Raw genomic sequence first — 57,346 nt, 5'->3', positions numbered from 1 at the left:
AGGAACATCCATGAGAAAAAGGGATAGAGAAATACGTTTTGTTCTTATTTTACTTATTATCGCATCTGCTGCTGTTTCCAGCGGATGTCTCAAAGACTTTGAAGAGCAGAGTAACTATGGGATAACAGATATTGAGATATCTGCGGATAGTATCAAAAGCTCCTACGCTGAACTGAATGTGACAGCTTATATACAGAACAGAGGCGGGAACAGCAAAGAGAATACTACCTTGCTATTCAAGGCATTCAGCCAGAAGACAGGACTGCTTGAGCTGAATCAGGAAACAAAAGTCGGTATCATTGGAAAAGACAGTACAAAAGCAGTAAGTGAAACTCTCGTACTTCCTAAAGATGGAAGTTACAGGTTAATACTGGTCCTGTATGAAGGCGAGCAGAAGAAAGCCGATTCAAGGATAACTATCAATAACCTTGAAGATATGCCCACAGACCTCCAGGAAGTAGGGATTCAGATACAGGGCATTGATTTCATGGTAAAGAACGTAACAGCAGGTCGGGTTCTCATCGAGAATGATATATACCTGAAAAATGAAGGATCAAAGCCCACAGAAGATTACAAAGTACTTGTCAAGGCAAGAGAAACGGACGCCGGGCTCCTGGCAGACAAGAAGTGGACAAGCACCAGCACGATAGAACCAGAGGCAACAGCCATACGGACAATCAGCCTGACAGTGCCTGACAGTTATAACTACGTCGTGGAGGTCAGTGTATGGGACGGAGACATCATGGTGAAAACCGGTGAGGACTACGTGCAGCTGAACCCTGAGAAAGTTATCAACAAGGATCAGACTGTTCAGAGTAAGAACATCAAGACCAGTGATTTTGTTATAGAGGATGTCTATGAGGAAGAGATGCCAATGGATGAAATGCCAGTAGAGGAAGAGAGCCCTGGATTCGGATCTGTAATGGCAATCGTGGCCATCTTATCTGCATTGATAATTGTAAGGAGGGGAAAGCATGAGTGAAGAAAACATGACAGATATGAGGAATAACAATACCTTCGGCATACCTGCAGCCCATGAGAAAAAAATGAATAATGGATACACTCCCGGAAGAAAAAGTGAAGAGAATAAAAGGACCACGCCGGAAGAGTACTTCAGGTGGGGAGTTTTTGGCACAACACTATTACTACTATTTATGGCAGCAATCCAGTTATATTTCTCGATTCAGGAAGTCATACACACCTGGTTTGAATGGCAATACGTGCCCCTGTTCAAATCATTGTACAACCTTGTTATAATAGTCCTCTGTGTTTACATAATAAAGCTCTACATTTTCAGGAAGCAGACCTAAAGTCTGTTTCTCCTTTTTGGCATTCTTTTATTTTGCATCTATAGTTATAGCTTCCTCCCATCTTCATTTATATATAGGTTTCATGAGTATACTGCAAAATCCATGATGATACGAAAACCAGAACTTCTTGCCCCTGCCGGGGATATGGAATCATTTATCGCTGCAGTAGAGAATGGTGCAGACGCTGTCTATCTCGGGATAAAGGATTTCAGTGCAAGGGCATATGCCGGTAATTTCACAGTTGATGAGTTCAGGGAAGCACTTGATTACGCTCACCTTCGAGGGGTCAGTGTATACGTTACCCTGAACACACTCATTAAAGATGAGGAGATCGAAAAAGCAGTCAACCTGATCTATACCCTTGATGAACTTGGAACTGATGCGATAATTGTGCAGGACATTGGCCTGTTATCACTCGTGAGGGAGTTTCTCCCTGACCTACCGATCCATGCCAGTACCCAGATGACCATCCACAATACCGAAGGAGTGCGGTTCCTGCAGGACATGGGTATAAGCAGGGTCGTGCTTGCAAGGGAAATGTCGCTTCATGAGATAAAGGCAATCAAACAGGAAACAGGAATGGATATAGAGACTTTTGTTCACGGCGCCCTCTGCATCTGTTATTCCGGCCAGTGCCTGATGAGCAGCATGATAGGAGGCAGGAGCGGTAACCGTGGACACTGCGCTCAGCCATGCAGAAAAAAATACAGCCTCATGGAAGACAAAGAGAAGCTCAGCACCAGGGGTGGCTTTCTCCTGAGCCCAAAAGACCTTAACGCATCCCCGATACTGCCCGAGCTAATAGAAGCAGGTATCAGCTCCTTCAAGATAGAAGGACGTATGAAGCGGCCTGAGTACGTGGCAGGTGTGGTAAGGATATATCGCCGCCTTATTGACAGATATATAGACGATCCGCAGAGCTATTTTGTGTCCGATGAAGAGGCAGCACAGCTTGCTCAGCTCTTCAACAGGGAGTTCACAACAGGATATTTCAAGGGCAACCCTGCAGGAGACCTGATGGCCCGGGATAGGCCATATAACCGGGGAGTGTCCATCGGCAAGGTCACCGGATATAATAGCAGAGGCAGGACACTGAACCTTGAACTGTCAGGTCCCCTGCGGATAGGAGATGGCATAGGCTTTGGAGACGGAGAGGAGTCAGGAATGATCGTGCAGGCCATGTATGCCGGAGGGAAGCCTGTAAAAGAAGCATGTAACAGAGATATTGTTTCAATACCCTTTGATGCGCCGCTCAGGACAGGAACAAGGATTTACAGGACTCTTGACAGTTCACTGATGAAAGAGCTGCAAAGTTCATTCGAGCATCCCGGCAGGTATAGGAAAGTGCCTGTATCCCTTGGAGTGCAAGCATCTGTTGGAGAGCCCTTTGTTGTGACGGTGCGTGATGAGGATGGAAATACTGTCAGCGCCGGCTCAGACTATATCATCGAAGCTGCCCTCCGGAAAGCAACATCCGGGGAAGACGTACACAAGCAGATGAATAAACTGGGGAACACTGCTTTTGAGGTAAAGGAAATTGAGATTAGCATGCTAGATGGTGCCTTCATACCTATCAAAGAGATGAATGATACCAGGAACAAAGCCGTAGCAGAGCTGGAGAGAATAAGGACAGGAAGTTACAGGAGGGAAAGGCATGCGGCATATACTCCTGTGAACGAGACACATTCAACAGAAAATACAAAAAAAACACTTCTTGCAGTCAGTGTCAGCAGCATGGAAAGCCTGCAGGATGCTATAGCATCCGGCGCTGATGCAATATATTACGATATGGAATGCCCCATGGAGAAAAGTACAGACCTGCAGGACATTGCTGTGTATACAAAGGATGCGCGTGTGCTGGCCTATCTGCATACTCCGCTCATTGTCAAAGACGGAGAAATGTCGCATGTTGAACAACAAATGATTACCGCCATGAAAGCAGGATTTGAGGGAGTCATTGCCGCAAACTCCGGAGTGTTCAGAAAGGCGCTTTCGCTTGGATTCAAGACTGTCACAGACAGCTCATTTAATGTATTCAACAGACGGGCAGCGTCAGTTCTCCTAAGGAGAGGAGCAGAGCTGATCGCCCTCTCCCCTGAGATGAATTTCGAACAGGTAAAAGAAGTGAGTGCCGGGATTAAGACAGAATGCATCGTTCACGGCAAGCTGCAGGTCATGGAATCGGAACACAGCCTGGTCGCAGCCCTGGAGAAGTCAGGATCGGCGTCTGGCTACCCCCAGTCTCATGGCGCATTCTGGCTGAGGGATGAGAAAGGCTTTATCTTCCCGGTAATGACCAATGAAAGAGGCAGAACATATATTTTCAATTCAAAGGAGATGTGTTTACTGGAGGACATACCTCGCCTTGTGGATGCGGGTGTCTCAATGCTGAGGATCGATGCAAGGACTGCAGAGCCATCACTTACAGGACAGGTTGTAACTTCATACAGGGAAGCAATTGATTCCTGTTACGATCAACGTAAAGCAGGAGGAAAGAAATGCAGGGACATCTCTGCAGAGTTCACCAGAGGGCATTACCACAGGGGTGTCCTATGAAGATATTCCTTTCAGCATCGATACGCGGCGGCAGGGACATGTTGCATGTATACATAAAAATAGTAGAATTGCTCCGGCATCATGGTCACGAGGTGCTCAGCTGGCACGTTGCCGACCCTGAGCTTGAAGATAAGGAATCATTGATGACCGAGCAGGAGATATATGAGCGTGATATGGAACTTCTCACCCGCAGCGATTGCATGATAGCAGAGGTCAGCACTCCTTCCATAGGCGTAGGTTATGAGATCTGCAGAGCTTTGCAGCTTAACCTGCCTGTACTCTGTCTGTACGCGCCACATTCCTGGGTATCTGCAATGATATTAGGAAACAAGGATGAGAAGCTTATTGCCAGACAATATCATGAAAGCAGGGAGCTGGAGGAGAATATCCTGGGATTCATAGCCGATTACTGTATTCTGCCCCGAATATGAAGCAAGAATAAGATTATTTTAGTACATCACACCAATAAGAGTCCACGTAGCACCTTTAAACTCTTTTTAAAACATAAACAAGAGTTGAATACGTGAAAAACAGTATAAAAGTTAGTTTTATATACATAGTATACATACTATCCCCTAGATTGAACAACTGGCGCTGATTAACAGTTGAATCAATCTACAAAGTCCGATAACAGCTTTATATGGGCAACGCAGTATTGAATACTGTGAAAACCCAGTATTGCATGTTTGAATCCATTAATATAAATGAGGGTATCTCTCCATGGGAGGTGAGATATAATGGCACCAAAGGAACAAAAGAAGGATAATAATAAAGGAGCAAAAGCCGCTCCTGCAAAGGACCAGAAAAAGAAATAATCTTACAGTTCTTGACTTTCGTTCTTTTGAGGAGATAAAACTCCTCTTTTTTTAGCAACATAGTTTTTTAGCAATCATTAAATACTAATCAAGACCATTTAATAGTGGTAAACTATGATGAGTGAGATATTCATATTATTAATAGCAATTGTAGTTGCAGTTATCCTGTACAAGGTATTGAAAACTGCCACAAAGATGGCAGTGAATGCGGTTTTAGGAATTATTGTCCTTATTCTTGCAAACGCTGTGCTTGGACTTGGCATAGCCTACTCATGGATAGTTATGCTGATCTGTGCAGTAGCGGGAGTTGTCGGCGCCCTGTTAATAATATTCTTACATTATTTCTTTGGCCTATTCTAAAGTATAGCTGTTCCTTTTATATGGTGGCGTATGTGGCGCTCACCACTGAATGTTTTTTCGGCAATAATACTTTTAATATCTACCTGCGTAAATCCACGCAGCATTGATACAAGCTCCTGCTCTGTGAAATAGTGATATATGATCCCACCTTTTCTAATGAAAGTATTGTTTTCGACTTCCTGTCCCCCAAACCTCATGTCTTCAGTTCCGAACACCTCGATGAAGAGCACGCCCGAGGGTTTGAGGACTCTTTTGAGCTCTTCAACTGCAAGTACCCTCTCGATTTCAAAAAGGTGCTGCAGGACGCCGTAGCAGAGCACTGCATCAAAGGAATGATCAGAAAATGGAAGGGCAGTGATGGTTGAAGCAGCGCATTCGGCATACTGGCCGCTCCTGCCAAGGTAGGACCTTGCCTCTGACAGCGCGTTCAATGCAACATCAGTACCCACAACATCATATTTTCTGGAGAGGGGAAGCAGGTATCTCCCATTTCCACATCCTGCATCCAATACGCGCGAGCCTGGAGGAATATGCTCCTCCACAGCAGATATCGACCTTGGGCCACCCCATCTCACATGCCGGTATTCCTCATCCCAGGCAAGAAAATGAGCAGATCCGAGTTCCATATCAGGGCTTATATTCTGAGGCTTTCCTGAAGCGCTCCACAAGGAAGTCTTTTTCCAGTGAGGACAGGAACCAACCTGCTTTGGGGCCTGACTGTTGCCCGAGCACAGCGGTATAGACGGCCTTGAACAATTCTTTAGGGTCTGCCTGTACCTGCTCCGGTTTTACATCCAGAAGTTGTGCCATTTCCCTTGTAAGCTCAGAGTCCTGCTCCTTTGCCGAATAGACCAGGTTATGATAATCCTCTCCGCTCAACTCAGCCCTCAGGGAAATGAGCTTTGAGAAAGAAGCGAGGAAAGCCCTCTGAGTTTCAGAAAGGCTGGCAGCTTGGACCGGAAGTTCATTTTTCACGCTGAACTTTGCAAATTCAGGTGCATACATCTCAAGCCAGTTACCAACATTATCTGCCAGCTCTTTTATGCACCTCTCATTAGCGGTGTCATAGCCTGCTCTTTTAACGATGTGCATTATTTTACCAAAATCCCCGCCTGCAGCCTGGTAAATAGTGATCATGTGCTTGAAGGGAATATCAGTATGACATATGCCTACTGCGTGTGACAGCTCCAGTATTCTCTTTTCATAGGAACCTGGAGCATCAACGGAATGGAGGCGCTCGAACTCGTCCACAAGATTCAGCAGAGGTTGCGCCGGATCGAATTTTATATGCTTTTCGGGTTTTGTACGGATAATAAGATACCTCAGCACTTCAGGAGGTACAACCTTCAGCATATCAGATATGGAAACTACAACACCCGAGGAAGATGACATAGCACCTTCGTTACCCAGCATGATCCATTCATAGACGATTGGAAAAGGAGCATCGTAGTCGAACACTTCCTTTGCTATAAGCATGCCAGTGTCATATGAGCCGCCTTTTGATGCATGGTCCTTGCCGTAGGGCTCGACTGTGACCCCAAGCGCCTTCCATCGTGCAGGCCAGTCCACGCGCCACGTTAGCTTACCTCCGCCTTTCATGGATACAGTACCAGAGTTCCCGCAAGAACAGCTGTAATCAACTGTTTCGGCTTCCTGGTCAAAGCCTGTGACGATTGTCGTGTTTATCTTACCGCATGCGCTACAGATAGGATTGAAGGGACTCCAGGTGTCTGCAGGGGTTTTACCTGAGACACTCTGAAGGATGGCTGCTATCTCATTCCTTTTCGCGAGCGCTTTCTTAATAGCATCCGTATAGACACCCTGCTTGTACAGTTCATCGGCCCTGTACACAGTAGGGTGTATCCCTAGGCGCTCAAGAGCTACAAGGAACGGCTCAAGATAGTGTTCAGAGTAATTCTGATGCTTTCCGCAAGGGCATGGTACATTCGATAGTGGTTTGCCTACATGCTCAGCATAACTTTCGTCGAGGAAAGGATAGACCTTCCTGAGGGGATCATAAGTATCAGCAATATAAACGAACTCAGCCTGCGCACCTTTGTCGAGAAGGGCCCTGTATGCTGCATCCGCTGTTACGACCTCGCGCATATTACCTATATGAATATGACCTGATGGCGTTATTCCCGTTGCAACGAGATGCTTCCTGCCTTTAGCGAGAACCTCATCTGCAACTACATCCGCCCAGTGTGTAATATCTGCCATTCTTTTCACCAATACCAGAAAGTGAGTAATTTTGTAAATATTTAAGCGATTAGATTTTATGAAAGTGGTCTCTGAGAGACTGAGAGATTGTAACCTTAAATTATTGCTACTATTATAACCTTTGCTTAAGAACGCAGGCTGTGATTTCCATCACACGTATAGCCCCAACGGTGCGTCAATATATTTTACAGAGACAGCCATATCCGGAGAGGAGGGATTCTAAAGGAGGTCGGACTGCAAATTATCCATATCAGAGTACACAGATCAGACCATCGGTGAAGTCATAGGTACACTTTTGAAGAATGCTAGCAAGAGTCACTCTTTCTTAAATAATAGAGATTGTTCGTAGATAGGCGAACCGTAAGGTATTAATAACTAACCATTATAGTAAAAGTGATGACCCGCATAACCACCACAAAAGTAGACGTACCTATGTGCACATCTCTGGACATACTCTACATGAGGAACAAGTGTGAACCTATGGAAGAAGAAGCTCTTCCTTTCATCGCAGTTCACGGCAACCACGCGACCATCAATAACGAAGCAATACTGTATGACGAGGAAGAAGTATACCAGGTATACACCAAGAATGTCTTCATACAAACAGAAAAGCCAATCCCCGAAAAAACCATTGAACAGAACACCGAAGTAGAAATAGATCTTGGAATCTACCACTGAACTCCATGGTTTAGTAGTTCATCGATTGTGTCGGACTCCTTTCCAAAGAACCTGTAGTCTTTGATAAGGTGCCCGTCCATCTTTACGCTATCCAGGAAACCGTACCAGTAAACTACCATACCGGTACCGAAGTTTCCTTCATAATCGATGAATTGCTTTTTCATATAATATTGATGTTCCTTCTCATCACCGAAGAGGGCCTTGCTCTCGATCCATGATACTTTCTTACCATTAATTTCTATAGGTTCATCCAGCAGGAAATCTGGCGTCTTTGAAACTCCTGATGCTCTGAGATCATTCTCGGTCCTGAATGCAATTCCTTTGTTCGCAAGCCACTGCTCAAGTATCGACTCGCCCATTTTCCCTTTGACCGTATGGACCTCATGAGCTCTCGGAGAGAAGAAGTGATCGGAACTCATGGCTTCCTTCACTTCTTTTTTAAGCCTCATGTCAGGAAGATCCTCTATGTTCTTCATGAAAGACTTTTTAGGTATACCCATTTCCGACAGGATCATGGCAGCCATGAGAGTTGCAGGGATACGATTCTTCCGGGCTATCTGGACAATTGTGGTGCCCTTCTGCCACATCAAGAGGTGCTTGCCGCTTTGATCCTGCACGCGGGAGAAGTTCTTCTTCACATTCGTCACAGTCTTCTGATTGAGTATAGAGTATATCACACCCACGGGTTGGGAGAACATTTCTGACACTCTGTCAATATCATCAACCCCCTGAAGGGAACTGAATATCTGTTCGTAGGTATTGATGTCCATTTGAATATCTCCTTAATTATAAAGACTGCTTCAGCAAGCATGCATCACATTTTTTCTTCCCGCAGTAACTTTTCGAATATTCCACTATCAATGCGTGATATTCCTGATAGAGGCCAACATCTGCAGGCAAGCTGTTCTCAAAAAGCCCCTGCAGTTGCATGTAATTGCCCTCCACCCCCACGCATTGCATCATACGGGTCGTATATGCATCTATCACGAACCGGGGTTTGTGGGCAGCATAGAGTATTATGCTGTCTGCAGTTTCATTGCCAACACCTTTCAAAGACAGCATCCTTTGCCTTAGAACATCAAGGGGTAATGAGAAAACATCGTCCATCTTATTTTCAGTGAAATAGGAGGCAATATTCTTTAGCCTAAAGGCTTTCTGCCGATAGAAACCACAGCATCGGACCAAATCCTCGAGCAGGAGAAGATCGGATTCTGCAAGAGGTTTAGGTTCAAGAAGTCCATGCTCTTTAAGATTACAGATGGCTTTTTCAACATTGGGCCATTTCGTCTGCTGGATAAGCATTGCGCCCACCACGACCTCAAAAGCCGTTTCAGCAGGCCACCAGTATTGAGGACCTAATTCTTCCCGCAGTATATGATAGACCTTAATAAGGTCTTTGTTTCTAAATCTCATAAGAAAAGAAAGAAAGAGTTATTTCCAGAATTCCTCCTCATAGTTATCAGGAAGATCAAGGTTCATTACATCATCCAGTGACTTCCTCTTTTTCGGAGGCTGCTCTTTTGGCGCCTCCCTGGATTCTATCACTGTGGTATTCTTAGTATTAACAGTTACTTCCTCACGCAGTTCAAAATCGGGTTCTTTGTGGGTATTCACGGAATGATTATCCGGATGCTGCCACGACCTTACTTCACCAGAGGATCTGCTATCCGACCCTTTGCAGGAATCCACAGTATGAGCATCTTGCAAGCACAGGGGTTTTGTTCCTTCACAGGAAACAACTTCCGGTTTTCGGGATGCATATACGTGGCGGACTTCTGTGATCTGCTTTTCTTTCGGGTAAAATCCTAAAGGCTCCTGGCTTCCCTGATCCACCCTCTTCCGGCGAGTGTCCTGTGCATAACTGTCCACAACAGGAGAAGATCTCGATAAGCTTTTGTGAGTCGAACGGTAGCCTATGATACATTGTTCGTCTCCGGAGCGCCAATCCACAACGTACAGGTGGCAGGCATTCTTCTTACAATGAGAGGCCCCGTCCCGGGGGCAGATGTCAGGTAACGTCATGTCAAATATCTCATTTGTATAATTATTAGCACTTATTATATATAATTAGCACTTGTACCCTTGCAATACCATTATGTTATAGCCCTTTTATCGTAGCGGCTATCAGGGGCGCAACACTGATGCAGCTCTGAGTCTTTTCAATTGTATCTGTGGAGATTATATCTTTCACACCTGCATTGTATAATCTCATGACAGCATTCCTTGCAAGTACAGGATGGACGCAGGCAAGATATACATCTTTTGCACCCTGCCCTTTAAGCAGTTTTATCGACTCCACCATCGTTCCACCGGTAGCTATCATATCATCGAGCAGCACGATATCCCTGCCCTGCACATCAATGCTCTTTGTCTTGATAGTCACAGTATCGCCCGAGATGCGGGTCTTCTCAAGGTAATCACAGTCGTACCCTATTTCCTTAGCAGTCCGCTCTACGAACTCCATGGCCCCGGCGTCCGGGGAAACCAGCAGGGCATCCTTGAGACCCATGGACCTTATATGATATCCTATCAGCTGTGAGGCATCCAGGTCAAATGCGTCAGCATTGAAATAATCCAGCACACTCGTCTTGTGCACATTCACAGTAAATACCCTGTCAGCATTGATGGTCCTGGCGATCGCCCTTGCGCTGATGGGTTCGCCTGTTTTGAACTTCCGGTCCTGCCTTGCATATCCCATGTAGGGAATGACAACATTGATGACCGGAGAGTCTTCACATGCATCTATAAGCTGCAATAGTGCTACAAAATCAGAATCCGTGATTATGCTCTGTATAATAGTGACCTCATCCACATCCTCGTCCAGGATGCGAGTATAAAGCTCACCGTCGGGAAACCTGGTGAAATCACAAACAGTCGGTTCCAGATTCAATTCCCTTGCAACTCGTGATGAGAGAGCCTGAGATGCGGGTCCTCCTATGATCTTCAAATGATGTACCTCTTTTAGTTCCATTTTTTATAGCATTTCCTAATGTAACGGTTATCATACATTAGTTTTGGTTCCTTTGACTTTTGAAAGAACCTTGATGTCACGTATAGATGTGAGGGGATAATTACCGGTATCATCCTTTTCGGCAGATTTTACCATGTCCCATATGGTCAGGAGGGCTGTGGAAACACCTGTAAGGGCCTCCATTTCAACGCCAGTCCTTCCGACTGAACGCACTTCCACCACCGCAGAGATATGATCCTTTTCTATGGAGAAGTCCACATCCACCCCGGTTATTGGTATCTGGTGACACATCGGAATGAGTTCGGGAGTTCTTTTTACTGCCAGGATGGCAGCTACCCTTGCAGTGGAAAGCACATTGCCTTTCTCAACTGTCCCGTTCCTGATATCATCAATGGTGCTTCTGCCCAGCACAATCTCTCCGGAAGCTATTGCCTTTCTGGCAATCGTATCTTTGTGGCTTATGTCCACCATGACCGCACGGTCATCTTCTATATGAGTGAATTTGTTTGTCAACGGATCACCGAGGGGTCAGTCTATGCGCAGATTCTGCCTCTGCATGTAATCCTCAATAGTTATATTTAATGTTTCTTTCAGATCCCTTGCCTCATCGAAGGTCAGTTTAAATATCTCCTCATCTTCACCATGACTGACGTTTATACGGATCCGTTTCCGTTCAATATCAACAGTTATTCTCCTGCCTTCCTTTTCCATTCCTACCACTCCTGTTTCATTATGTATGGGATTTTCCGGATAACATCACTCGCAAGCAAGCCATAACCATTCTCCTGAAAGGCGAGGTCCCCTGCGGCACCATTAACAAAGCAACCACAACATGCTGCATCAAACGCACTGTTAGTGGCAAATAGCGCTCCCACAATACCCGCAAGAACATCACCTGTACCTCCCACAGTCATACCTGCATTTCCAGTCCGGTTAAGTCTTGTTTCCCTCCCGTCGGATATCACATCGATATTTCCTTTCAGTACGGTCACAACCTGTCCCTCCTTCGAGAATGTGTGAACAAGGCTCTTTCTCTCTTCCGGGGAAACGGGAATTTCGCTTCCCGGTATGCTCCCCAGAAGGCGGGAGAATTCCCCGGCATGAGGCGTTACAATAAACTCTCCACTTCCCGCAACAGGCAGAGACAGATCATAAAGCGCATCGGCATCAATGACGGCTTTTTTGCACATGAACAGGATCTGTCTGATAGCCTCAAGGGTTGCTGCGCCTCTCCCAAGACCAGGGCCGATGACGACAACGTCACTTGAATCAATAAGAGGTTTCAACAGAGGTATATGATCAGGACATAACCGGTCACCTTGCATGCCTTTTATGATCAGGTCCGGGGAGTAGGCAGCCACTATATGTGAAATGCTCTCCGGCACTGCAACTGTGACAAGATCAGCACCTGCCCTTAGAGCTGCAAGTGATGCAAAAGCCGGTGCTCCGGAGTAAGGTCCGCCACCTATTACCAGTATGCTACCTGCATTACCCTTATGCGAGGAAGCGCTTCTCAATGCCAGACCTTTGAGGTCGCCAGGCCCCACGAATTCCTCGGCATCCCTGCAGACCCCTATCTTTACCACCCGAACCTCACCAGTCAAATCCTTTGAGTTAGGTAGGATAAGACCGGCCTTCATTTTGTGGAAGGTAATGGTCAGATCCGCCTTCACGCTTTTTTCAAATGAACCGGCGTCCGGATCAAAACCGGAAGGAGAATCTATAGAGATAACAAAAGCATCTGCCGCATTGATGAGATCTATTGCTGTAGACTCCGGTTCCCTTAACCGGCCTTTCATCCCTGACCCAAGCACACCGTCAACGATCATATCTGCTTCTTTCCAGTCCGGATAAGAGTGCAGGTCAGCAGAATCGCGTATTTCCCTGATATCATCGATGTCGCTGTATGTGAGCAGATCGAAGTTGGCTCGCGCTTCCATGGTCCTTATCTGTGATGCGCTTCCGAGCAGGAGTACTCGTACCCTAAATCCCGGAAGAAGAGAAAGGTGTCTGGCAGCCACAAAAGCATCGCCTCCGTTGTTACCCCTGCCTGCGATAAAGAGCACTGTTGCTGCCCCGGTCTGCGAACATATCTCCCGTGCAATACCCGCACCTGCATTCTCCATCAATTGCAGAGGGTTCATGCCCAGGTAAAAACAATTATTATCGATAGCCCGCATCCTTGAAGGTGTAATGACTTCCATGTTACCTATTTATCCTTTGTTTGCATTCTATTTAGCAGTTAATGTTTTCTTTTGGGAATTATTTTAATATACCTAACATCCCTATATGAAACGGAGGTATTCATATTAACGCCATTGCTAAGGAGAACACTGCAAGTGACAGGGTCAGGATAAAACCCACTTACCTAATACTTGGAAGCGGGAGTTTTGGCTTTGCATTGGCCAAAGAACTCAGGGAACTTGACAAAGACCTGATTATCGTAGACAAGGATGCGCAGAAAGTAGAGACCCTGCGTGATGAAGCCTATGAAGCCATTGTTGGCGACGTAGGTGACCCCGGACTTCTGGATCGGATCAATACAAAGAATCTTTCAGGCATACTCATCCTCAGTTCCGATACCTTGGCAAATAAAGCTGCTCTTGACAATGTCAGGAGGAAAGTATCAAGGGATGTATATTGTGTCGCAAGGGCTACCGATGTTATCAACATGCAGGAAATGGAAACAATGGGTGCCGACCTTGTTATCATGCCTCCGAGAATGGTTGCCAAATCCCTTTCAAGGTCTCTGGAGCGTGCCGAAGGGCTGCGGCGTGGCAATAAGATGGCACAGTGGTTTGAAAATATCCGGGGCAAAAAGATGGTTATTATGGTGCACAATAACCCGGACCCTGATGCCATTGCAAGTGCGCTTGCATTAAAGACGATTGCAAATTCCCACGACATAAGAGCAGATATTGTGTATCACGGAGAGATAGGACATCAGGAGAATAAGGCCTTTGTGAACCTTCTGGGCATTGATCTTTACAGGTACGAGGACGTTGAGATAGCAGCTTACGACAAGATTGCCATGGTGGACTGCTCAGGCCCGGGAGCCAACAATCCCCTGCCTACGAATACGCACATAGGTATCATCATAGACCATCATCCAATCACGGATTCCGAGATAGATGCCGAATTTATCGATATACGCCCGAATGTGGGTGCTTCCTCCACTATTGTGACAAAGTACCTGCAGGAACTTAATATCGATATTGATGGCAAGCTTGCGACCGCCCTTCTGTACGGGATCAGGACCGACACCTTGGACTTTAAGAGAAACACTGACTCAGCTGACCTTTCGGCTGCTTCATACCTTTATCCATTATCAGATCACGATATACTTGATCAGCTGGAGCGTCCTTCCATGTCCATCGAAACGTTGGACGTGCTGGGCGAAGCTATCAATAATCGTCAGGTGATAGGAAGTTACCTGCTTTCAAATGTTGGAAGTATACGCGACAGGGACACACTGCCCCAGGCTGCTGACTACCTGCTCAACCTGGAGGGCATCTCGACGACCGTTGTTTTCGGTGTGAGCGATGACAAGATATTCATCTCCGGCAGAAGCAATGATATCCGCATCAACCTGGGAGATGTCATGAAACGTGCCTTTGGCGAGGAGTCTGGCGGAGGACATGCCAACGCTGCAGCCGCAACTATAGAACTTGGAGTTTTCAGCGCAGCCAAAGACAGGCAGACCCTTCTGAGACTTGTGAATGAAGCAGTGGTCAAGCGCTTCCTTACAGCCGTTGGTGTGGAAGAAGACGACATATAATATCACACCTTCTTTTTCTTCCTATTCTTTTTTCCGGAGTGACGTAAAAGCAGCGACATCAGTAACTGCGCACCTGCTACATTACACGCCTGCGAATATAAGCAGATGTAGATAATATAATAAATATCAAGTGAAATACATAACAGATTGCATATATTCTGCAGCCAGGAGAGAAATCCAAACATCCCCAACCAGACTTAATATGCCAGAGGTTATCCGAATGTGAAAAATGCTAATCCGGCCGGATTGAGTGTATCAGGAGAATAACGATTGGAGTCAGAAACTGCCCAGATGCGTCCTGTGTATTACATATTCATACATTTCATATTCATACAGTTCATAATCATACAGTTCATACCCGAGCATAAAACTGCATACCAAACACACAATTTTATGAGTCCTTAATAAATCATACATCATCACATATTATCTCATACAGCAGTGCATACCCTTATAATACGCAGAGGTATGAAAAATACACCGGATTAAGGACCGAACCCATTATGACAAGTGAATTCACCGGCCAGTATGACAGGAATACACTCCAATGGAAGATATGATCAGGCAGGTTCTACAAGGATATTATGCGCAGGCGGTTTATCTGTAACTGCTTAAATGACGTGCCCTAAGTGAGAAGTATCTATTTAGGGTATCTGATAGATACAACATCCAATATAAAATCAAGTATATAAGATTAAATCACTTATCTATAGTAGATATTGAGAAATAGATATTTAAAAAAAGTCATGCTGAAGACACCCACATCACACAGATCTAACCGGCCGTGAACGACCATTCTGTAAAACCACGATAATTCCTTATACCAATCTTGTCAAGAACTAAAGGATGAATCACAGATTCAAAGAGTCCCTGATCAAAAGACTGACTACAGAGCTTGAGGATGCAAGGAAAATAAATGCAGAAGGAATTGCGGCAGAGATACGAAATATTGGTTTCTCCTGCCTCATGTGCGGCAGATGCTGCCGGAGAGAGCACGGAGATAACTCAGTTATAATCAGTCCTGCAGAGATACAGGATATATGTCTGCATACTGGCCTGGATCATGATTCGGTTGCGCAGCCCCCCCTGGAGAATTTCGAAGACCTGCCGGACAGGAAGAAGCTGGAAGATCTTTCAGAGCTGATAGACATTCAGGGCAATATCCATACTTTCGGCTGGGAGTTATCCCGCAATAAGAACGGGGACTGCAAGTTTATACAGGACATATCGACCGGGAACAAATGTGTCATATATGCCGCACGGCCTCTGCTTTGCAGCACTTACCCATTCCACATAGAAGAAGGAGAGCTGAAAGTATCGCAGTGCGAGGGACTAGGAAAGGAAATTGGGTCGGCTGAAAGCCTTGAGCTGGCCAGTGATCTCATTGAGAGATATTATGAGGAACTAAAGGAAACGATCCTGCTCTACGAGAACTACGAAAGTTTTAAAAGTGGACCTGAAAATATTAATAAGGCCATGGAGAATATACGGGAAGGTATTATAAACTACGTAGTACATGACAGCACAGGCAGTCACAGGACTACCCGCAATATAAGCTGATAATCATAATATTACAATACAACAGTACAGTATAAAATCACAGACTGATCAATATGTCCACCAATACTGACCAAGCAATGACGATCTCTGAGAAGATCTTTTCAAAGGCTTCCGGGAAAACGGTAAAAGCCGGCGAATTCGTAATGGCCAATATAGACATGGCAATGACCCATGATATCACGGGACCTCTTGCTGTGGAGGGTTTTTACGAGATAATGCGGGACAAAGAGCAGAAAAAGGTATGGGACCCGAGTAAAATTGTAATCCTTTTCGACCACCAGGTACCTGCTGACTCCCTGAATGCTGCTGCAAACCACATCATGCTCAGGAGATTTGCCAAAGAACAGGGAATAATCAATTATGATGTTTATGAGGGTGTTTGCCACCAGGTCATGCCCGAGAAAGGGCATGTAAGGCCCGGAGACCTTGTCGTGGGATCTGACTCACACACCTGCGCCTACGGAGCACTTGGTGCATTCTCAACGGGCATTGGCTCGACTGACATGGCTGCAGTCTTCGCATCCGGCAAGCTCTGGTTCAGGGTTCCTGAAACAGTCAGGTTCGAGGTCAATGGGAAACTGCCAAAGCACGTGTATTCCAAAGACGTTATACTCCACCTGATAGGCGATGTCGGTGCCGAAGGAGCAAGATATAAGGCTGCAGAGTATGCAGGCTCAACTGTCCAGGATATGCCTATGTCCGAGCGCATGACTGTGTCCAACATGGCCATTGAGATGGGCGGCAAGGCAGGCATCATCGAGGCGGACAAGGTAACAGAGAAGTACCTTCAGGAACGCATCCCTGATTTCAAGCTTGACCCTTACTGGAAGTCCGACAAGGATGCAGCCTCCTCCGAAATAAGGGAATATGATGTGAGCAAGCTCGAACCTCAGGTTGCCTGCCCCCACAATGTAGATAATGTCAAACCTGTATCAGAAGTGGAAGGCATAAAAGTTGACCAGGTGTTTGTAGGATCATGCACTAATGGTAGATTCGAGGATATCGAGATAGTGGCAAAGATGATGGGAGACGAGCCGGTGGCAAAGGGAGTGAGGCTTCTGATAATACCAGCTTCAAGGACCGAATATATGAAGGTCCTAAGGGCAGGCTACATAGAGCAGTTCATGGAAGCCGGCGCAATGGTAGAATCACCGTGCTGCGGACCATGCATGGGAGGCTCTTTCGGACTTCTGGGAGACGGAGAGGTAGGCCTTGCAACCTCCAACCGGAATTTCAGGGGAAGAGAAGGAAGTCCACAGTCCTTTGTGTACCTGAGCTCACCTGCAACAGCAGCGGCTTCCGCCCTCACGGGAGAGATAACTGATCCAAGAAAGATATGAGCCTCCTCCGGCTCTATCTCTTTGAGGGACCAAAAAAGATATATCAGAAAATTCCTATGATACTTTCAGACGTTGGGATACCAACACTCCCGTCATATTGTGATGGATTACACCAACGTCGCCATATTATTTTGATGTGACCTATCATGCCAGATACTGACCTTTCTATCCTTAATGAGATCTACGACGTAATACTTGAGCGCAAGAACACGCCATCTGAGAACTCCTATGTATCCTCCCTGCTGACCCACAGGAAAGGTATTGACAAAATACTGGAAAAAGTAGGCGAGGAAGCAGTCGAAACCATACTGGCAGTCAAGGGTGATAAGAAAGAAGAGATAATCTATGAGACGGCCGATCTGCTCTTCCATCTGCTGGTGATGCTTGCGGCAAAAGATATATCACTTGAAGAGATGGCAGAAGAGTTAAAAAAACGTCGGAAATAAAAAAGATACCATTAAGCTGGCATCTCATCAGTAAATTGTCAATTCATGGAATATATCCCTCTTTGAGAGTACTCCTTTGGGGACTCCTTCAAAAGACACAAGCAAGAAGCCTACATTACTTTTGTCAAATATCTTTACTGCGTCATACAAAGAGGTTTCCGAATCCACCGTAATCAGCTCCTTTGTCATGATATCCCGGACCCTTGCAGTCATCTTTCCGCTTGCCACAGCATCCCCGATATCGGTAAAAGTAACAATTCCGACTATTTTCCCATCATCTTTCACGGGTAAGCCATGTATGCCATTGTCAACAAGTTTTCTCGCAGTTTCCTGGATAGTTGCATTGATATCAATAGAAATTATGTTCATACGCGCATAGTTTTTCACAGGCTTTTTGGGAAGCGAGATCATTTCATTTATGCAAAAAACAAGAGTGTTCTGGGTATCATCACGTCCGACTATCTCACCGCTTATCACCAGTTTATTGACCGGGGTAGGACCTATCTGGACCTTATCTCCCTGCTCAAAGCCTTTGATACTGCCAAGTACCCTTATGTTTCCGTGACAGAGATCCGGGTGCCTGACTGTCGTGAAACTTATCTCAGCTACTGTTGCACCATCCACCAGCGTGTCGTTTCTGAAAAGCGGCACAACGGCTTCATGATCCATAGCTGTGATGCTGAGAGCCTCGTAAGCATCACCTGTAGCTTTGTAACCCCCTTTAGGGCCCGGAACACCTTCAACGAGCCCAAGCACCTTCAGGGATTGCATCTGATTTCTAACAGTACCTGGATTTCGATTTATAAGTTCAGCGATCTCCTCGCCTTTCACGGCACGATCTTTCTCTCTCTGAAGATTTATCAACGCTATTAAAATATCTTTTTGGATAGGAGCCAGCTCCATTAAATCACCGTTCCCTGAATAATAATAGATACTCAAAAGGGATATATATATTTGTAGTATATCAGATAGATATTATTGATGAATATATTTTCTCAGGGGAGGAACATCAATTTATACATACAGGTGATTACCCCCCAGCAGGTAAATAAACTATGATATTTGAAAAGATTCACACTGTCCCTACAGCCGATGAACTGGTGGACAAGGCATTCAGAAGGGCGACCCGTGCAATGTCCGGGAAGACCATTTCAGGGAGGGAGACAGCACTCAAGGCAAACGAGTCAATGACTTTGACCGCTGCCAACATACTTACAGACAATCTGTCAAACGCAGTGCGCCGTTTTCCAAGTTTTGATCATGTGCAGCCTTTTTATTACGAATTGGCCGACATACTTGTTGGTGTTGATGAACTTCGAAAGGCTCTGGGCAGAATAGATTGGGCAAGCAGCAAGATACATGAAGTGGCCAGGGAGCATGTCGGAAAGATGCGCCGCGCAAAAGATCCCATAATGATAAGGAAACAGGCTTTTGGCCGCATGGGATCGATAATGAAATCCATAGACAAGGAACTTCTCTTGTTGAATGAAGCACGTAACAAGCTGAGAAAATTGCCTGCGGTACATGATGAACCTACAATTGTCGTTGCAGGATATCCAAACATCGGCAAATCCAGTTTCGTGACAAAGGCTACCGGGGCAACTCCTGAAATAGCACCATATCCCTTCACAACAAAAGGTGTGTCCATCGGGCACTTCATGATAGAGAATGAAAGATACCAGGTAATGGACACTCCGGGACTGCTGGACAGGCCCATGTCAGAAAGGAACGCAATCGAGTTACAGGCGATATCTGCATTGAAGCACCTCAAGGCGGTTGTTCTTTTCATAATAGACCCGACCGAGACATGCGGATACGAGATAAAAGATCAGGAGAACATGCTAGAAGAAGTAAGGCAGCAGTTCCCACTTCCTTTGCTGGTGGTTTCCAATAAATCAGACCTTCCCCAGTTCAGGGATCTGGATTTTGTTGACATGAAGATGTCCACGATGACCGGGGAAGGGATTCAGCAGGTCATGGACAAGCTTGTGACAATGATAGAGGATAAGAAAATAGAAGACAGTAAAGCAGAAGAGAATATAATGGAAGAAGACCAGTAGAGATTAAAACAAATTAATCTCTTTTGCCTTTTCAAAGAACACGTTCAAAGAACATTTTCCATTATCTCAAGAGCTCTTTTTATGTCTGCCTGTGATGTGGCGTAGGATAAGCGTATATGACCTTCCCCGGCGCTCCCAAATGCAGTTCCCGGGACTACTACAACACCATTGGAAATAAGTTTCGTTACAGCTTCCAGGTAATTATCAACTTCAGGGAATGCGTAAAAAGCACCTTTTGGGAAATCGCATCTCATCCCAAGGGAATTCAGACCCCTGACAAGCAGATCCCTACGCTGCCTGAACTCATCACGCATCCGGATGACAGGCTCAATAGGACCGTTCAAAGCGGCAACAGCTGCCTTTTGGGCAATTGAGTTGGCACATGCCTGCACATACTGGTGTACTTTTATCATCTGTTCAGTATACTCTTGCTTTGCAGCAACATAGCCTAGCCTCCATCCGGTCATGGAGTAGGTCTTGGATGTCGCATTCACAGTGATGACATTATCAGAATACTGTGCAGGGCTGACATGCTCACCTTCATAGATGAAATGCTCGTACACCTCATCAGAAATAAGTGTGATAGCATGGTCATCAGCTATCTCCGCAAAGGCCTTCATGTCACTTCTGCTTTGCACGGCACCTGTAGGATTTGCCGGAGAGTTGACTATAAAAGCCTTTGTGCGAGGAGTTATCCTTTCCACTATATCCTCAGGCCTTAAAGAGAGATCATCGCCAAGCGGAACCGGAGCAACCTTGCCACCCATGATCTCCACAAGGGCATTGTAAGAAACAAATCCCGGGTTAGCAATGAGGACATCATCCCCGGGGTTCACCAGGGATGCGATTGCCAGTTCCAGTGCTTCCGATGCACCGGATGTCACAATGACCTCGTCCGGAGTGACACTGAAATTGTTTTCCCTTTTGAACTTGGAACTTAAGGCCTGCCTGAGATCAGGGATGCCTGATCCATAAGTATAACCAGTGAAACCTTCATTGATAGCATCTATGGCAGCCTGCCTTATATGGGAAGGCGTGTCAAAATCAGGCTGCCCGAGCCCAAGATTGATAGCATTGGACCCTGCAGCTTCGAACATTTTCCGGATACCGGAAATATCTATGTTCAGCACCCTTTGCGCAAATCTGGTGGTCATCGGATCCCCTTATTCAATGTTGGTGTGTCTTGATTTAAGATCAGCTTCGGATGCACCTGTTATAAAAATGAGCTCCGCAATGACCGCATCAAGAAAAACGCTGGCTGACGTTTCAAAGGAAGTACCCAGAGGTGTAAGGTAGGTGTATTCTCCACGCATGTGGCGTTCCAGGTAGCCACCTGCATCGTCCTTGGTCCTTCCCGGAAGCACTACTGCAACATCAGCAAGGTTGCCCAGTTTTGAATCCTTATTGGAGGTTATCGCTATAACGGTAGCACCTATATCCTTGGCAACTTTTCCAAGATCCGACACCGAGCGAGTCTGTCCTGAGCCCGAGATAGCAACTATAGCATCCTCGGTGCTGACAGCGGGAGTAGTTGTTTCACCCACCACATGAGAAGAAAGCCCAAGATGCATGAGCCTCATGGCAAAGGCTCTTCCGACCAGGCCGGACCTTCCCGCACCCAATACAAAGATACGTCTTGCCTTCAGAATTGCCGCAAGCATCTGCTTGATGGATTCATCATCGAGTTCTTCAGCAACTCTTTCAAGATGATGGGCCATAAGGAGTATAGAAGATTTAAGATGATAACATTCTGCACATTCGGTAATATTGTCTTCTGCCATAAAGAAACCTCACAACAATCTAATTAATAATCATAATGTTTGTCTTTTACATCTTCCTTATAGTTGATGTTTTTTATCTTCCAGCCTTCAATGCTGCTAAGTTCTTCGTACAGGCGCATGATATCAGAGTCATCGCCGGTCCAATAGCAGTCCACGACGATGTCTTCCTTCTTAAGTCCTCTGCTTATCGAGCTGGCAAGGGCGAACAAAGCCTTCTTACTGAAAAAAGGAATGTTGAATGTGGACCTGTACCCATTTTTTGACCTTGCATAGGAAACCAATACATATCCATTGCTTTCATAGTCCGTGATCTCATCGAAGTCACAGACCACTTCAAGCTCATGCACAGCTGACTGATCGATCCTGGCAATGCCAAGGAGCATCTGGCCGATCACTATGTCAGGCACCTGGCGCCCAAACCATATAGAGATTTTACCGTATGTACATACCACATTCACATCATCTCTTCCCATTTCAAAGGAAGACAGGGAGAGATGAGGAGATATCAGAGTTCCTTTGTCTTCTTTTATCCGCATTAATATTCACGCAATTATCTATGTGTCGAGATGAGAGCACTTATCATGTTGCGATCCTTCCTGAGAGTCTTTAGCTGATCAGCAGGCCCGATCACCGTCAATCGTGACTTGATGGTGTTCTTCTTTAAGAGCCTTCCGAAAATAGATGTGTCCACTTCGGCAGGATAACTTTCCATCTCTATCCCCGAGAAACCATCCGGCTCGATAAGTGTCATAGTCATCTCAATAAGGCTTGCTTCCTCCGTGGGGCTTAAACCCTTCTCAAGGACAAGGATCTTACCCTCCATCACCTCATCGATAATAAACCTGACCTTTTCGACGGGCGCCATTTCCGATAGCCTGTGCTCCGAAATAAGATCCATCTGAAAACCCTGCATCATGCTCACCCAAACCTCTTTGCGATCTCTTCATATAAAGTATCTATGTTCTTCCCTTCAAGGGCAGATATAGACACCATCGGATGCTGCGGGAACGCATCCCTGATAGTCGAAGCGGATGCATCGGGCAGGTCCACCTTATTAGCTGCTATAAGCAGAGGAAGACTACGGGCTTCCATGTTGCCTATAACTGTTACATTGACCTGCGTGAAAGGGTCTTCTGTTGCATCCATGACAAGGATGACCCCATCAAGGTTGTCGAGCCATTTGACAGCTTCTATGACACCTTCGGTTGCTTCTTTTGCGCGCCTCTTTGATTCATTCTCATCCATCCCCTGCTCCATGAACTCATGGAAGTCGATCTTGGTGGCGAGTCCGGGAGTATCTATGATGTCAAGGGTGATAGAACCGCCATTGGTTTTTATAGTCACACCCTCCCTGCGCCTTGCACGCCTTGTTTCATGGGCGACATGTGACACAGAGCCCATGGCATCTCCGGTCCAGTCCCTGAGAATCCGGTTCGCAAGAGTAGTTTTACCTGCGTTAGGAGGACCATAGATCCCAATACGCGCGTTCTGCTTTTTAAATACTTTTTTAAAGAGGTCTGCAAAGTTCCTTCGTATCTTTTTTATAACACCCATTCATTCCCTCCAGAGGTGGATGATTCGAATTTTTCGAATATTTTTCTACTATAAACAATCATTGGGATATAATTGTTATTATATGACTGTAGCAATAATAGTTATAAGAGTTGCTGGCAATCACTTTAGTCTTGCCATTGAAGAATTGATAGCAATTTCCGCCACATTTGCACCGTAATCGGCAGTCCTGTCAATACTGTCCACCACTATGCCCAGAGCAACTATAGTTTCATGTGACTCGATTTTAAGGCTTGCTTCATTGAGCCGGGTCAGCAGCGGTGCCATCTTTGCAACCCTTTCAATGACCTGGTTGGCGAGGTCTACATCGAAACCATATAATGAATCAATAGCATCTTCCACTATTTTTCGTGATAGGTCGCTCGTCTTTTCGATCATATCCATTATATCATCAGGTATAGGATGTTTTAAAGAAAATGTCACTCTGGCAATCTTGCGCGCATGGTCAGCGATGCGCTCTATAGGGCCTGCCGCCATCCTGAGATCGTGGTACTCGTCTATGGACGCTTCCGAAACATCCGGGAGCTTGGCCCCTCGTAGTACTGCACGGTATTGTTTTGCAGTCAGAAGGAACAGACGGTCTACATCATCATCCCTGTGATCAACATCTAGTGCAAGATCAGTATCAAGGGTTTTGATAGCCCTTATAGCATCCATGTGCATGGAATTCGATATAAGGAACATCCTTCGTACGCTTTTCTTAATGGATATCTCATCGGGATTGAGCAGATCCTGAATTACTACTTTCTTTGCTGTTTCCTCTATAATCTCCGGACCTATAAGCTTGTAGCACATCTCCCGGATAATGCTCTTCTGGTCCGAAAGGATGCGGTCAGCTTTAATCTCGATGATATCAGATCCAACAAGATAAGCAGCTATGATGTCCCGTTTGAGGATATCACCCATTCTTCCGGTAACATCTATCTGGCATTTTTTTACAGGAGGGGCATCATGGACCGGGTCGATCACCAGTTTCCCATCAGGTTGGGGATACAGACTAACCCTGCTACCCGTTTTGATTCCTACTTTATCTGCCCAGGGCTTTGGAAGGGAAATAATATATGTGGAACCACCCGTTTGCTGAACTTTTCTCGTTTCTATTATAATCCCTCATAATAACCTTGATTTTGACGAATATATAGAATATCTTGTACTATATATAGGTGCTCTTTTGATGGCGAGAACAATATATAATAAAAGCAATTATTATATTTCATGCCGCAGATAAAAATCAGCCCACACGAACTGCCGTTACTAAGAAAGTTATTGCCACTAATTTGCCTTGCAGTTCCATGGGAACTATATTTCTACACCAGCGCTTACTCAGCTGGATGGGGCATCAAGTTATCAGTCCTGTATGCCAATTTTGACAATCAATATGGTACTCTGTTCGTAGATGTGATCAGGCAGTTATCCATGCTCTCTTATGGAGGACTATTACCGTCTGTAAGGACCCTTGCATGGTTCCTGGCCTCCCTGTTCTGCATTATCCTTGTATGTTACGAGCTCAGCAGAGGTCAGCTGGAACTGGAGATCAGCACAAGAGCCACAGGAATAGTGCTTATTGGCTGCGGTTGCCTCACACTGGCAAGTTCGATGGCAGTGTGGAACGATTCTTTTAAAACCATTCCCTTGGCACCCTTTTTTTTTGGACTCTCCGGGTACATCAGCCTACGTGCGGAAGAATGGAGCAAAAGATAGTTCTACAGCAATGGATAACATAAAAAGCCATAATTGAAGCATCAGCAGAGGATCCTGTAATCAGAAGTTCCTATCGTAACCTCAATTTCACCCATTTCCGAGTTCCTTCCAGCAGCGAGGATTATAAGAGCAACTGATTTCCAGCCGAGGAAAATAGTTATACCCCCACTGCAATCATTTTCAATCTCTAAAACTTCCCTGAGCCTGGACAGAAGTTTTTCTGAGAACCAAGAGGTATTGACTTTTTCATTGAAATAGATCGATTCAAATATAAGATCCATCATTTCGATAAAGTCTGAAGAGAGGGTACCAAGCATATCATTTTTCCCGGAAAGATACAAATTCAGTCCTTTGGAATTAAACCAGTAACATGAATCGCTAGCTTCATTAAAATAAGTTGGATTGCGGTCCAGGTTCAGGAAAGTATCAAGCAAAGGTGAGGCATGCTCCGTTTCTTCCTCACAAGGATATTCCCCGGACGATATACGACCAGAGTCGTTTTTAATATAATTCTTAACCATGACAATCATGTTTTACGTGTTCATAAACTAAGAGGGGCATGATAACATTATGCCATTCGATATTTGTTTTTCGAAGTATATATATTAGCCTTGAACTAAAATTAGTACAATGATATAATATAGACTCAGGGTATAACACAGCATACATGTAAAAAAACATGATTTTTACAGAGACTTTATATATAACAATTAATATTTATTATTCTGTGAAGGCCAATCATTTTTTAATAGAAGATAAACCACCCTCCTGTCTTGTAAATTGAAGACTGTTGGGTATTCAAAGTTTTAAAGGCAAGCAAACTTTAGTTTTGTGATATAAGCTTATAGTGGGAAAATAATATTGAGCACTTTTTGAAAATGTAGTGCTATGAGTTCAAATAGCACATTAGAACTACCAGTTTTCACAATAAGGAATTATGAACAAAACACTGACCTGCTAGGTACAGATTTAATAGCAACTTTCAACCTGTTAAAGAGCTCGATACTTGTTTCAATATCAGGTGCGCTGCGGATATATATTGCCTTCCTCTTAATACAGGCACAATATATTGTTTTACACTGTATTGCAGGAGGATTGATAATATATTCTGTTTACACCCTGGATCGGGCAATGGACTCCGAAGAAGATGCAGTTAACAGAGCTGAATTAAGAGGAGCCTCTAAAAAATTCACGCTTTTTATTTGTCTGCTATGCTTTGTTATCGGTGCATCCATCCTTGCGACTGGTGGCTTACTGTCGATTGCATTCCTTCCTCTTGTGACCGGCTACCTGTATACAAAAGGCCTTAATATTGGCAGCTTAAAAATCAAGCTCAAAGGCGGCATGGGAATAAAGAACACGGTAGTAGGACTTACCTGGGGAGCCTTCATTGCAGGGATTGCAGGCCATAGCGCACAAAGCTCCATAGCAACTCTTATAGTATTTCTTTTCTTTGGGATGAAACTCTTTGTCAATTCTACGATCTATGACTTCAAAGACATAAAAGGAGATTCTCTGGCAGGCATCAAAACACTCCCTGTAAGCCTTGGTGAAAACAAGGCCAAAGCACTTATTTTCTGTATACACACTGCATCGCATCTGATGTTGCTGTTCTTTCTGCTTAAGGGAACAATAGGCTTTGAACCTGTCATCCTGACCTACAGCTTGTTTGCAGGCATAGTGAGCATCCTAAACTTCGCTAACCCGGTGGATATAGAGACCAGTAAAAGGAGAGCAAAGCGCCTCTTTGTAGTGGACGGGGAGTCAGGTTCGATAGTGGGAATCAGAACGATTGGCAACCTGATTATGTGAAATGAAGCACTAAATGGAAATGACCTGGCGGGACATGCCTTTGTAATGTTCAAAAAGATCATTTCCCCATTTAAGTGATGAAGCTTCATAACCTACAAGATCGTTGCGGGGATCATATGAGCCATTTGCATAGAACAGGGACAGTGAGAAGAAATAGTCCGTTACCACAAAAGCAAGCCGCACATCATCAATTACATAAAGTTTCGAGTAAGGGGAATCCAGAAATACTTGCAGTTTGTCCCTGTGTTCAGATATGACCTTGGAGAATACCTTCTCAGTCAATACCAGCTCTGCAGGAGTCTTATTTTTAGCAAGGCTGACAAAGAAATCAGGATAAGTAGGAATAAATATCGTTGAAACTCCTTTTAAGGTACTTGACTTTATAAGGTTCTCCCGGAACACCTTATGGGATTCATATATATTTTCAAGCGGGTCTGCAACAACCTCACATCTATCCAGATCTGCCAGCCTTTCAAGCAGGAACGGCGGAATATCATCTATAAGATGCTCTGACCAGAAAGATCCGTTTTTTTCTATAGTTCCCAGCATATCCAGAAAAGGTTTATAGTGTTTTGCTATTGCCCTTCCGATCGGAGTTATGTGGTAATGCTTATCAATTCTCTTGATTAAGTTGGAAGCCTCCATTTCCTTGATCCGGGGAGAGATCTCCGGGGAAGATACATTGAAGTATTCTCTTATTTCCGAGAGGGTCCTGGGACTGTTTTCAAGTAAGAATAGGATATCCTTCCTTTTTTCAGAAAAGGTCAATATACTAAGCAATCCTTTTGATTTCAATGCGATCACGCCGTACTTTCAAGGAAATTTAATTTAAGGCAGGATAATATAAAAACCTGCATTGAACATCAATGCCTAATTATTTATAAATGTTGTCGGCATAAAGAAAGTTATAAGACTTGCCAACCCTGTTTTTTCGAATACAACCCAGTAGAGAAATTATCCCCGGAATTGGATCATTGAAAGTATGCTGAGTCCCGGATTACCAGGACTCTGTGAACACACCATCAATCACAATTCAATGCAGGAAGTGCCTCATCCCGGTGAACACCAGGGATACGCCAAGCTTGTCAGCAGTTGCGATCACTTCATTATCCCGGATAGATCCGCCAGGTGACAGGATATACATGATGCCGTTCTCAGCAGCATGCACTATGCTGTCGTCAAAGGGGAAGAAGGCATCTGAAGCCATCACACAATTCGAAAGCACCTTCCGGCAGTAATCCTCAAAGGAAGTCCCCGGTTTATCGCGTTCATATATCACTGCAAGATTTTCCCTGGCTTTGGTAGCTGCCAGTTTCCTTATAGAGTCAACCCTGTTGGGCTGTCCGGCTCCCATGGAAAGCATCATGTAACAACCTTCAGCATATTCATAAGCCAGAGTGACTGCGTTGGATTTCACACATTTGCATGCATGCATACTGAATTCCGAGAGGGATCGCAGGCTCTCCGGGAAAGGAGCTTGCGTTACGCAATCCCACTTCTCATATATCCCGATGTCACGTGCTTGCTTCAGCATGCCCCCAACTATGTACTTATAGGTGTGATCAATAGTAAACGCCTCGTTGAACAGGGGAAGTTCAAGCAGCCTAAGATTTGCACTTTTCTTTTTCAGGTGTTCAAGGGCATCATGGTCAAAGCCTGGCGCAAGGATGATCTCGACAAATTTGCCGTTGAGGAATTCAGCAGCTTTAAGGTCAAATATGGTATTGGTACAGATAATACTCCCAAAAGCGGATATCGGGTCGCCATCCCACGCTGCCTGGAGAGCCTGGAGAAGAGTATCACCAGTGGCAAGTCCACAAGGATTGTTGTGCTTGACTATAGCAACAGCAGGCTTGCTGTGACCCAGTTCCTTCACTGTCTGCAGGGCATTGTCAGCATCAATATAATTATTATAGGACAGATCTTTGCCATGTAGCTGCCTTACGTTTGCGAGAGAAGGTCCGGATAATCCCACTTCTTTATAGAATTTAGCATCCTGGTGCCAGTTCTCACCATATCTTAGAGTCACGCCGCCGTTAAAGCTCATGCGCAGGACTTCCTCACCAAGCAGTTCCTTGCTAAGGTAAGTATCTATGGTTGCATCATAATCCGCAGTGTGCCTGAAAGCTTTTACTGCAAGATGTTCACGGGTCTTCGGGGAAACCATCCCACTGGAGCGCAGTTCCTTGAGAACATGACCATAATCTTCCGGATCGCATACAACAGTTACGGAACGATAGTTCTTGGCTGCCGAACGCAGCATTGCAGGCCCTCCGATGTCTATGTTCTCAATAGCTTCATCGAGCAGGACACCTTCCTTTGAAACAGTTACCTCAAATGGGTAAAGATTCACCGCAACCAGGTCAATGAGTTCTACACTCACTTTCTCGGCTTCACTCATGTGATCGTGGTCGTCACGCACACACAGGATACCGCCATGTATCATCGGATGAAGAGTCTTTACCCTGCCTCCCATCATTTCAGGAAAACCGGTCACCTCTGAAACATCAGTAACACTTACACCTGCATCACGAAGCATGCGTGCAGTGCCGCCTGTCGAAATGATCTGTACGTCGAGTTTTTCCAAACCTCGAGCAAAATCCACAATTCCGGTCTTGTCAGAAACGCTGAGCAGTGCCCTTTTTAGCAAAAAATCACCGTATGAGATTGGTGACTATCGTGTATAAATATTATGGTCAGTCCCGGAAGAAAGAAGGAAATTGTCAGGAATTGAACCTGACCACAGGGCATGCTTCGATGCATTTCCCACAGCAAGTGCAGCCTTCTGCTATAATAGCCGCCCCTTTGATGATCCGAATACTTCCACTGGGGCATTTACCCACACAAACACCGCAACCGCTGCACTGCAGTGCCCGACGTACGGATAGCTCAACTTTACGCATTAATGAGCGTGCCTTCTTATCAGTATCACTTCGGGCTGTCACTGTCCCTGAGGCAAATACCTGAGCCCGGTCCTCACCCTGCAGCAGGGAAACTGCACCTTCGATATAAGCCGCCTTACCGACAGTCTCAAGCATGGAAGTCTCTTCCAGCTTATCAAGATCAATAGCAGCGTTAAAACTGCCTTCAGCTGAGATGCCACCCTGCTTACATGGCCTGTATCCTGATGTGACCGTGAATGTCAGCTTCCCTGGGGCATCGCTTCTGGGTATCAGGTTTATCCCTTTCTTAGCTGCCAGTTCCTTCAGCTGAGGAGGCAGCTTCTTCCATCGCCACAACCCGTATTCCACCCATTCTTCCGACAGTCCCATGCGCTTTGCATAGGACAGGAGATGATCATTCAGTTTCTTTTCCAGTTCCGGATGAGTTTCCTTGAGCCGGTAAAGGTCAGCCAGCGAGCAGGAAGGGCATAGCCAGCAGCCTATCCTGTCAAAGCCTTTCTCGTAAAGAGGATTGTAAGGCAAATGGTTCTTGAATATGTACAGCCAGACATGCATTGCCGTCCAGTTCTGTATAGGAGCTGCAGCTACCTGGTTGCTAACCCATGGATTCTTCCATACGCTCTCACTTTTTGCACGTGTATCAGATTCATACTTCCTCTGACCCAGGAAGGTCAGGCATCCGTCATCATAAATGTCATCTATTATCTGAGTTATGGGGCCGAGTTTGCAGACCTTGCAGCACCATCTGGCTTCCACGCTGGGGGGTCCGAAATTAACAATGGAATCCCAGAAAGCATTTCCTGAACTTATAGACCTCAGTGGCTTATCGTATAATTTCGCCACATCAATGGCATTCTGCACAGTTTCGGGAAACTCAATACCCGTATCAGCGAACATGAGCTCATAGTCATCCATGCACTCACTCACCAGATGCAGCACAGCCAGGCTGTCCTTACCCCCGGAATAAGATACGGTTACCTGGCGGTCTATAGAGGATGCAACATTCTGTATGAAATTCCGTGAGCGCTCCGCAAAGTCCTCGATGTATCTTTCATTGGCAGTCACTACATCATCCCAGGTCCGGCCGCCTGCCGGGACTGATACATCTGCCGGGATTTCCTTGGTGCGCACTTTTACTGCGACACCCTTGCCTCTTTCAAGCATTCTGGCACCGGACATACGGGCCCTGCCTGTTGCAAGCAACTTTCCCTCACGGGTCAGTACTACGACCTCATCAGTTTCCATAATTCCGGGATCCGCATTGAACACTCCCGGAGCAAGCACGCTGGCACCTTCCAGGATGAACTTTTCAGCACCCCGGTCTATGACAACCCAATTTTTTAGATTAGAATAGTCCCTGCCGTCGAATATGCGTCTTGCACCCGCAATCCTCAGAAGCAGGGTCCACCGGAGAGATTCCAGCTCGAACCGGATATTCCCCACGACATCGCCGTCGACTATGATCTCTTCCATGCGGTCATCGTAAGGGGATTTGTTCAGCACGACCACACGGTCTTCTGTAAAGAGAGGAGCATTGAACTGCTTTACAGAAACGGAATTGATTAAGCCTATCTCATATCCAAAAGCGGGCCTGATATCCCCTGGAGGTGTGATGGTCACCTGCCCTGCATTACTTCCGCAGGAGCATTTCTTTCCAAGTACAGGCACATTACATGAGGGGCACCAGTGAAGGAGCAGTTCACCAAGATACAAAGGTTTTGACATCGTGCAACCTGATTATTTAAGAATTAAATACTTTTTGGATATATCCTGCATCTCAAAAGAATTTGGAGGCAAGAGAGGACTGCACATTGCACATACTGTAATAAGCGCATTTATCGCACAGTGCGCTTTCTTTTCTGTCAGGCATGGAGCCTTCCTTTATCTTGCGAACCTTTGAGAGCACATTCAACACCTGTCTTCTATCATCGGAGCGGATGTTCATACGCCGGATATGACCTTGTCTTGCATAGGTTGCAATACCAGATCTTATAACAGAAGCTTTGGACTCTTCCAGGAGTAGAGCAAGAGATGTAAGGTGCAGCCTGTCATTGGCCCACAGGCCATTTTCAGGACACTTTCCGGTCTTGATTATCACAGGAGAAAGAATACCATCGACACTTGCAGTGCCGCTTGGTATGCCGCTAAGATCGAGCCTTTCAGATTTAAATAATGAGCCCGGCTGGAAGGAGGATAACTGCCGCATCATCCCTGAGCCGTTTTCATCACGCGCCATGGAAAGAAGGTTATCCCCCAGTTGCCGGAGGTCTGCCAGAACGTTGTTTGCAGCCTCCTCTATTATATGTGCCGGCACATCTTCCAGTTCTGCAGCATATATCAGCAAAATTTCCCCCGATGCCTGGGATAGCAACGATTGAAGAGCCTTGAAAAACTCTTCGTCTTTTGACGAATACGCTTTCAACAGTTCAGGATAGGACATTCCCATTTCTTTGAGGATAAGGTGCTCAGCGTAAGAAACAGTGACTTGGGAGGAGATGTTTTTCTCACGGGAGGCATAATATACTTTCCTAGGACAGGAGAGATACAGGACAAGTTCCGAAACATTTACACCGGTTTTGTGCTTTTTAAGAAACATATTTTTATAGAGGATATAGAGCATGATATATATAATCAGATGATTTGATTCTGTGTAGACAGTTTGTATTCGTCAATTGACGAAAGCCTATTCGTTAAATATATATGTGAATCTATCCTTAGGAAAGTGAAGCATGAAGGAAGAAGAATCGCACGGAATAGTCCGCCAGCGTCTGGCAGAGAAGATGGCAGGCGAGATCACCTTGTCCGAAAAACCTGGTGAGGCGTTAAAAAAATGGCGGTTAAACTTCGAGATTGCCCAAACAGACCTGTCTGGCTATCTGGGAGTGTCACCTTCGGTCATCAGCGATTATGAGAGCGGCAGGAGAAAATCCCCCGGCACTCTTATAGTTAGCAGGATAGTCGAGGCTCTGCTTGAGATAGAAGCCCAGCGGGGAGGACAAAAGATTCATGCTTATGAAGGGATGCTTTTTACCGAGAAGACATCAAAAGCTATCTATGCCACTTACGAGTACACTTTTCCAATTCAGGTGGCAAAGCTTGCAAGCCTAATAGAAGCCGATATAGTACACAAAGGCATTGAGAAACCATTGTATGGATTTACTGTCGTTGACAGCAAAAAAGCCATCCTGGAACTCTCCTCCCATGAATTCCAGAAACTCTATGGATGGAGCACTGAACGTGCAATGGTATTTACCAAAGTGACCACCGGTAAATCGCCGATGGTAGCGATCAGGGTCACCAATCTTAAGCCCGGGGCCGTGGTCATGCACGGCCTGCGCGGGAGCGAGGTACATATGATGGCAAAAAAAATGGCCGAGATAGACAGGATTCCCCTTCTTGCAACGACAATGGATATTGACGAAATGGTAGCTGCACTGAAGAAATACAGTGAGTACCATGTTATGGAATAAAATTAAAATGGTGTAAAAATGAGCGTAGGGATAGTCTCATACGGTGCCTATATACCTAGATATAGGATAAAAATAGACGACATCGCCCGTGTATGGGGAGACGATGCGGAGATACTAAAAGCAGGATTAATGGTATTTGAAAAATCATTTCCCGATGTGGATGAAGATACAGCTACCATGGCAGTAGAAGCTGCAAGGTCGGCTGTAAACAGAGCATGCCTCGATGCACAGAGAATAGGTGCAGTTTATACCGGCTCAGAGAGCCACCCATACGCTGTGAAGCCAACAAGTACAATAGTTGCCGAGGCAGTGGGCGCTACACCTGTACTGACAGCTGCAGATTTTGAGTTTGCCTGTAAAGCAGGTACCGCTGCTATCCAGGCATGTATGGGACTTGTGTCCTCCGGCATGATAGACCTTGGCCTGGCTATCGGTGCGGATGTCGCCCAGGGAGCACCCGGAGATGCATTGGAATATACTGCAGCCGCAGGCGGTGTGGCTTATGTTATAGGCAACAAGGAATCGGAACTTGCAGCAATCATAGAAGATACTTACTCGTTCACAACGGACACTCCTGACTTCTGGAGGCGTGAAGGCATGCCATATCCTGAACATGGAGGACGCTTCACAGGCGAACCCGGTTACTTCAAGCATGTCACCAATGCTGCAAAAGGACTCATGGAAAAGATAGGCACAAAACCTGATGACTATGATTTTGCTGTGTTCCACCAGCCAAACGGGAAGTTCCCTTCACGTGCAGCCTCAATGCTTGGATTCAGCAAGGAACAGATCAAGCCTGGCCTTGTGGTCCCAAGACTCGGGAACACTTATTCAGGCTCCTGCATGATGGGAATAGCAGCAACACTGGACCAGGCAAAACCAGGAGATCGCATATTTGCAACCGCCTTCGGTTCCGGTGCTGGTGGTGATGCGTTCAGTATAACGGTCACTGACAGGATAGAAGAGATCCGCAACAATGCACCCAAGGTAGAAGAACTTCTTGCAAATCCGATATATGCGGATTATGCAAAGTATGCAAGGCATAAAGGGAAAATAAAATTAGCGTGAGGTGTGAAGATGAGAGAAGTAGCGATCATTGGTGTGAAGAACACACTCTTTGGCGAACAGTGGGACCGCTCTTTCAGGGACCTTGTTGTGGAAGCTGGTGTCGGTGCCGTTGAGGATGCAGGCGTTGCAGGTGAGAAGATAGACTCCATGTTCGTCGGGAACATGAGCGGTGGACAGTTCGTCGAGCAGGAACACATCGGAGCACTCATAGCTGACTATTCCGGCCTGGCAAAGAATCTGCATGTACCTTCCACACGTGTGGAAGCTGCATGTGCTTCCGGAGGACTGGCTTTGAGGCAGGCCATCTGTGCCGTAGCATCGGGAATGGATGATATCGTCATTGCCGCAGGCGTGGAAAAAATGACAGACGTACCCGCATCCAAAGCATCATCTGCCCTGGCGGCAGCAGCTGACAGGGAATGGGAAGGCATCATGGGAGCAACTTTCCCGGGCCTGTACGCCATGATAGCAAGGATGCACATGCACAGGTATGGCACTACAAGCGAACAGCTTGCAGAGGTTGCAGTCAAGAACCACTTCAATGGCCAGTTCAACCCCATTGCACAATACAAGAACAAGATCACAGTAGAGACGGTGCTAAACTCGATAATGGTGGCAGACCCGCTGCGCATCTTTGACTGCTCACCCATTACAGATGGTGCATCAGCCGTCATACTGGCACCTGCAGATATTGCACATGAATACACTGACACCCCGATATATGTAAAGGGAACCGGACAGGCAAGCGATACCATTGCACTCCATGACCGCAGAGACATCACTACATTGGAAGCCTCTGTGGTTGCAGGCAGGCGCGCTTATGAGATGGCAGGACTGGGACCAAAGGATATCGATCTTGTAGAGGTCCATGACTGTTTCACCATTGCTGAAATATGCGCCATCGAAGACCTTGGCTTTGCAAAGAAAGGCGAAGGCGGAAAAGTGACACAGCAAGGCGAAACCGCTATTGGGGCCAGGATACCTGTTAATACTTCAGGAGGTCTCAAGGCCTGCGGACACCCTGTGGGTGCAACAGGCATCAAACAAGCTGTTGAAATAGCCCAGCAGCTCCGTGGAGAGGCAGGAAAGCGTCAGGTGGACGGTGCAGAGATTGGAATGACCCACAACGTGGGTGGCTCCGGTGCAACTGCTGTCGTACACATCTTTTCGAGGAACAGGTGATCACGATGTCAGTACCGAGATTTTGGAGAAAACAGATAGCCAGGTACAATCTGGTTGGTACGTACTGCAAGACATGCGAGGAATACTTCTATCCTCCGCGAAATGTTTGCCCATCCTGCAGACGTGAAGGGGAGATAGGTGAATTCAAGTTCAACGGTAACGGGGAACTGGTGACCTATACTGTCATCCACGCAGCAGCAGAAGGCTTCGAGGGACAGACTCCCTACGTACTTGGCATCGTCCAGCTGGAAGAGGGACCAAGGCTCACAAGCCAGATAGTCGGTGACCCCAAAGAGATGCATATCGGCCTGAAGGTCAGACCGGTGTTCAGGAGACTCGGACAGAGCGGTGAGCGCGGTATGATCTATTACGGTACAAAATTCGTTCCCGCATAACATGATAGAGATAGAGGTCAAGGTCCGTGCCGGCCACCGGCAGGTAAAGGACGCACTTAAGAATATGGGTGCACGTTCCATAGGTGTCGAGAAACAATCCGACACCTACTACAATGCCCCTCACAGGGACTTTGCAGAAACTGACGAGGCTTTGAGGATACGCTGTGTGAATGGTACTTCCGTGCTTACCTATAAAGGTAAGAAACTGGATACCCTATCCAAGACCCGCAGGGAATTCGAGACTGCCGTTGAAGGTGATGCAGCCCGTAGCATCCTTCTTTCTCTTGGGTTCACACAATCAGGGCATGTCCGCAAGGCCAGGGAGATCTACAGGTATCAGGATTTCATCATCTGTCTTGACACAGTAGAGACACTTGGAGAATTCGTAGAGGTAGAACTGATGGCTGATGATGATCATAGTTCGAACCTGGAGTTTCACAGTAAGCGCATTTTTGACTTTTTAGAAAAGATAGGTATTCACGAGAGCGAATCCATCAGGACATCATATCTTGAGATGATGCTTGAGAATTAGAATCAAATAAAAATATTGACGGGGAATGCCCGTCAATAACTTCTTTACGCATATCTATCTTATACAGGACCCTGGGCCCATTTCCTTATCCGTTGTCAGCAGAGCAACATTTTCTCCTAGTTCCGCTGCAAGGATCATTCCCTGGGATTCAACACCACATAATTTCACAGGTTTGAGATTGACAAGCACATTAACTATCTTTCCAATCATATCTTCGGGCTTGTAATACTCGGCAAGGCCCGCAACGACCTGTCTTGGAGATTCGTCACCGATGTCGATCATGACACGCAGGAGCTTGTTGGATTTCTTTATCTTTTCCGCAGAGATGATCTTCCCTACCCTGATATCCAGTTTAGCAAAATCATCGTAATCGATGGGTGGTTTATACTCTGCAATGGTTTCGGTTTTGCCTGACTCCTTTGCCATGGCCACCTTTACGCGCTGTGAGAGAATTTTGTCCATCTCTGTTATCCGGTCATCCTCGACCTTGGTGAAAAGGATCTGAGGCATCTTCAGCACAGTGCCGGCTTCCACCGGGACGGTCGCCTCATCATAAGTTGCAGTGTGCACGTCCGTCTCCATGCCTATCTGTGTCCAGGCCTCTTCCATCCTGCTAGGGAGCACTGGTTCAAAGAGCAGTATGAGTGCTTTTGCTATCTGCACGCAGTTCCTGATGACCTTTCCACATGCATCACGGTCCTCTTTAATGAGCTTCCAGGGCTCGTTGGACTGGAAGTAGGAATTACCATATGACGCCAGTGCCATTGCAGTGTCCACGGCCTTCTTGAACTCGTATTCATCCGTTGCCCTGGAAACCTCGTCGATAGTGAGCTTGATCTGCTCCATTGTTTCCTGGTCGATATCTCCCGCAGGGATCTCCCCGAAGTTCTTGTATGCAAAAAGAAGGTTCCTGTAAAGGAAATTGCCGAAAACACCCACAAGTTCGGTGTTTATCTTATCCTGGAAGATCTTCCATGAGAAGTTGACCTCTTTGGTATGGGACGTGTAGCTTGCAAGGTAATATCTAAGAAGATCCGGATGGAAGCCATGATCAAGGTAATCCTCCTCGACCCACACCACATATCCACGGCTCTTTGAGAACTTCCTGTCCTCTATCTTGACCATGCCTGATGCCACAACCGCAGAAGGCTGGCTGTAGTCAGCACCTTTGAGCATAGCAGGCCAGAAGATGCAGTGATGGTAAATGATATCCCCGCCTATGAAATGAACTATGGGACAGTCCCCTTTCCAGAACTTCTCCCAGTCCCCATTGCTTGTCTTTGCCCACTGCTCTGTAAATGCCATGTATCCAATCGGAGCATCAACCCACACATAAACTACCAGGTCATCGTGTCCGGGGAACCTGACACCCCATTCGAGATTCCTGGTGATGCACCAGTCGGTTAACTCCTGCTTTACCCAGCCGATGGCGTAGTTCTTAGCATTTAGCGTCCCTCCCAGTTTATCCAGGTGTTCAAGCAGAAAATCCCTGAAATCTGAAAGCCTGAAAAAGAAGTGCTCCTGCTTCCTGTATTCTGCAGGACCTTTGCAGGTGATACATAAAGGCTCCTTGAGCTCTCCCGGTTCAAGGTGCTTGCCGCATCCCTGATCGCATTCGTCCCCGCGGGCCTCCTTGCCGCAGTTGGGGCATATGCCCTGCACATACCTGTCAGGCAGGAAACGATCACATTTGGGACAGTAGGCTATCTCAATGGTCTTCGGATATACATATCCCTTATCGATCAGCCTGTTCACAATATCCAGTGTCCGGGTGTGATTCTCGGGGTCGTCAGTGGTGCCAAAAGCATCGAACATGACACCCATTTTTTTGAAGATCTCATCAAAATGCGTATGGTATTTCTGCACCAGCTCTTTTGGCTTGATGCCCATCTCTTCGGCATTCACGACAATCGGTGTGCCATGGGTATCGGAGCCACATACGAAGACAGCTTCTCTCCCTCCTTTCTTAAGGGATCTCACGTAGATATCTGCAGGGATGTATGTTCGCAGGTGCCCCACATGGGCTTTTCCATTCGCGTATGGGAGCCCGCATGTGACAAGCACGGCTTTATCAGAAGGATTTGACATGTATTTTCTCCGTTATAGCAATATTAGTGAATATATCTCATGTTCATTGCCTGCCATTATAAAATATATTTCGCTTGCAAACCGCACAAGGTATTTTAATATCAAAGCTCATTTTACATGCAGGATGGAAATTACTGATGAGTGAAAAAGATCCTGATGGCATTAACAGTTCTTCGGATGATGTTGAATATCACACTTATCCTTATTCTTACGAGGATACTAAAGAAGAAGATGGGAAGCAGGAAAGAGCTTCTGAATCAAATGGTGACAGTTCTATAGAAGAGGCTGCTATCGTGGCAGAACCGCAAAACCAGGCAGTGCCTGAGCAAATGGACAATTCTGGAAGATATGAGAAGAAAAAAGCATCTTCCGATGATTCCTACACCAGCCAGACACCACCTGTTAAGAAGAAAAGCCGCAAATGGCAGTATATTGCTATTGTTGGAGTGCTTTTACTTATCATCGGATCAAGCTTTGTCCTGATGCATCAGGCACTCAGCGGCGAACTCTACGCCTCAAACGACAAAGTTGCAGTCATCTATGTACAGGGAACACTGCTTACAAGCAGCATACCCGGCGGGCTTGGATACGCAACCTCAGAGGATATTTCAGCTAATATCAGAAAAGCTACAAATGACAAAGCCGTAAAAGCCATAGTCCTGCGTATCAACAGCCCGGGTGGCTCCTCAACAGCTGGCGAGGAGATATATACTGAGGTAAAAAGAGCCAGTGAAAGCGGAATACCTGTAGTCGTATCAATGGGAGACGTCGCAGCCAGCGCAGCCTACCATCTTTCCGCACCTGCGGACCTGATAATTGCTAACCCTTCGACCATGACAGGAAGTATCGGCACTATATGGACATTCCAGAATACTTCCGGGTATTACGAACAGGAAGGAGTTGAGATATATGTAGCAAAATCCGGCGAGTTCAAGGACATGGGCGGCTCCTGGCGAGGGCTCTCGGACGATGAGAAGGAGTACGCCAACGAAGTAGTTATGGAAGTATACGGACACTTCATACAAGATGTCTCAGATAGCAGAGGTATAAGCCTTGGAGATGTGAAAGACCTCGCAGACGGCAGGATATATACAGGACAGAAAGCAAAGGAACTGGGCCTTGTGGATGAGCTGGGCAATCTTTATTACGCTATTAACAGGGCCTCTGAGCTTGGAGGCATACAGGGTGAGCCAATGGTTGTTTACATGAACAAGCCAACCCTTTCAAGCCTGCTCTTTGGCTCCGAGTCGGATACATCGACAGTTGACCAATTCCTGCACTATTATGATGAAAGTCCTTACGGACAGATAACCTGAGAATGCCCCTCACGCCCTTTCATCTGGGACCGGCTTTTTTCTTCGGAGAGTTGTTCGAGAAGAGGGTCAATCTCATTTCTCTTCTTCTGGGGAGCATCATCATTGATGTGAGAGCCGCATACTGCCTGTTCTCAGGATGCAGGCCACTGCATGGACCACTTCACACCTTAATGGGTGCAACTCTGATAGCTCTTCTATTTGCATGGATGGTGTTCTCACAGAGACAGTGGCTGCAGAAGGTTACTGAGAGATCAAGGATCATGCAGGCCTATTCATTTATGTCAATATTGATGGGCGCACTGATAGGGACATGGAGCCATGTATTGCTTGACTCTTTTCTTTATGCGGACATCATTCCATTCTGGCCGCTGACAGGCAATCCTTTGCTTGGGATAGCAGAATCTGGTATCATATATCTGATATGCCTGCTGACCTTCCTTCCTGCTACAGGGATGTACTTCTACAGGTATTCGAAAAGAAGCTGATGCGATGCCTGCAATATACTGAGAACATCATTGCTTTGAATAACTCACTGCAGTTTCCCACATTCCTGGTACCTGAAGCAATCTTTCACGTGGTCGTTGACCATTCCCACAGCCTGCATGAAAGCATAGATTATTGTGGGGCCCACGAAATTGAATCCTCTTTTCTTCATATCCGTGCTTATCTTTTCAGATAAACTGGTCCTTGCAGGGACTTCAACCAACGCTTTCCATGAATTCTGTATGGGCTTCCCATCTTCCAAAAAGCCCCGGAGATAATTGTCGAATGAGCCGAACTCATCCCTTACTTCAATGAACGTCTTTGCATTATTGATAGCAGAAAGCACCTTTTTCCTGTTCCTTATGATACCGCTGTCCTGCAGGAGCTCCTCGATCTTTGCTTCGCCGTAGCCTGCAATCTTGTTGTAATCAAATCCATCAAAGGCATTCCTGTAATTCTCCCTTCTTTTGAGGATAGTATCCCAGCTAAGACCTGCCTGCGCTCCTTCGAGTATCAGGAACTCGAACAATCTTTGGTCTTCATGCTCAGGCACACCCCACTCATTGTCATGATATTCAGTTTCAAGCTCGTTAGTTTCAGCCCATTCGCAACGGATATCCATATCTTCAAAAGAGTGCCAATACCTTTTATATTTCTTCTTTCAAATCTTATCAGGATAAACTACAGGATTACGATGAATTGCTTATGAGCGAGAGCCCCTTTGATATCTATGCAGAGAAATATGACAGATGGTACGAAGAGCACCGTCCGGTCTATGAGTCCGAGCTGGAAGCCATCAGGGAGCTGCTTCCTGCGGTCATCCCCGGAAAAAGCCTGGAGATAGGCGCAGGCACAGGAAGATTCGCCTCTGCCCTTAGTCTAAGTTATGGACTGGACCCCTCACGAAAGATGCTTGAAATGGCAGAAAAGCGTGGCTTAGGCCGGATTCAGGGAGTTGCGGAAGAGCTTCCCCTTAAAAGTTCATCTATGGAACTTATACTGATGGTGACATCACTTTGTTTCATAAATGCTGAAAAGGCACTGCATGATATTTATCGAGTACTTGCACCCGGCGGAGAGCTCTTTGTCGCATTCATCGAGCGCGACAGCCCTCTGGGGGAAGAATATCAGAAGAAGGTATCAAAAAACAGTTTTTACAGAAATGCCACTTTCTATTCAGCCGGTGAACTTATAGATCTCCTCCTTGAGTGCGGTTTTCTTGAACCTGCCATCAGGCAGACACTGTTCAGATCACTGCATGAAATTGAAACCGTGGAAAAGCCGGAGGAAGGTTTTGGAAAAGGCTCTTTTGTGGTCATAAGGACAACAAGTATAAAGAAGAAATGAAGAATTCCCTTTGGGATAAAGGGAATTAAGAAGGGTTATCAGTATGAGCAGAATAGGCAAAGAATTCATGGAGAGAACGAGGTTCCAGTATCTGGGCAGGTCGGACCAGTCACTGGGATATCCGCAACCTTCTCTGCAATCAGGAGGAAAAGGTGACTATCCAATAGTGGATCTGCCGGAGCCTGGGAAGATACCTGTCGATATGACAGACATTAGAAAGGCAATTGAAAGGCGGACAAGCGTTCGCAGTTATTCACAAAAGTCACTTTCCCTGGCTGAACTGTCCTACCTGCTGTGGTGTACGCAGGGTGTGAAAGAGGTTGCAGGCGGTTCTGCCACCTTCAGGACAGTGCCGTCTGCAGGTGCAAGACACGCCCTTGAGACCTACATCCTCGTCAACAACGTTGAAGGGCTGGAGAAAGGGCTTTACCATTTTCTTGCCATAGGCCACAAGCTGGAAAAAGTGAATACTGATGTCCATATAGCCAGCCGGGTGAGAGCTGCCTGCCTGAACCAGAGTTTTGTAGAAACCAGTGCTGTCACCTTCATCTGGTCGGCGGTGGCCTACAGGATGAAGTGGAGATATGGTGAGAGAGGATACAGGTACATGCACCTCGATGCCGGGCACGTATGCCAGAATCTCTACCTGAGTGCCGGGTCCATAGAGTGCGGAGTATGTGCCATCGCAGCCTTTCAGGATGAAGAGATCAACGGCGTGCTGGGAATCGATGGTGAGGAAGAGTTCGTCATATACGTGGCAACGGTGGGCAAAAAGTGAGAGATGAGGGATCAGCAGATTATAAAGCCGTAATAAAGGAGCTCATGCAGATTCCCGGAGTAGGGAAGATGACTGCAGATGATCTCTGGAACCTGGGGGTTCACAGTATCGCAGACCTTAAGGAAAGGGAACCTCAGGAACTCTATGATCAGTTATGCGACTATCAGGGAATCCGCGTTGATAGGTGCGCTCTCTACGTATTTAGATGCGCCGTATATTTCGCATCCCATCAGGAACATGACCTGCAACTGCTGAAATGGTGGAACTTGAAGGATAGTCTGCTTAATGGTGATCCAGTCCTATCCCCAGATAGTCCCTGATGATGGCGAAAGCCATTGCAGGCGGGAATGCTCCCACTTCGGTGATGATGAGGTCTATGTACTCAGCCGGTGTAACATCAAATCCGGGATTTTTCACTTTCACGTTAGGCATCTCTTTCAGGAGCTGAGGATCAATCACCTCATCCGGAGAGCGGTCCTCTATCTCAACCATCTCACCAAGCAGTGTTCTCGGACTGAACTTGTAAGTCTCGGCAGCGACTATTACATTCTTGCGGGCTTCCTGTGCCGCCAGGGCCAGCTGGGAAGTGCCGATCTTGTTTATAAGGGCACCGTTCACAGATATGGAATCCGCACCCACGACCACAAGGTCCACCTCTTTCATTGTCAGCCGGACAGCCGAGTCGACTATCAGTGTGGTCGGGATGCCATGATCGCTCAGTTCCCTGATGGTTATGAAACCCTGCCTCCGTGGCCTGGATTCGGTAGCTATTACCGATATTTTCTTGCCCTGGTCAAAAGCGGTCTTGATTATGGACAGGGCAGCATGGGAGTTGCAGTGTGTCAGGATAACATCTCCATCGCGTATCCTCTCGGCACCGATCCTGCCTATCTTGCCCAGTGCCTCGGTGGCATTTTTAATAAACGTGTCAGAATTGCCAATGATCTCATCAATGGCCTCACCAACATTCAGCGAAGTGTGCTTTTTAGTTAGCATGACGGCATTGGGCAGAGAAACAGCGGTTGGACGCGTATCAACAAGTGTCTTTGCAGCCTCTTCTATTTTTATGCTGAACTCTTCGATGTTCAGTGAACCCAGCGTCCTAGCATAGTCTCTCAATGCTGCAGATGCAGCAACAGCTATCCTCCCTGCACCCCTTATCTCCATTGAGCGTATTTTTTCTGCCGTAGTGAGTAGATTGTCCATGAGTAGATTACTGGAATTTAAATGATTTATATTTAGCCTGTGAGATGCTTTTAATCGATGCAGTCCTACAACTATTAAGGGGATGGAAGTGCCTGAAAGAAGAACATCGGATGACGACGTACTCATGCGCTGGATGAGAACAGAAGTTACCAGGATCAATGAAGGAATAGTTACCGAGCGCAAAATCCTATCCCAGTTGCTTTCGGAAGAGAGACCGGCCTCACGGACAAAAGGAGGCGAAGAGTACCTTTTTGATAAAGGGGTACTTGCAGTCATCAGTGATGAACTGCCAACGAAACTCCGTTACAAGCTGAAGCTGTCAATCCTTTTCTTCTACATTCCTAATGCTCCGGACAGCTGTTGCCTGAACGATCCCTACGCTCTGGAGTTCCTGCAGATTATGGGCGACATGAGCAGGATACGACGCATGCAGAAAAACAAGATATGAGTGGGGAAGGCAATCGTATACTCCATTATGAAGAACTATCTCATTGCTGTGGAGATAGCGATGGAATAAAAATTTGTTCAATGCCCTTTAAAAAAGCCAGTTGTATAGGCACTTTTCATATCACTGATGAAGTGTGAAATAAAAAAAATCAAGGTCGAGCCTTTCAAAAAAATGGCTTTGACTTCTTAAATCTTACAAATTTTCATAGAAAATAATTTATACAATAGACATTATGAAAAATTTATATAGATTGTGTAGTAAATCTGTCAATACCTTGTATCAAAAAACAGGTGGTACGTAAAATGAAACTAAAATGGATGATTTTATTGATGTTTGTCTTGACTGTGTTGTCCACGATACCAGTCAATGCCGATGAGTATTCTAAAGAAGATCTTGCTAACCGATATCAAAACTCTGAAGTGAGTTCAATAGCCCTGATGAGCACCAGCACCAACCCTATCATATCAAATGAATATCTGGAAATAGCTGTTGAATCTTCTACCGGCACTTTCACTTTAGGATGTACAGGTGGAAACCCTTCAAATCCAAATGACGATTATAAAAGACTTTTGTATGGTCACCCTAATCCATGGAGTTCAATATCAAGTGTGAAAATCGATGATAATGCCTATATTTTTGGAAGTGGAGCTGGATCATTCTCAGAGTCAGCAGTTGCATATGAGGACTATATCAGAGCTGTTTGGGAATGTGATAATATTCAGGTAACTCAAATCAACAAACTGATTACAAATCCTGCAACAGGCCGTGCTGACACAATGATGATAAAATATCAGCTCAAGAATCTGGATCAGGACAACAGCCATGATGTTGGACTGAGGATACTTCTGGATACCCAGCTAGGTAGCAATGACGGCGCACCTTTCCAGATTCCTGGAACTGGCGACGTTGTCACGGAAATAGAATTCCTGAAATCCAACGGTGCAATACCTGATTACTGGCAATGCTTTGATAGTTTGTCCAATCCAACAATGATTTCTCAGGGAACCCTGAAAGGTTCAGGGGCAACGGAACCCGACCGTCTCATATTCGCAGCTTGGCCTTATTTCATGGAGACTTTTTGGGACTATCCGGTAACTACAGGTAAATCAATCACTTCTGACAGTGCAGTCGGCCTGTATTGGAATGTGGTCAGTGTAGCACCCAGCGAAACTATAGAATATGTCACATACTATGGATTGAGCGAACTAAGTCAGTCTTTCGGTGAAATCAGCCTTTCAGTTGCCGGTCCGGCTCAGCTTGATGTGATTGACAATCAATATTCACCTAATCCGTTCACTATAGTTGCTTATGTCGAGCATGAAGAAGCAAGTGCTATTGACATAGACCTTACAATTGACCTTCCAGCAGGTCTTGAACTTGTAGGTCCCTCAACGACACAAACAGTTAGTGTTGGTGCAGGTGAAGTGAGATCTGTAAGTTGGACTGTCAGGGCTTTAGACAGAACTGAGACCGTAATGTTGACATATACAGTGGCCTCTTCAGCCACAGCGATAATGGATCAAAGTGTTTCACGCGTAGTAACTGTTCCTGCAATAGTCGTCGATGAGCCCGATGAACCAGTTAATCCCGATGAACCAGTTGATATTCCAGAGTTCCCAACAATTGCTCTTCCAGTAATTGCAATTATAGGATTGGCATTTGTTTTGCAGAAGAGAGAATGAAATTGAACATCGAAAATTAGATGTTCTTTTTTTTTCTTTAAAATTCTGAACTATTTTTTATTTTTTATTTCTTATCTCATTGAAATGACTTTTTGACGATGTAGAGATTATAAAATTAAAATGCAGTTTATTCACGAAGGAACATTGAATAATTTCTACACTTTGTTACATTAAAAAATGTGTTTACCAAAACACAACTTTTATTTGAATGCATTTTAAGATATAATGAAAAGTTAAATGTCAACTTTATAACTGATATCCTCTATTTTCCTTGTAAAAATACCAAATTAAATAAAGGGAACTTATATCATGACATCCATCCAATCCATCAACCCTGCAACAGGCAAAGTCATCAGTGAAGTGGAAATGCATACAGAAGAGCAGGTGAGCCGAATCCTCAAAAAATCTGCTGAGGCTTTCAAGGAGTGGAAAAGAACGGATGTTTCCGAGCGCAACGAGCTTCTTAAAGGCTTCGCGAAGATGCTGCGCAAAAACAAGCAGCAATATGGGGAGCTTATCAGCACTGAAATGGGCAAAGTCATTAAGCAGGCTGTTCCCGAGGTCACCAAATGTGCTGACATGTTCGATTATTTTGCAGATAACGCAGAAAAGATGCTTGAACCTGAGCCTGCAAAAGCAGGTTCATGCGACTCGTTCATTCATTATGAGCCTATGGGCACCGTGCTTGCCATCAAGCCATGGAACTTTCCCTTCTGGCAGGTGCTCAGCGCGGCCTCTCATGTACTGGCAGGCGGGAATGTCATGCTGCTCAAACACTCCGGTTACGTGCCACTGTGCGCACTGGAAATAGAGAACATCTTTGTGGAGGCTGGATTCCCTGAAGGCATCTTCCAGACACTGCTCATAGATGGGAGAACGGCATCTTCACTTATCTCAAGAAACGAGGTCAAAGCAGTGTCTTTCACAGGAGGTTACGATGCCGGGCAGAAGGTCGCCGAACTCGCCGCCCATAACATGAAGAAATTCGTGCTGGAGCTTGGCGGTAGCGACCCTTTCATTATTCTTGACGATGCCAATGCGCAAATGGCAGCAAAGGTCGGTGTCCCGAGCAGGTTCCTTAATACCGGCCAGACATGCATAGCAGCCAAGCGCTTCATTGTCACGGAAGCAGTGACAGAGGAGTTCACGGAAAGGTTCGTGGAACTAACTGGCAAACTCAATATTGGCGACCCCCTGGACCCACAAACAGATATCGGACCGATGGTCCGTGAAGAACAGGTCCGGATAATCGAAGAACAGGTCCGGGATGCTATATCCAGAGGTGCTAAGGTCCTCGTTCCGGGTGGGAGGATGAAAAGTGAGGGTTACATGTATTCCCCGACAGTCCTCGGTGACGTAAGCAGGGACATGCGGGTCATGAGGGAAGAGACATTCGGACCTGTGGCGCCCATAATCACTGTAAAGGATGAAAAGGAAGCAATAGAGACTGCAAACGATTCCGATTTCGGCCTGGGCGCCAGCGTGTGGAGCCAGAACAGGGACCGGGCCATGAGAGTTGCCTCAGAGCTTGAGACCGGAATGGTGGGCATTAACTCGTTCTGCACGCCCCAAGCCTGCCTGCCCTTTGGCGGGGTGAAGAAGAGCGGCATGGGACGGGAACTTTCCAGGCACGGATTCCTTGAGTTTATGAATATCAAGTCGATAAGGATAATATAAATTCAACCTGTAAATATCCGATCATCTTTCTTTTTTCATTGTGTAATTTGTTAAAGTTTGCCCGTTTACGATAACCTGGTTTTCACTCATCAAAATGAAACCCATTCTCTCAAAAAAGGGCCTGGCTACTTTTGATGCCTCTACAATCAGTTTTTTTCTATATCTGTTCTGAGCGAATCTTTCAATGTGATAATAAAGGCCTTTCCCAATCCCTTTACCCTGATGATCAGGATCTACAAAGAAATAATCGATATAACCGGGTGGACCAATGCTCATGAATCCAACGATCTTTCCATTATCACATGCCATATAGGTTTTTACACGTCTTAACCTTTGATCCCATTTCAAGTATTCCAGTGGCTTTGGAGCCCATGCTTCTTTCTGTTTTTCTGAATAGACCGATGAATCTATCGCATGCACAGTCTTGTGGAAGAGATTGGTTATTTCCTCCAGATTTGTTTCCGAATATTCAGCAATGATCATATCCTCTTACAGAGAGGCTCACCACAACTATAACAGTATCCTTTGTGGACACAGATAGTGCCCCCGCATTTTGAGCAGGTCCATCGTATCTTCTCGTTCGCGAAGAACTGTTCAAGACCATAGGTTTTGATACTCTCAAGGTTCTCGACCATGCTCATATTGTATTTGGCCCGATATCTTTTGTCCAGTCGCTTCAGTTTGTCACAGGGGAATTTTTCGCATTCGAAACAGAACCCGGGAGCATCTATCGGGAAGCTTTCGCAGTTCTTGATCCTACAATTAATACAGCTGATCCGCTTATTGATATCAAGTTCCCTGCAACCTGGACATTTCTTCTTTTCCCGCAGATATGCCATACATACACCACAATTCATTCCACATGGCGCAATAAGTGAAATCTCATTCAGGAAATCCATAAATTGTGGCCCTCTACTTTTTATTCTTCAGGGTTGCTCCGATAGTGATACACATTGCAGGAATCACCATATATCTCAATCCGATCTGGGCAAAGTAATTCCCAAGAGACATGCCAGACATAGGAACCAACACCACCAGGTCCAGCAGTATGTTTATGCTAAACCATGCTAACCCGAGAATTATTCCTTCTTTGAGATAGTCTGCACCTATATTCCTGAAATAGGAGATCAAAAGAAATGCAGCAGTGGTAGAACCGACCACGATCATAATCGACTTGAAGAGGAATATGTCAATTGTCAGTTTTCCTTCCCTTGTATAAAACAGGAAGGAAGTTAAAAAAGGTATGAGCCATGACAAAAAGCCGTAACCTAAGTTTTTAAGATACTTGTTTTGCATAGTGTTTATTGGAAAATAGTATCTATTTAAAGATTTGTATTTTGAATCCACTTGAAGAACAGCAGATTGGTAAAGCTTTAGAGGCAATTGCTTCGGCAGACCTTGTTTTCAAAAGTAATTCCAAAGCAACTACGCATATAATATATTTATTCCCCAGCAGGTACTGCATGCAACCACTTTTATATGGAATCAAATCCAACTGAAATTGGGGGAGTAGTTCAAGGTTTTTCCTGAAAGCCTATCTTCCTTCAAAATAATTTACCGGGGGACGTTGATATGGAAAGCATCAAATCTGTTAATCCTGCCACAGGGGAAGTTATCGGGGACTTCGAACTGGATAGTGAATACATTGTGGAAGATAAGATCAGGCTATCCGGGAAAGATTTTAAGGGCTGGAAAAGCACATCACCTTTTGACAGGTCCATGTACCTTGACAATGTAGCGGGGGTCTTGAGGGAGAGGAAAGAAGAGCTTGCCGGGATGATAAGCCGGGAGATGGGTAAGCCTGTTAAAGAATCACTGGGAGAGATCGAGAAATGTGCCTTGCTGGGCGAGTACTTTGCCCGCAATGTCGAGAGGTTCCTTGCTGCGGAGTTCGTGGATACAGATGCCGAAACATCCGGTTTCCTGTATGAGCCCATGGGTACGATCCTGAATATAATGCCCTGGAACTTTCCATTCTGGCAGGCAATGAGAGCAGCCATTCCTGCACTTGCAGGAGGGAACGTTGTGCTACTCAAACATTCCAGCAATGTGTCCATGTGTGCCCTTGAAATTGAAAAGATATTCTGCGCTGCCGGAATGCCTCCGGGAGCATACCAGACACTACTCATCAGGGGAGAGACCGCTTCAGGGCTGATATCCAGGGAAGAGATCAATGCGGTATCCTTTACGGGAAGCGAGCCCGCCGGACAGAAAGTGGCAGTTGAAGCAGGCCGGTACATGAAAAAGTTCGTACTGGAACTGGGGGGCAGCGACTCCTTCATAGTCCTGGAAGATGCAGATTTGAAAAAGGCAGCCGAAGGTGCCGTAAAATCCAGGTTCCGTAATGCAGGGCAAAGTTGCACTGCAGCAAAGCGTTTCATTATTGCGGAATCTATAGCTGAGGAGTTTACGGAAGAATTCGTGAGCAGGACAGAGAAACTTAAAGTAGGTGACCCCATGGACCGGGGAACCCAGATGGGTCCTCTTATAAACATAAAGCAAAGAGAAAAATTGCAGGAACAAGTCAACAAAACACTGTCTATGGGTGCTGATGTCCTTCTTGAGGGCGGACCTGTGAAAGGAGATGGTTCCTTTTATATGCCAACAATACTCAGTCATGTTAATGAAAATGCCCCTGTCCTAAGGGAGGAAACTTTCGGACCCGTGGCTCCAATAATCACATTCGATGACGAGAAGGAATCTGTAAACCTTGCCAACAATACAAGGTTTGGACTCGGAGCCAGCGTATGGACCGAGGACAGGGACAGGGCTGTGGCGCTCGTCAGGGATATCCATGCAGGCGTCATTGCCATCAACCATATAGTAACATCTGATCCGGGGCTTCCCTTTGGCGGTTTCAAGAAGAGCGGCATTGGCAGGGAATTGTACAGGGTAGGCATGCAGGAATTCATGCAGATCAAGTCTTTAAAAGTGTACTAAGGCGTGTGAAGAATGAAAGGTAGCGACCTCTTAATAAAATGTCTTGAGAATGAGGGAGTAGAATACATATTCGGAGTCCCTGGTGAGGAAACCATCGATCTGACGGATTCGCTGTCCAGGTCACATATCAGGTTTATTGTCACCAGACATGAGCAGGGTGCTGCTTTCATGGCGGACATGTACGGAAGGATGACGCATGAGCCTGGAGTATGCCTTGCAACTCTTGGACCGGGTGCCACGAACCTGATAACGGGAGTTGCTGATGCACAACTTGATAAGGCGCCTCTGATAGCTATCACGGGACAGGCAGGGCTCGAGAAGACACACAAGGAATCACACCAGTATATCGACATAGTGGCTATGTTCAGGCATGTCACAAGCTGGAATTCCAAAATTACAAGACCTGATTTCATACCGGAGATAATCCGCAAGGCCTTTGAAATAGCTACTGACAGACCCGGAGCAGTGCATATCGAACTTCCCGAGGACATTGCCGGTGAAGACAGCCAAAAGCAGCCGTTTTCCAAAAGTGGTCGCCCCCACATAACTATGCATGATGAGCAAGACCTCAAAATGGCTGCGGAGATAATCAGGGAGAGTTCAATGCCTGTCGTCCTTGCAGGAAACGGTGTCTTCAGGGAAGATGCAACCATTGAACTGCGGGAATTTATCACTTCCGCCAACCTGCCGGTGGTAACCACATTTATGGGCAAGGGAGCGGTTTCGGCAGATGACGAGCACTACCTTGGCTCAATGGGCATCAAGGACAGGGATCATGTGATGTGCGGCCTTGAAATGGCAGACCTGATTATAACCGTGGGATATGATTATGTGGAGTACAGTCCCAGATCCTGGAATCCTGACGGCTCAAAGAGAATAATACACATCCACTCAGACCATCCTGAAACAGATGAAAGTTACATCCCGGATGTCATGTTACCTGGAAACATCAGGCAGGCACTGTCCAGACTTACCGAACAGTGTGATTTCAAAAAGGGAATGCCTGAAAGGTTTGGGAAAGTGCGCTCAAGGATGAGAGCTGAACTTGAGGATTTCAGGGATGACACATCTTTCCCGATGAAACCGCAGAAGATAATCTGTGATATCAGAGAGTGCCTGTCAAGGGATGATATACTTGTGAGTGACGTAGGTGCCCATAAACTCTGGATAGGGAGACTTTTTCCAGCATACGAGGGAAATACGGTATTCATCTCCAATGGGCTTGCATCGATGGGATTCGCACTGCCTGCGGCCATACTTGCAAGTTTCTTAAAACCTGAACGCAGGGTCGTAGCCGTTGCAGGCGACGGAGGATTCCTGATGAACGTGCAGGAACTGGAAACTGCTGTGAGGCTTGGATGCAGCTTTGTCGTTATCATTTTTAACGACTCAAAATACGGCCTGATAGAATGGCACGAGAGAAAGAAGTTTGACCAGAGCATAGGAACTGATTTCACTAACCCGGACTTCGTAATGCTTGCAGAGAGTTTTGGGGCAAAAGGTGTTAAAGTAGAGAATGCCGAGGATTTCAGGCCCAAACTGCGTGAAGCCCTTATGCAGGGAGGAGTCTGGATATTCGATGTAGAGGTGGATTACTCCGAAAACTTCAAGCTCACTGAGAAACTGAGCAATAATACGTGTCAGATATGAGAGAGCTTCGATTTCAAAGCTATCAGGTCAGGCCTTTAATGAAATCGGCGATAACGAAATAATAGAACTGCAAGTTCGTGGTTGCCAGCACCACGAATGAGTCCTGAAAAACAATACAGGAAAAAGAGCAGGCCTGAATCACATGGATTCAGGAGCGCCTAATCCCAGAGTATCGAGTGTATTTGCAAGCACTATCCTTGCACAGTCCACCAGAGCGATACGGCTGGCCCTTACGTTGTCTTCCTCGGCACTGAGTACAGGCACGAACCTGTAGAACTGGTTGAAGGATTCGGCAAGTTCTCTTGCATATATAGCGATGGCATTAGGTTTGAGTTCTCTGGCAGAGGTCTCAAGAACACTGTCAAAGGAAGCCATCTTTTTGATAAGGCTCACTTCTGTCTCCTCAACCAATACCGAAGGGTCTATTGGAGCTTCGGGATCCCACAAGCCGTCTTCTTCCGCTTTTTTCAGGATATTGCATGCACGCGCATGGGAGTACTGTATGAACGGGCCGCCCTGCTTCTCAAAGTCCAGGGCTTCTTTCCAGTCAAAGACAGTGGATTTCTCAGGAGAGACCTTTATGATATCGTACCTTACGGCACCTATTCCCACGGTCATTGCGACGTCCTTCTTGAAATCTTCCGGCATCTCCGGGCGGCGCTTGTCGACTTCCACGTAGGCCTGTTTCTCTATCTGGTCAAGCAGGTCGTCAGCTGAAATGAATTTGCCCCTGCGTGTGCTCATAGAGCCTTCCGGCAGGGATACGAACTCAAATATGACAATCTCAGGCTCAGGTTTCCCTATCAGCCGTAGTGTTGCCTTGAGCTGCCCCGATATGAGCTTATGGTCGGCTCCCAGCACATCTATCATCCTGTCAGCTCTCTCACTCTTCCATTCGTGGTAGGCGAGGTCACGTGTGGTATAAAGGGATGTGCCATCGGTGCGCTGTATGACAAGGGTCTTCTCAAAACCATAATCTGAAAGGTCAACGACAAGTGCACCCTTATCGACCTCTGTCTTTCCTGTGGCCTTCACCTCTTCTATAATCCTGGAAACGGCACCGGAGCGAATAAAACCTGATTCATGAGGGAAACTGTCGTGCTGTACGTTCATACGCAGCAGGGTTTCCCTGATACCTGCTATAGCCAGGGAGACAGCTTCATCAAACCCTTTTATGGTCTGCTCGTCACCCTTTTCCACCAGTTGCATGAGCCTGTCGATCTCAGATACCTTTGCAGGATCCTCGGTCAGTTCTACATTGGCCTTGATATAAACATCAGCGATCGCATGGTCAGACTTCCTGGATGTATCAAACTCAAAACGTGAGAGCGCCCATGAGACAATAGCTATCTGCCGGCCCATATCATTGACATAGTACTGGGTCTCCACATCATATCCTGCACGCTTGAGCACTCTCTTGAGAGTGTCTCCTATGATGGAATTGCGTATGTGTCCTACATGAAGAGGACCATTCGGATTTGCAGACGTGTGTTCCAGCAGGATGCGACCATTGCAAAAGCCTCCTCCGAAACCCAATGTCTCGGTCCTTATCCTGAAAACGGTCTCATCAACATAATCGCGTGATGCATCTATATTGATGTAAGGACCGACTGCGGTAACCTTCCCGATAAGCGAGCCGTCAGGAAGGAAAACAGCATCAGCTATTTTTCGGGCAAGGTCCTTAGGGCTCTGTTTTGCCTGGGAAGCAAGCCTGAACGCTACCTTTGAAGCTATATCAGCATGCTGGGAAGGTTCCAAGCCAAGGTCTTCTGCCTGCAGACCCATGGATGCAAGGGCATCCGTGAGAACTGAAATGACCTGTTTTTTAAATTCAAGGAACAAAATAACACCTCGATAAGGGTTATACACCCGTGTTAAATCTCAGTATAGCCACTATACCGCCAAAGGCATTGAAAAGTTGGGAACCTTCATCAAAGTCAGTTGAGACAAATTCCACATTGGTGGCCATCTGGTCGGCAAGTTCGGATAATTCATCGACGATATCGGCTCTTTCAACTACCTCAAGATTGGTGCCACATACAGGACATTGCCCTGAAACTTCAGTCTGCTCTCCAGGCTTGAAATCCCTTGTGACCTTGTTCTCATAATCCCCTGTGGGACAGCGCAGGGTAATCCTTTCAGCCCTGAGACCTTCAGATATCAGCAGTACCTCTACAGCCCCCATGCTCAGGTTCTGCCGGACCTGTGCCTCACCGTATGCAGCTTTTCCGGAGTCCGATACAAGCTCTTTCAGGAATCTCTGAACCAGTTTCTTCTCAACCATCAGATCAAGGTCTGAAAGTTTTTCACTTGCAGCGTTAACAAGCTCCGAAAGACCCGATTCATCAGTATAGGCGATATCAAACATCCCGAGAACTTTCTTCTGTATCTCATGGTGGAAGAACTCACCCGCCTCAAATTCCTCTTTTGTTGGGGAAGGGCCGCCGATGAGCACACCTTCGAAGTCTTTCTGGTTCACCGCTATAAATACTTCACTGGCTGCATCACCTATGCGTTTGTAAAACTCATGAATCGCAATCAGACGCAGCTGCTGGAACCTATGGGCACTCTGACCTCCTTTCCTCTGTTTTCCCGGAACTGAAGATGTCATGTGCCTGAAAGCCTCTATGTGCTTACCTACAAGGAGGCCGACTGTGGCTTCCCTTCTGTCAAGCACTAGCAGGCCGTATGTCTTGGCGTCCCTTAACATTTCCTCAAGAGGCTCAAGGTAGAACGAGGAATCACAATGATATCTGTAAGTGATGATCGGCTGGGGTGGCTCAACTATCACAGTTTCCATGTTTGTCTTGTTAGCGCCTATGTCCACGGCACCTGTAAAGAACACAATACCGTTCTCAGGAACTTCCACATACCTCAGCCTTGAAAGCAGGGATTCCACAGCACCCTGGACATTGTCCTTTGTCACCTTGGACTTGATGTTGGCCGCCTGACCGTGCTCTGTCCTGAGCTGGGAGGTGATATCGGATATTTGCTTAGTAGGAGGAATATAGAGAGATATCAGCTCTGTGCCACGACCTTTCTTGGTACGCAGTTCCTCGAGCTTCTTTTTGAATTCATATTTAGAATGAGCAGATTGTTCTGACATATTGGAAATACTCCACAATTAAAGTGCATTTAAGATGCATTCCTATCTTCGATTAGGTTGAGATGCATATGTGTGTCTAACTATAAATATAGATTGTGACAGGGTCACACGATAATCTATCATACCAGAGGTGAAAAGGTACCATCTTTAGAGATCAATACAACCCTGCTTATCTCAACATCGTGAGCGATCCTGTAGCCAAGCAGACTCGCAAGCTTATCCGAGAAATCAAGTACTTCCTCATGTGAAGGCATCGCTTCGCGCGGAAGCCTTTTCCTTGAAAAACCAAGATGCATATATGCCTTGACTTCTATGTAATCAGGCTCTGCTTTCCTTATTAATTCTGCGTAACCTTCATGGTTGAACATGTTAAGATCTTTTATGAGAGTTATACGTATAACGGTCCTGGTTTCCTTTTCCCTGAGTACTTCCAGAGATTTCCCAATCCGATCCCAGAGGTCCACTGATTTGGGATTACAAACCTTTTCATAGGTTTCCCTGTCAGGAGCATCCAGGCTCATGTAAAGCTGGGACGGATTTATACGCTCCATAATTTTAGGGTTAGTCCCGTTACTCACAACAAAAGTGGTGAACCCCTGGCTTTTGAACTCTTCAATGAGTTCCGGAAGATGCGGGAAAAGAGTAGGTTCCCCTGAGAGTGATATTGCCACATGCCTGGGCTCATTCCCTTCCATCCAGCGCTCTTTGGCGACAGACCCGCCAAAGCCTGATATGAGTTTTCTCTGTGACTCAATGCAAGACCCCACTATTTCCACTGGAGAGTCCCATTCCACAGGCATTGACACATCCACTTCAGTAGGTCTCCAGCAGTGCAGGCATTTCTGATTACACATAAGCGTAGGCGTCATTTGCAGGCACCTGTGGGATTCGATCCCATAGAAAACGGCCTTATAACATGCACCTTCATCCTGCATGGACCTGCGAAGCCAAAGGCAGGTCTTGACAGCGGAATGCCTGCCTGCAAGACTGTACCCCTGTTTTCTCAACAGGCTGTTAAAGTCAGTTATATCCTCGGTTTTTTCTTTTCTTCTGGACATTTGAGTTGTAGTTAATTTTCTGGATATATATAATATGTGGGAAAATTGGTGGGAAAACCCGGATGTAAACACTTGGATGAATAGCAGATCACTTTTGCTGGAACAAAAAGTATATCACAGGCCTAAGACTAGTTTTTGTTATGAGCTTCCTGAGAAAAATCTATGATGGTTCCCTTGAGAAAAGAAAGATAAGGGATACAGAAAAAGACGCTGTAAAAGCCTACAGTAAAGGACATGTCTCTCTCAGGTTAGGATACTACCAAGAAGCCATTGATTCTTACAGCAAGGCTGAAGAACTGTGGAATAAACTGGGAGATCTTTTTTCTGCACAGGGAATGAGCGAGGAAGCTTCAAAAGCATACATACGGGCAGTTGAAACATGGTTTGACATAAGTTTCGTACTTTACAGGATGGGGAAATGTGAAGAGGCACTGGAACTCATAGATAAGACCCTTGAAAAACAGTCAAATAACCCTGAGATATTTTGCAGTAAGGCATTGCTGCTTTTTGAAAAGGAGATGTATGAAGATGCTCTTAAGTGCCTTGAGAGCGCTCTGAATCTGAATATTGAAGACCCTGGTGCCTGGTGTTACAAAGGTAATACTTTGTGCAAACTTGGCAGGCACGATGAGGCACTGGAAGCATACGACAGGTCCATAGAATTATCAAATCCACTTGCATTCCAGTTCCCTCGTTTTGCCTGGATATCAAGGAGCCCTTCCTCACAGATCAAATCTGATTCGGCACAGGCATGGTATTGCAAGGGTGCTGCACTCTTTGAGCTTAAAAGATATGATGAGGCTCAGGAAGCACTGGATAACTCGCTCAACATCGAACCCGGGTTTGAGGGTGCAAAGGAGTTAAGAATGCTTTGTTCCAAAAAAGTATAAAACAAAGAAAATAAGAGAGGGCAATAAATGATCAAAGCAATATGTCGCTTTATTGCCCGTTTTTTAGATTTTGTTTTGCGTTTATCAATATTTATGGCTCTTAGCCATCTCGACCATTGCCCTGAGATTCTCAGTAGGTGTCTTGCTGACAATACCACATCCGGGAG

Annotated in this window: 59 protein-coding genes; 29 read left to right on the top strand and 30 right to left on the bottom strand. The window is 46.0% G+C overall.

The window, feature by feature from the left end; all coding sequences use genetic code 11:
• Positions 1 to 10: 10 nt before the first annotated feature.
• The 5 genes from QZZ22_RS06875 to QZZ22_RS06855 all read left to right on the top strand — a co-directional run bounded on the left by QZZ22_RS06875 (position 11) and on the right by QZZ22_RS06855 (position 5,041).
• Positions 11 to 982 carry a PGF-CTERM sorting domain-containing protein gene (locus QZZ22_RS06875; protein ID WP_292463670.1) on the top strand — a complete coding sequence of 324 codons (972 nt, stop codon included), beginning with the start codon at positions 11 to 13 and terminating at the stop codon, positions 980 to 982.
• Entirely contained in the window at positions 975 to 1,310 is a 336-nt protein-coding gene (locus QZZ22_RS06870) for a hypothetical protein (RefSeq protein ID WP_292463669.1), read from the top strand. The genes QZZ22_RS06875 and QZZ22_RS06870 overlap by 8 nt, the downstream gene beginning before the upstream one ends.
• 102 nt (positions 1,311 to 1,412) lie before the next feature.
• Positions 1,413 to 3,866, top strand: a complete 2,454-nt coding sequence (locus QZZ22_RS06865) for a U32 family peptidase (protein WP_292463668.1) — start codon at positions 1,413 to 1,415, stop codon at positions 3,864 to 3,866.
• Positions 3,863 to 4,297 carry a nucleoside 2-deoxyribosyltransferase gene (locus QZZ22_RS06860; RefSeq protein ID WP_292463667.1) on the top strand — a complete coding sequence of 145 codons (435 nt, stop codon included), beginning with the start codon at positions 3,863 to 3,865 and terminating at the stop codon, positions 4,295 to 4,297. Before QZZ22_RS06865 ends, QZZ22_RS06860 begins: the two co-directional genes overlap by 4 nt.
• A 498-nt stretch (positions 4,298 to 4,795) precedes the next feature.
• Positions 4,796 to 5,041 carry a pro-sigmaK processing inhibitor BofA family protein gene (locus QZZ22_RS06855; protein WP_292463666.1) on the top strand — a complete coding sequence of 82 codons (246 nt, stop codon included), beginning with the start codon at positions 4,796 to 4,798 and terminating at the stop codon, positions 5,039 to 5,041.
• Here QZZ22_RS06855 and QZZ22_RS06850 read toward each other — a convergent pair.
• Positions 5,038 to 5,667, bottom strand: coding sequence for a class I SAM-dependent methyltransferase (locus tag QZZ22_RS06850; RefSeq protein WP_292463665.1), 630 nt, complete (start codon positions 5,665 to 5,667; stop codon positions 5,038 to 5,040). The two genes, QZZ22_RS06855 and QZZ22_RS06850, sit on opposite strands and share 4 nt — an antisense overlap.
• 1 nt (position 5,668) lies before the next feature.
• Positions 5,669 to 7,261 carry a lysine--tRNA ligase gene (gene lysS / locus QZZ22_RS06845; protein ID WP_292463664.1) on the bottom strand — a complete coding sequence of 531 codons (1,593 nt, stop codon included), beginning with the start codon at positions 7,259 to 7,261 and terminating at the stop codon, positions 5,669 to 5,671.
• Between the two features lie 396 nt (positions 7,262 to 7,657).
• On the opposite strand from lysS, the gene QZZ22_RS06840 reads away from it, so the two are divergent.
• Positions 7,658 to 7,939 carry a hypothetical protein gene (locus tag QZZ22_RS06840; RefSeq protein WP_292463663.1) on the top strand — a complete coding sequence of 94 codons (282 nt, stop codon included), beginning with the start codon at positions 7,658 to 7,660 and terminating at the stop codon, positions 7,937 to 7,939.
• Here QZZ22_RS06840 and QZZ22_RS06835 read toward each other — a convergent pair.
• The 7 genes from QZZ22_RS06835 to QZZ22_RS06805 form a co-directional block, all read right to left on the bottom strand.
• Positions 7,930 to 8,709 carry a C15orf41 family protein gene (locus tag QZZ22_RS06835; protein WP_292463662.1) on the bottom strand — a complete coding sequence of 260 codons (780 nt, stop codon included), beginning with the start codon at positions 8,707 to 8,709 and terminating at the stop codon, positions 7,930 to 7,932. The genes QZZ22_RS06840 and QZZ22_RS06835 overlap by 10 nt on opposite strands.
• 16 nt (positions 8,710 to 8,725) lie before the next feature.
• Positions 8,726 to 9,352: a DNA-3-methyladenine glycosylase gene (locus tag QZZ22_RS06830; RefSeq protein WP_292463661.1), complete on the bottom strand. Its 627-nt coding sequence runs from the start codon at positions 9,350 to 9,352 to the stop codon at positions 8,726 to 8,728.
• An 18-nt stretch (positions 9,353 to 9,370) separates the two neighbouring features.
• Positions 9,371 to 9,961 carry a hypothetical protein gene (locus tag QZZ22_RS06825; RefSeq protein WP_292463659.1) on the bottom strand — a complete coding sequence of 197 codons (591 nt, stop codon included), beginning with the start codon at positions 9,959 to 9,961 and terminating at the stop codon, positions 9,371 to 9,373.
• Between the two features lie 76 nt (positions 9,962 to 10,037).
• Positions 10,038 to 10,886, bottom strand: a complete 849-nt coding sequence (locus tag QZZ22_RS06820; protein WP_292463658.1) for a ribose-phosphate diphosphokinase — start codon at positions 10,884 to 10,886, stop codon at positions 10,038 to 10,040.
• 54 nt (positions 10,887 to 10,940) lie between these two features.
• Positions 10,941 to 11,423: a cyclic pyranopterin monophosphate synthase MoaC gene (moaC, locus tag QZZ22_RS06815; RefSeq protein WP_292463657.1), complete on the bottom strand. Its 483-nt coding sequence runs from the start codon at positions 11,421 to 11,423 to the stop codon at positions 10,941 to 10,943.
• 15 nt (positions 11,424 to 11,438) lie between these two features.
• Positions 11,439 to 11,621 (bottom strand): hypothetical protein, encoded by a 183-nt coding sequence (locus tag QZZ22_RS06810; protein WP_292463656.1) that lies wholly within the window; start codon positions 11,619 to 11,621, stop codon positions 11,439 to 11,441.
• Positions 11,622 to 11,623: 2 nt separating this feature from the next.
• Positions 11,624 to 13,114: an NAD(P)H-hydrate dehydratase gene (locus QZZ22_RS06805; RefSeq protein WP_292463655.1), complete on the bottom strand. Its 1,491-nt coding sequence runs from the start codon at positions 13,112 to 13,114 to the stop codon at positions 11,624 to 11,626.
• A gap of 104 nt (positions 13,115 to 13,218) precedes the next feature.
• Between QZZ22_RS06805 and QZZ22_RS06800 the strand changes: the two genes are divergently transcribed.
• The 4 genes from QZZ22_RS06800 (at position 13,219) to QZZ22_RS06785 (ending at position 18,034) form a co-directional block, all read left to right on the top strand.
• Positions 13,219 to 14,688, top strand: coding sequence for a DHH family phosphoesterase (locus tag QZZ22_RS06800; RefSeq protein ID WP_292463797.1), 1,470 nt, complete (start codon positions 13,219 to 13,221; stop codon positions 14,686 to 14,688).
• Between the two features lie 846 nt (positions 14,689 to 15,534).
• A complete protein-coding gene (locus tag QZZ22_RS06795) occupies positions 15,535 to 16,248 on the top strand; it encodes a YkgJ family cysteine cluster protein (RefSeq protein ID WP_292463654.1) in 714 nt (237 codons plus the stop codon).
• A gap of 53 nt (positions 16,249 to 16,301) precedes the next feature.
• The gene (locus QZZ22_RS06790) at positions 16,302 to 17,588 is read left to right on the top strand and encodes a 3-isopropylmalate dehydratase large subunit (RefSeq protein WP_292463653.1); all 1,287 of its coding nucleotides are present in this window, start codon (positions 16,302 to 16,304) and stop codon (positions 17,586 to 17,588) included.
• A 146-nt stretch (positions 17,589 to 17,734) separates the two neighbouring features.
• Entirely contained in the window at positions 17,735 to 18,034 is a 300-nt protein-coding gene (locus QZZ22_RS06785) for a phosphoribosyl-ATP diphosphatase (RefSeq protein WP_292463652.1), read from the top strand.
• Between the two features lie 27 nt (positions 18,035 to 18,061).
• On the opposite strand, the gene QZZ22_RS06780 is transcribed toward QZZ22_RS06785, so the two are convergent.
• Entirely contained in the window at positions 18,062 to 18,937 is an 876-nt protein-coding gene (locus QZZ22_RS06780; RefSeq protein ID WP_292463651.1) for a CBS domain-containing protein, read from the bottom strand.
• A gap of 152 nt (positions 18,938 to 19,089) precedes the next feature.
• Here QZZ22_RS06780 and QZZ22_RS06775 point away from each other — a divergent pair, with 152 nt between their 5' ends.
• Positions 19,090 to 20,094 (top strand): NOG1 family protein, encoded by a 1,005-nt coding sequence (locus QZZ22_RS06775; protein ID WP_292463650.1) that lies wholly within the window; start codon positions 19,090 to 19,092, stop codon positions 20,092 to 20,094.
• Between the two features lie 44 nt (positions 20,095 to 20,138).
• Here the strand turns inward: QZZ22_RS06775 and QZZ22_RS06770 are convergent, their stop codons facing one another.
• The 6 genes from QZZ22_RS06770 to QZZ22_RS06745 all read right to left on the bottom strand — a co-directional run bounded on the left by QZZ22_RS06770 (position 20,139) and on the right by QZZ22_RS06745 (position 24,548).
• Positions 20,139 to 21,248 carry a pyridoxal phosphate-dependent aminotransferase gene (locus QZZ22_RS06770; RefSeq protein WP_292463649.1) on the bottom strand — a complete coding sequence of 370 codons (1,110 nt, stop codon included), beginning with the start codon at positions 21,246 to 21,248 and terminating at the stop codon, positions 20,139 to 20,141.
• A gap of 9 nt (positions 21,249 to 21,257) precedes the next feature.
• Positions 21,258 to 21,875, bottom strand: a complete 618-nt coding sequence (gene hxlB, locus QZZ22_RS06765) for a 6-phospho-3-hexuloisomerase (protein ID WP_292463647.1) — start codon at positions 21,873 to 21,875, stop codon at positions 21,258 to 21,260.
• 23 nt (positions 21,876 to 21,898) lie between these two features.
• On the bottom strand, positions 21,899 to 22,411 hold the full coding sequence (locus tag QZZ22_RS06760) for a hypothetical protein (RefSeq protein ID WP_292463646.1): 513 nt from the start codon (positions 22,409 to 22,411) through the stop codon (positions 21,899 to 21,901).
• Positions 22,412 to 22,425: 14 nt separating this feature from the next.
• On the bottom strand, positions 22,426 to 22,788 hold the full coding sequence (locus QZZ22_RS06755; RefSeq protein ID WP_292463796.1) for a DUF2073 domain-containing protein: 363 nt from the start codon (positions 22,786 to 22,788) through the stop codon (positions 22,426 to 22,428).
• A gap of 5 nt (positions 22,789 to 22,793) precedes the next feature.
• Positions 22,794 to 23,429 carry an Era-like GTP-binding protein gene (locus QZZ22_RS06750; RefSeq protein WP_292463645.1) on the bottom strand — a complete coding sequence of 212 codons (636 nt, stop codon included), beginning with the start codon at positions 23,427 to 23,429 and terminating at the stop codon, positions 22,794 to 22,796.
• 120 nt (positions 23,430 to 23,549) lie between these two features.
• Positions 23,550 to 24,548 carry a phosphate uptake regulator PhoU gene (locus QZZ22_RS06745; RefSeq protein WP_292463795.1) on the bottom strand — a complete coding sequence of 333 codons (999 nt, stop codon included), beginning with the start codon at positions 24,546 to 24,548 and terminating at the stop codon, positions 23,550 to 23,552.
• A gap of 114 nt (positions 24,549 to 24,662) precedes the next feature.
• Between QZZ22_RS06745 and QZZ22_RS06740 the strand changes: the two genes are divergently transcribed.
• Complete coding sequence (locus QZZ22_RS06740; RefSeq protein WP_292463644.1) at positions 24,663 to 25,148, top strand: hypothetical protein; 486 nt, start codon at positions 24,663 to 24,665, stop codon at positions 25,146 to 25,148.
• A 41-nt stretch (positions 25,149 to 25,189) separates the two neighbouring features.
• Here the strand turns inward: QZZ22_RS06740 and QZZ22_RS06735 are convergent, their stop codons facing one another.
• Entirely contained in the window at positions 25,190 to 25,678 is a 489-nt protein-coding gene (locus tag QZZ22_RS06735) for a hypothetical protein (protein WP_292463643.1), read from the bottom strand.
• Between the two features lie 358 nt (positions 25,679 to 26,036).
• Here QZZ22_RS06735 and QZZ22_RS06730 point away from each other — a divergent pair, with 358 nt between their 5' ends.
• Complete coding sequence (locus tag QZZ22_RS06730; protein ID WP_292463641.1) at positions 26,037 to 26,960, top strand: UbiA family prenyltransferase; 924 nt, start codon at positions 26,037 to 26,039, stop codon at positions 26,958 to 26,960.
• Positions 26,961 to 26,969: 9 nt separating this feature from the next.
• Here the strand turns inward: QZZ22_RS06730 and QZZ22_RS06725 are convergent, their stop codons facing one another.
• From QZZ22_RS06725 to QZZ22_RS06710, 4 genes are all read right to left on the bottom strand, one after another.
• Complete coding sequence (locus QZZ22_RS06725) at positions 26,970 to 27,764, bottom strand: winged helix-turn-helix domain-containing protein (protein ID WP_292463640.1); 795 nt, start codon at positions 27,762 to 27,764, stop codon at positions 26,970 to 26,972.
• Positions 27,765 to 27,993: 229 nt separating this feature from the next.
• Entirely contained in the window at positions 27,994 to 29,610 is a 1,617-nt protein-coding gene (purH, locus tag QZZ22_RS06720) for a bifunctional phosphoribosylaminoimidazolecarboxamide formyltransferase/IMP cyclohydrolase (RefSeq protein WP_292463639.1), read from the bottom strand.
• 73 nt (positions 29,611 to 29,683) lie between these two features.
• Complete coding sequence (locus QZZ22_RS06715) at positions 29,684 to 31,588, bottom strand: phosphoadenosine phosphosulfate reductase family protein (protein ID WP_292463638.1); 1,905 nt, start codon at positions 31,586 to 31,588, stop codon at positions 29,684 to 29,686.
• Positions 31,589 to 31,640: 52 nt separating this feature from the next.
• A complete protein-coding gene (locus QZZ22_RS06710; protein ID WP_292463637.1) occupies positions 31,641 to 32,459 on the bottom strand; it encodes a Dna2/Cas4 domain-containing protein in 819 nt (272 codons plus the stop codon).
• Positions 32,460 to 32,592: 133 nt separating this feature from the next.
• Here QZZ22_RS06710 and QZZ22_RS06705 point away from each other — a divergent pair, with 133 nt between their 5' ends.
• Genes QZZ22_RS06705 through cyaB form a run of 5 tightly spaced genes read left to right on the top strand, consistent with a single transcriptional unit; the run spans position 32,593 to position 36,510 of the window.
• A complete protein-coding gene (locus tag QZZ22_RS06705; RefSeq protein WP_015053559.1) occupies positions 32,593 to 33,333 on the top strand; it encodes a helix-turn-helix domain-containing protein in 741 nt (246 codons plus the stop codon).
• 18 nt (positions 33,334 to 33,351) lie between these two features.
• On the top strand, positions 33,352 to 34,401 hold the full coding sequence (locus QZZ22_RS06700; RefSeq protein WP_292463636.1) for a hydroxymethylglutaryl-CoA synthase: 1,050 nt from the start codon (positions 33,352 to 33,354) through the stop codon (positions 34,399 to 34,401).
• A gap of 9 nt (positions 34,402 to 34,410) precedes the next feature.
• Positions 34,411 to 35,583, top strand: coding sequence for a thiolase domain-containing protein (locus tag QZZ22_RS06695; protein ID WP_292463635.1), 1,173 nt, complete (start codon positions 34,411 to 34,413; stop codon positions 35,581 to 35,583).
• A 5-nt stretch (positions 35,584 to 35,588) separates the two neighbouring features.
• Positions 35,589 to 35,978, top strand: a complete 390-nt coding sequence (locus QZZ22_RS06690; RefSeq protein WP_292463634.1) for a Zn-ribbon domain-containing OB-fold protein — start codon at positions 35,589 to 35,591, stop codon at positions 35,976 to 35,978.
• A gap of 1 nt (position 35,979) precedes the next feature.
• Positions 35,980 to 36,510 carry a class IV adenylate cyclase gene (gene cyaB / locus QZZ22_RS06685; protein WP_292463633.1) on the top strand — a complete coding sequence of 177 codons (531 nt, stop codon included), beginning with the start codon at positions 35,980 to 35,982 and terminating at the stop codon, positions 36,508 to 36,510.
• A 54-nt stretch (positions 36,511 to 36,564) separates the two neighbouring features.
• Here cyaB and metG read toward each other — a convergent pair whose 3' ends face one another.
• Complete coding sequence (gene metG, locus QZZ22_RS06680; protein ID WP_292463632.1) at positions 36,565 to 38,598, bottom strand: methionine--tRNA ligase; 2,034 nt, start codon at positions 38,596 to 38,598, stop codon at positions 36,565 to 36,567.
• A 137-nt stretch (positions 38,599 to 38,735) separates the two neighbouring features.
• Here metG and sppA point away from each other — a divergent pair, with 137 nt between their 5' ends.
• Together sppA and QZZ22_RS06670 are read left to right on the top strand one after the other, a co-directional pair.
• On the top strand, positions 38,736 to 39,914 hold the full coding sequence (sppA, locus tag QZZ22_RS06675; protein ID WP_292463631.1) for a signal peptide peptidase SppA: 1,179 nt from the start codon (positions 38,736 to 38,738) through the stop codon (positions 39,912 to 39,914).
• A 2-nt stretch (positions 39,915 to 39,916) separates the two neighbouring features.
• Complete coding sequence (locus QZZ22_RS06670; RefSeq protein ID WP_292463630.1) at positions 39,917 to 40,399, top strand: DUF4184 family protein; 483 nt, start codon at positions 39,917 to 39,919, stop codon at positions 40,397 to 40,399.
• 44 nt (positions 40,400 to 40,443) lie between these two features.
• Here the strand turns inward: QZZ22_RS06670 and QZZ22_RS06665 are convergent, their stop codons facing one another.
• On the bottom strand, positions 40,444 to 41,019 hold the full coding sequence (locus QZZ22_RS06665) for a DNA-3-methyladenine glycosylase I (RefSeq protein ID WP_292463629.1): 576 nt from the start codon (positions 41,017 to 41,019) through the stop codon (positions 40,444 to 40,446).
• 83 nt (positions 41,020 to 41,102) lie between these two features.
• Between QZZ22_RS06665 and QZZ22_RS06660 the strand changes: the two genes are divergently transcribed.
• Genes QZZ22_RS06660 through QZZ22_RS06650 form a run of 3 tightly spaced genes read left to right on the top strand, consistent with a single transcriptional unit; the run spans position 41,103 to position 42,842 of the window.
• Complete coding sequence (locus QZZ22_RS06660; RefSeq protein ID WP_292463625.1) at positions 41,103 to 41,744, top strand: class I SAM-dependent methyltransferase; 642 nt, start codon at positions 41,103 to 41,105, stop codon at positions 41,742 to 41,744.
• Positions 41,745 to 41,787: 43 nt separating this feature from the next.
• On the top strand, positions 41,788 to 42,522 hold the full coding sequence (locus tag QZZ22_RS06655; protein ID WP_292463624.1) for a SagB/ThcOx family dehydrogenase: 735 nt from the start codon (positions 41,788 to 41,790) through the stop codon (positions 42,520 to 42,522).
• On the top strand, positions 42,519 to 42,842 hold the full coding sequence (locus QZZ22_RS06650; protein ID WP_292463623.1) for a helix-hairpin-helix domain-containing protein: 324 nt from the start codon (positions 42,519 to 42,521) through the stop codon (positions 42,840 to 42,842). The genes QZZ22_RS06655 and QZZ22_RS06650 overlap by 4 nt, the downstream gene beginning before the upstream one ends.
• Here QZZ22_RS06650 and QZZ22_RS06645 read toward each other — a convergent pair.
• On the bottom strand, positions 42,805 to 43,728 hold the full coding sequence (locus tag QZZ22_RS06645; RefSeq protein WP_292463622.1) for a ribose 1,5-bisphosphate isomerase: 924 nt from the start codon (positions 43,726 to 43,728) through the stop codon (positions 42,805 to 42,807). The genes QZZ22_RS06650 and QZZ22_RS06645 overlap by 38 nt on opposite strands.
• A gap of 88 nt (positions 43,729 to 43,816) precedes the next feature.
• Here QZZ22_RS06645 and QZZ22_RS06640 point away from each other — a divergent pair, with 88 nt between their 5' ends.
• The 3 genes from QZZ22_RS06640 (at position 43,817) to QZZ22_RS06630 (ending at position 47,535) form a co-directional block, all read left to right on the top strand.
• Positions 43,817 to 44,176 (top strand): DUF61 family protein, encoded by a 360-nt coding sequence (locus tag QZZ22_RS06640; protein WP_292463621.1) that lies wholly within the window; start codon positions 43,817 to 43,819, stop codon positions 44,174 to 44,176.
• A 347-nt stretch (positions 44,177 to 44,523) separates the two neighbouring features.
• Entirely contained in the window at positions 44,524 to 45,858 is a 1,335-nt protein-coding gene (locus tag QZZ22_RS06635) for a PEF-CTERM sorting domain-containing protein (protein WP_292463620.1), read from the top strand.
• Positions 45,859 to 46,167: 309 nt separating this feature from the next.
• A complete protein-coding gene (locus QZZ22_RS06630; RefSeq protein WP_292463618.1) occupies positions 46,168 to 47,535 on the top strand; it encodes an NAD-dependent succinate-semialdehyde dehydrogenase in 1,368 nt (455 codons plus the stop codon).
• 21 nt (positions 47,536 to 47,556) lie between these two features.
• On the opposite strand, the gene QZZ22_RS06625 is transcribed toward QZZ22_RS06630, so the two are convergent.
• The 3 genes from QZZ22_RS06625 to QZZ22_RS06615 are packed head-to-tail and all read right to left on the bottom strand — an operon-like array spanning position 47,557 to position 48,831.
• Positions 47,557 to 48,018: a GNAT family N-acetyltransferase gene (locus tag QZZ22_RS06625; RefSeq protein WP_292463617.1), complete on the bottom strand. Its 462-nt coding sequence runs from the start codon at positions 48,016 to 48,018 to the stop codon at positions 47,557 to 47,559.
• Positions 48,015 to 48,434, bottom strand: coding sequence for a DUF3795 domain-containing protein (locus tag QZZ22_RS06620; RefSeq protein WP_292463616.1), 420 nt, complete (start codon positions 48,432 to 48,434; stop codon positions 48,015 to 48,017). Before QZZ22_RS06620 ends, QZZ22_RS06625 begins: the two co-directional genes overlap by 4 nt.
• A gap of 13 nt (positions 48,435 to 48,447) precedes the next feature.
• Complete coding sequence (locus QZZ22_RS06615; protein WP_292463614.1) at positions 48,448 to 48,831, bottom strand: hypothetical protein; 384 nt, start codon at positions 48,829 to 48,831, stop codon at positions 48,448 to 48,450.
• 276 nt (positions 48,832 to 49,107) lie between these two features.
• Between QZZ22_RS06615 and QZZ22_RS06610 the strand changes: the two genes are divergently transcribed.
• Positions 49,108 to 50,475 carry an NAD-dependent succinate-semialdehyde dehydrogenase gene (locus QZZ22_RS06610; RefSeq protein WP_292463613.1) on the top strand — a complete coding sequence of 456 codons (1,368 nt, stop codon included), beginning with the start codon at positions 49,108 to 49,110 and terminating at the stop codon, positions 50,473 to 50,475.
• A 12-nt stretch (positions 50,476 to 50,487) separates the two neighbouring features.
• Positions 50,488 to 52,125, top strand: a complete 1,638-nt coding sequence (locus QZZ22_RS06605) for an acetolactate synthase large subunit (RefSeq protein ID WP_292463611.1) — start codon at positions 50,488 to 50,490, stop codon at positions 52,123 to 52,125.
• Positions 52,126 to 52,263: 138 nt separating this feature from the next.
• Here QZZ22_RS06605 and argS read toward each other — a convergent pair whose 3' ends face one another.
• The 3 genes from argS to twy1 form a co-directional block, all read right to left on the bottom strand.
• Positions 52,264 to 53,967, bottom strand: a complete 1,704-nt coding sequence (argS, locus tag QZZ22_RS06600) for an arginine--tRNA ligase (protein ID WP_292463610.1) — start codon at positions 53,965 to 53,967, stop codon at positions 52,264 to 52,266.
• Between the two features lie 19 nt (positions 53,968 to 53,986).
• Positions 53,987 to 55,231 carry a peptide chain release factor aRF-1 gene (gene prf1, locus QZZ22_RS06595; RefSeq protein WP_292463609.1) on the bottom strand — a complete coding sequence of 415 codons (1,245 nt, stop codon included), beginning with the start codon at positions 55,229 to 55,231 and terminating at the stop codon, positions 53,987 to 53,989.
• Between the two features lie 119 nt (positions 55,232 to 55,350).
• Complete coding sequence (gene twy1, locus QZZ22_RS06590; RefSeq protein ID WP_292463608.1) at positions 55,351 to 56,289, bottom strand: 4-demethylwyosine synthase TYW1; 939 nt, start codon at positions 56,287 to 56,289, stop codon at positions 55,351 to 55,353.
• A 140-nt stretch (positions 56,290 to 56,429) separates the two neighbouring features.
• Here twy1 and QZZ22_RS06585 point away from each other — a divergent pair, with 140 nt between their 5' ends.
• On the top strand, positions 56,430 to 57,179 hold the full coding sequence (locus QZZ22_RS06585) for a tetratricopeptide repeat protein (protein WP_292463606.1): 750 nt from the start codon (positions 56,430 to 56,432) through the stop codon (positions 57,177 to 57,179).
• The last annotated feature ends 167 nt before the right edge of the window (positions 57,180 to 57,346 follow it).

This window comes from Methanolobus sp., from assembly GCF_016278365.1.
Lineage (GTDB): Archaea > Halobacteriota > Methanosarcinia > Methanosarcinales > Methanosarcinaceae > Methanolobus.
This window is presented reverse-complemented; position numbering and strand designations above follow the sequence as displayed.

Coding starts and splice junctions, on each gene's coding strand:
- prf1 (WP_292463609.1), bottom strand. CDS start 55,231: ATGTCAGAACAATCTGCTCATTCTAAATATGAATTCAAAAAGAAGCTC.
- QZZ22_RS06805 (WP_292463655.1), bottom strand. CDS start 13,114: ATGGAAGTCATTACACCTTCAAGGATGCGGGCTATCGATAATAATTGT.
- QZZ22_RS06760 (WP_292463646.1), bottom strand. CDS start 22,411: ATGCGGATAAAAGAAGACAAAGGAACTCTGATATCTCCTCATCTCTCC.
- QZZ22_RS06875 (WP_292463670.1), top strand. CDS start 11: ATGAGAAAAAGGGATAGAGAAATACGTTTTGTTCTTATTTTACTTATT.
- QZZ22_RS06625 (WP_292463617.1), bottom strand. CDS start 48,018: ATGATCATTGCTGAATATTCGGAAACAAATCTGGAGGAAATAACCAAT.
- QZZ22_RS06705 (WP_015053559.1), top strand. CDS start 32,593: ATGAAGGAAGAAGAATCGCACGGAATAGTCCGCCAGCGTCTGGCAGAG.
- QZZ22_RS06620 (WP_292463616.1), bottom strand. CDS start 48,434: ATGGATTTCCTGAATGAGATTTCACTTATTGCGCCATGTGGAATGAAT.
- QZZ22_RS06690 (WP_292463634.1), top strand. CDS start 35,589: ATGTCAGTACCGAGATTTTGGAGAAAACAGATAGCCAGGTACAATCTG.
- QZZ22_RS06825 (WP_292463659.1), bottom strand. CDS start 9,961: ATGACGTTACCTGACATCTGCCCCCGGGACGGGGCCTCTCATTGTAAG.
- QZZ22_RS06585 (WP_292463606.1), top strand. CDS start 56,430: ATGAGCTTCCTGAGAAAAATCTATGATGGTTCCCTTGAGAAAAGAAAG.
- QZZ22_RS06670 (WP_292463630.1), top strand. CDS start 39,917: ATGCCCCTCACGCCCTTTCATCTGGGACCGGCTTTTTTCTTCGGAGAG.
- QZZ22_RS06830 (WP_292463661.1), bottom strand. CDS start 9,352: ATGAGATTTAGAAACAAAGACCTTATTAAGGTCTATCATATACTGCGG.
- sppA (WP_292463631.1), top strand. CDS start 38,736: ATGAGTGAAAAAGATCCTGATGGCATTAACAGTTCTTCGGATGATGTT.
- cyaB (WP_292463633.1), top strand. CDS start 35,980: ATGATAGAGATAGAGGTCAAGGTCCGTGCCGGCCACCGGCAGGTAAAG.
- QZZ22_RS06810 (WP_292463656.1), bottom strand. CDS start 11,621: ATGGAAAAGGAAGGCAGGAGAATAACTGTTGATATTGAACGGAAACGG.
- QZZ22_RS06695 (WP_292463635.1), top strand. CDS start 34,411: ATGAGAGAAGTAGCGATCATTGGTGTGAAGAACACACTCTTTGGCGAA.
- QZZ22_RS06610 (WP_292463613.1), top strand. CDS start 49,108: ATGGAAAGCATCAAATCTGTTAATCCTGCCACAGGGGAAGTTATCGGG.
- QZZ22_RS06835 (WP_292463662.1), bottom strand. CDS start 8,709: ATGGACATCAATACCTACGAACAGATATTCAGTTCCCTTCAGGGGGTT.
- QZZ22_RS06785 (WP_292463652.1), top strand. CDS start 17,735: ATGCCAGATACTGACCTTTCTATCCTTAATGAGATCTACGACGTAATA.
- QZZ22_RS06750 (WP_292463645.1), bottom strand. CDS start 23,429: ATGGGTGTTATAAAAAAGATACGAAGGAACTTTGCAGACCTCTTTAAA.
- QZZ22_RS06780 (WP_292463651.1), bottom strand. CDS start 18,937: ATGGAGCTGGCTCCTATCCAAAAAGATATTTTAATAGCGTTGATAAAT.
- QZZ22_RS06715 (WP_292463638.1), bottom strand. CDS start 31,588: ATGTCAAAACCTTTGTATCTTGGTGAACTGCTCCTTCACTGGTGCCCC.
- QZZ22_RS06665 (WP_292463629.1), bottom strand. CDS start 41,019: ATGGATATCCGTTGCGAATGGGCTGAAACTAACGAGCTTGAAACTGAA.
- QZZ22_RS06790 (WP_292463653.1), top strand. CDS start 16,302: ATGTCCACCAATACTGACCAAGCAATGACGATCTCTGAGAAGATCTTT.
- QZZ22_RS06870 (WP_292463669.1), top strand. CDS start 975: ATGAGTGAAGAAAACATGACAGATATGAGGAATAACAATACCTTCGGC.
- QZZ22_RS06755 (WP_292463796.1), bottom strand. CDS start 22,788: ATGCAGGGTTTTCAGATGGATCTTATTTCGGAGCACAGGCTATCGGAA.
- metG (WP_292463632.1), bottom strand. CDS start 38,598: ATGTCAAATCCTTCTGATAAAGCCGTGCTTGTCACATGCGGGCTCCCA.
- QZZ22_RS06775 (WP_292463650.1), top strand. CDS start 19,090: ATGATATTTGAAAAGATTCACACTGTCCCTACAGCCGATGAACTGGTG.
- QZZ22_RS06840 (WP_292463663.1), top strand. CDS start 7,658: ATGACCCGCATAACCACCACAAAAGTAGACGTACCTATGTGCACATCT.
- QZZ22_RS06655 (WP_292463624.1), top strand. CDS start 41,788: ATGAGCAGAATAGGCAAAGAATTCATGGAGAGAACGAGGTTCCAGTAT.
- QZZ22_RS06630 (WP_292463618.1), top strand. CDS start 46,168: ATGACATCCATCCAATCCATCAACCCTGCAACAGGCAAAGTCATCAGT.
- QZZ22_RS06855 (WP_292463666.1), top strand. CDS start 4,796: ATGATGAGTGAGATATTCATATTATTAATAGCAATTGTAGTTGCAGTT.
- twy1 (WP_292463608.1), bottom strand. CDS start 56,289: ATGTCCAGAAGAAAAGAAAAAACCGAGGATATAACTGACTTTAACAGC.
- QZZ22_RS06740 (WP_292463644.1), top strand. CDS start 24,663: ATGCCGCAGATAAAAATCAGCCCACACGAACTGCCGTTACTAAGAAAG.
- QZZ22_RS06615 (WP_292463614.1), bottom strand. CDS start 48,831: ATGCAAAACAAGTATCTTAAAAACTTAGGTTACGGCTTTTTGTCATGG.
- QZZ22_RS06795 (WP_292463654.1), top strand. CDS start 15,535: ATGAATCACAGATTCAAAGAGTCCCTGATCAAAAGACTGACTACAGAG.
- QZZ22_RS06645 (WP_292463622.1), bottom strand. CDS start 43,728: ATGGACAATCTACTCACTACGGCAGAAAAAATACGCTCAATGGAGATA.
- QZZ22_RS06860 (WP_292463667.1), top strand. CDS start 3,863: ATGAAGATATTCCTTTCAGCATCGATACGCGGCGGCAGGGACATGTTG.
- QZZ22_RS06730 (WP_292463641.1), top strand. CDS start 26,037: ATGAGTTCAAATAGCACATTAGAACTACCAGTTTTCACAATAAGGAAT.
- QZZ22_RS06850 (WP_292463665.1), bottom strand. CDS start 5,667: ATGGAACTCGGATCTGCTCATTTTCTTGCCTGGGATGAGGAATACCGG.
- QZZ22_RS06605 (WP_292463611.1), top strand. CDS start 50,488: ATGAAAGGTAGCGACCTCTTAATAAAATGTCTTGAGAATGAGGGAGTA.
- QZZ22_RS06735 (WP_292463643.1), bottom strand. CDS start 25,678: ATGATTGTCATGGTTAAGAATTATATTAAAAACGACTCTGGTCGTATA.
- QZZ22_RS06865 (WP_292463668.1), top strand. CDS start 1,413: ATGATGATACGAAAACCAGAACTTCTTGCCCCTGCCGGGGATATGGAA.
- QZZ22_RS06700 (WP_292463636.1), top strand. CDS start 33,352: ATGAGCGTAGGGATAGTCTCATACGGTGCCTATATACCTAGATATAGG.
- lysS (WP_292463664.1), bottom strand. CDS start 7,261: ATGGCAGATATTACACACTGGGCGGATGTAGTTGCAGATGAGGTTCTC.
- QZZ22_RS06660 (WP_292463625.1), top strand. CDS start 41,103: ATGAGCGAGAGCCCCTTTGATATCTATGCAGAGAAATATGACAGATGG.
- hxlB (WP_292463647.1), bottom strand. CDS start 21,875: ATGGCAGAAGACAATATTACCGAATGTGCAGAATGTTATCATCTTAAA.
- QZZ22_RS06770 (WP_292463649.1), bottom strand. CDS start 21,248: ATGACCACCAGATTTGCGCAAAGGGTGCTGAACATAGATATTTCCGGT.
- QZZ22_RS06710 (WP_292463637.1), bottom strand. CDS start 32,459: ATGTTTCTTAAAAAGCACAAAACCGGTGTAAATGTTTCGGAACTTGTC.